The sequence below is a fragment of the Kitasatospora sp. NPDC043949 genome, from assembly GCF_056435365.1.
In genome coordinates this window covers 106228-163898 of the sequence record NZ_JBWKEQ010000005.1, presented here as the reverse complement: position 1 = coordinate 163898, position 57671 = coordinate 106228, and the positions used below count along the sequence as shown (strand labels likewise).

Genomic DNA, 57671 nt, shown 5'->3' with positions numbered 1-57671 from the left:
CCCTACCCGCACGACCCCGACGCCCCGTCCCTCGACGTCACCGACCTCACCGGGCTCCCCGGCGGTGGCTTCACCGCCACCGGACACCTCCGGCAGGACGGCCCGCTGCCCTACGCCAGCGGCTACCTGCGTGCCAACGGCGGCACCGGACTGCTCTGGACCGGCCTCACCCCGCGCATGCACCCGGAGGACTTCCGCACCGGCGACCTCGGCCGCGGCCGCAACTGGCCGATCGGCTACCACGACCTGGAGCCGTACTACCGCGCAGCCGAACACGAACTCGGCGTCGCCGCCGACGCCGGGGAGCAGCGCCGCGCCGTCGGACTGCCGATCCCGGACGACTACGCCTTCCCCATGCGGGCCATCCCGGCCAGCCACCTCGACCGCCGGCTCGCCCACGCCCTCGACGGCCGGACCGTCCGCGACCCCGCCATGCCCGGCCCCGCCCGGCTCGCCGTCACCGGCACCCCGCACGCCCGCAACGGCCTGCCCACCCGGCCCGGCGACAGCTTCGGCCAGCCCTGCGCGGGCAGCGCCAGCTGCGTCCCGGTCTGCCCGACCGGTGCCAAGTACACGCCGCTGCGCACCCAGGCCCGCTGGGCGCCCTGCGTCGAACTGCGCACCGGGGCCGTGGTGGCCAGGGTGCTCGCCGACCCGGTGACCGGGCGCGCCACCGGGGTGGAGTACCTGGCCGGCGGCGCGGCCCACCGGGTGGACGCGGACCTGGTCGTCCTCGCCGCGCACGCCGTCGAGAACGCCAGGCTGCTGCTCCTGTCCGGCCTGGCCAACCGCAGCGACCAGGTGGGCCGCAACCTGATGGACCACCCGGCGCTGCTCACCTGGGGGCTCATGCCCGGCCAGGTCGGCCCCTACCGGGGGCCCGGCTCCACCAGCGGCCTGGAGGCCTTCCGCTTCGGCCCGGCCCGTGCCCGCCGGGCCCCGTTCCGGATCGAGATCGGAAACTGGGGCTGGTCCTGGGCCGGTGGCTCCCCCGAGGCGGAGACGGCCGCACTGCTGGCCGCCGGGTTGCGCGGCAAGGAGCTGCGGGCACGCCTCGGCGACCGGCTCGGCCGTCAGTTCTCGCTCCAGTTCGAACTGGAGCAGCCCGCCGACCCGGCCAACCGGGTCACCCTCGACCCGGACCGGCGCGATCCGCTCGGCCTCCCCGGCCCGGCCGTCCGCTACGACCTCGACGAGTACGTCCGCGCGGGCATGGTCTCGGCCCGGGCCGTCTCCGACCAGCTGTTCGCCCTGCTCGGCGCCGAGGACCACACCGCCTACCCGGCCGGTCCGCAGTGGCCGGGCCGCCTCGAACACCTGGGAACCGCCTACGGCTACCGGGGCGCGGGCCACGCCGGCGGCACCCACGTCATGGGCGACTCGCCCGCCACCTCCGTCGTCGACCACTGGCAGCGCTGCTGGGACCACCCCAACCTGTACGCCGTCGGGTGCGGCTCGATGCCCTCGCTCGGCACCTCCAACCCCTCGCTCACCATGGCCGCCCTGGCCCTGCGCAGCGCCGACCGGATCCACCAGGACCTGCTGGACCTGCACCGCCCGGTGTCCGTCGGCACCAGGCTGCCGACCCCCGACCCGCCTCGCTCGCCCGTGCTCCCTTCGCCCGGCACCCCTTCGCCCGGCGCCCCTTCGCCCGGCACCCCTTCGTGCGTCGCTCCTTCGCTTGCCACCCGTTCGCCCGCCTTTCCGGAGACACCATGACCGGCCTGCCGCTCCCGCCCGTACCGGAGCCGTACCACCTGCCCTTCCACTACGGCGCGCTGCACAACATCGGCGTCGACTACCTGGTCCAGCCCGAGCGGGCGCGCGAGCTGCTCGGCAAGCGCCACCCCGGCCTGACCGCCGCCGTGTTCGACGGCGGGGCCTGCGTGTCCCTCAACTACCAGCTGTACTTCGCCCAGTACCCGAACGGCGGTGGCATCACCGAGGAGCTGGAGATCAACCTGGTCGCCCACCCGATGTTCGCCGGGGACCGCCTGCCGGTCCTCAACTACGGCCAGTACGCCCGGGGTTACGACCAGACCAAGCTGCTCGGCATCGCCCGCCTGCACGTCCTGTGCGACAACCCGCTCGCCATCGACGCCGGGCGCCGCCTGTACGCCGAGCCCAAGCACCCCGGCTGGTTCGAGACCGCGCTGCCCTCGCTCAACGCCCCCGCCGTGCGTGAGCGCTGGTCCGTCTCCTGTCGCCGGGCCACCCTCGGGGCGGACGGGCTGCGCCGCCACGACGAGCAACTCCTCGCCCTCGACGTGAACCTGATCGGCCTCACCGCCGAATCCGTCAACAACACCCCGATCACCGGCTACGGCACCGACGACGAGGGCAAGCTGCTCGCCGGCCCGCTCAACGTCTACCACCCCTACCGCTACTACGCCCTGGACGACCGCACCGCCGACCGCGTCCGGCTCGACCTCGGCAACCCCGCGGAGGAGTCCGCCCGCGACCTCGCCCACCTGATCGCCGACGCCCCGGCCGCCGGGGTCTGGACCTACCAATCCCCGCCGGTCGCCGCCCACAACCGCGCCTACTACGTCCGGTGATGTGCCCGCCCGCCGAGGGCGGGTTACGGTCAGGGTCGACACCACCTGAGTGGGCGGGCAGCGGACCGTTGGCGCCGTTCTCGCGTGCACCCCTGACCGCTCCTCCGCAGCTGGGGGTGTGCTCGTGAGTGTCCACTGACAAGGGTAGCCTTACCCATTGCGCAGGTGATCGGCAGTGGGGAGGGACCCTTGTTGGAATTCCGGCTGCTCGGACCAGTGGAAGTCCGGTGCAACGGGCAGTTCGTCGAGATCGGGCCACCGAAACGCCGGACCTTGCTGGCGATGCTGCTCCTCGCCAACGACGCGCTGGTCACCAACGACCGCCTTACCGACGCCCTGTGGGGCGAGCAGCCGCCCAGACACGCCAAGACCGTGATCCAGGGGCACGTCTCCCAACTCCGCCGGCTGCTGCACCCCGTGGGCCCGGTCACCATCGCCACCGCCTGTGACGGCTACCTCCTCCAGGTACCGTCCGACCACATCGACGGCGAGCGGTTCCGCGCCGCCGTCGCCGAAGCGCGCACCGGCGACGGCGCACCGGCCGGGATCCCGGCGCTGCGCAAGGCCCTCGCGCTCTGGCGCGGCCCGGCGCTCGCCGGACTCTGCGGCACACCCCCGGTCGTCGCCGCGGCAGCGGAACTGGAGGAGGCGAGGCTCGGCGCGGTGGAGGAGCTCGGCCAGGCGCTGACCGCCGGCCGGCGCGCCGAAGAGGCCGTCGCGGTGCTGCGCGGCCCGGCGGACCGGCATCCGCTGCGCGAGTCCCTGGTGGCGTTCCTGCTCGACGCCCTGCTGTCGACGAACCGGCAGGCCGAGGCCATCGAGCTCTACCACCGGACGGCCCGACTGCTCGGTGACGAACTGGGCGTCGACCCTGGCCCCGCGATGGTCGAGGCCTACGACCGGATCCTCGGCCCGCCACGCGCCGCACGCCGACGGGAGGACACGCACCGGCCCGGGAACCCCCACGGACAGGAGGCCGCGGACCGGCAGGAGGCCGCCCGCCGCCAGGCGGACGCGCACCGCCGAGCTGACGCGCACCGTCAGGCCGACGCATACCGCGGCGCGGGCCAGCCGGGCGCGAACGACCTGCGGCGACCGCTCCTGCTGCCCCGCCGACCGGCCGGCTTCACCGGGCGCAAGCGCGAACTCGCCGCCCTCGACGCGGCCGTGCGGCACACCGCACACGACTCGCCCATCTGTCTGGTCACCGGGCCGGCCGGGATCGGAAAGAGCGCGCTGGTGGCCCACTGGGCCCAACAGGCCGCGGCGGACTTCCCGGACGGCGTGCTCTTCGCCCGGCTCGGCGGCTTCGTCGACACCGCCCCGATCGCCGACCCCGCCTTCGTCATCCGGGACTTCCTCGGCGCGCTCGGCATCCAGCCCGACGACATCCCGCAGAACACCGCCGCAGCCGAGGCGCTCTACCGCTCGCTGCTCCGGAACCGCCGCCTCCTGGTCATCCTCGACGACGCGCTGAGTTACGACCAGGTCCGCCCGCTGCTCCCCGGCGCCCACGGCTGCGCCACCGTCGTCACCAGCCGCAACCGGCTGGAGAGCCTGGTCGCCGGCGACTGCGCCCGCCCGCTGCTGCTGGACCGGCTCGGGCCGGGGGAGGGCGAGGCACTGTTCGCCCGCATCCTCGGCCCGGACCGGGTCGGAGCGGAGCCGGACGCGGCCGGGCGCCTGGTGCGGCTGTGCGACGGGCTGCCGCTGGCCCTGCGACTGGCGGCGGCCCGGCTGGCGGTGCGGCCCGAGCGCTCGCTCGGCGACGCGGTCGAGGAACTCCGCGACGGGCAGCGGCGGATCTCGTTCCTCGCGGTGGACGGCATCGACTTCGCCTCCGTCCTGCGCGTCAGCGTGGACCACCTCCCGCCCGACGCGGTCGCCGTCCTGCGGCTGCTGGCCCACCACTTCGGCCCCGACATCGACGTGGCGGCGGTCGCCGCGCTGGCGGACGACAGCCCGGCCGGCAGCCGCGCCGTGCTGGAACGCCTCGTCGCCGCCAACCTGGTGGAGGAACGGGGGCACGACCGCTACGCCCTGCACGGACTCATCCGGCTGTTCGCCCGCTCGCTCGGCCCCGCCCCCGGGGGCGACCGCCTCCTTCCGCTCCTCGACCACTACCTGTACGCCGCCCTGGCCGCCGCGAGCGCGGCGGTGGCGGGCAGCCAACCCTGCTGCCGGCTCCCGGAGGACTTCCGGACGCCGGTGTCGACGCCCGTCTTCGCCGACCGGGAGGAGGCCATGGCCTGGTATGCCAGGGAACGGCGCAACCTCGTCGCCGCCACCGCGGCGGCCGCCGCCGGCCGGCACCACCACCGGGCGTGGCGACTCGCCCTGCTGCTGTGGCCCCTGGTCGTCCAGCAGCCCGGAGCCGACTGGGAGGCTCCGCTCGGCCACGCCCTCGGCTCCGCCGTCGAACTGGCCGAGGCCGACGCGGAATCCCGCGTCAGGAGCCTGCTCGGCTGGGTCCTCGGGCAGAACGGCCGGTACGAGGAGGCCCTGCCGCACCTGCTGCGCGCACCCGACCTGGCCCGGCGCGCCGACGACACCGAGGGTGAGGCGATCGCCACCGCCAACCTGGCCCAGGCCCGGGAGGCGCTCGGCGACACGAACCTGGCCGGCCTCGGCTACGAGCGGGCCGCGCAGCTCGCCCGCAGGGCCGGCAGCCCGCAGACCGAGATGCTCACGACCTACTACCTGGCCCGGTACCACCTGCTGAACGAGCGACCGGCGAAGGCGCTCACCCTCGCGCGGCACGCGCTCGACCTCGCCCCGGAGGACCAGGTCGTCGCGCGCCGCGCGATGCTCCTGGACATCTGCGGGAGGGCGCTGGCCACCCTGGACCGCAACGGCGAGGCGTGGCACCACTTCAACCGCGCGGGCCGCCTCGCGGAACAGGACGGCTTCACCGCCGACGCCGCCGACTACTACGCGCGCGCCGCCGCGGTACGGACCTGCGGGAACGGCTAGCGGGGGGGGGGGGGGGGGGGGGGGGGGGGCCCCCAAACCCGGCGCACACACGCGGACACCCAACCCCCCCCCCCGGCCTTCTCCCCACCACAAACGGGGACCCCCCCCCCCCCCCCCCCCCCCCCCCCCCCCCCCCCCCCCCCCCCCCCCTACCCCCCCCCCCCCCCCCGGCCCCAGGCGCTGGCCCCAGACGTCGAGTCCAGACGTCGGGCCCAGGCACCTGCCCCAGGCGTCGGCTCACCCGGGAACGGGCGGCCCGCCCGGCCCCGTGAGCGCGGCCGGTACCCGATCGGCGGGCGGGGCCTGCCCGGCGGGCGTGGCGTCCGGCGCGCGGGCCCAACGGCCGGCGAGCACGGTACCGGCCACCAGCTGGAGCTGGTGATACGCCATCAACGGCAGGACCAGCAGCCCGGCCTGGGGCCCGAAGAGCACGGTGGCCATCGGCAGGCCGTTCGCCAGGCTCTTCTGCGAGCCGCACAGCACCGCCGCGATGGTGGCCGGCCGGTCGAGGCCCAGCAGCCGTGCGCCGAGCCCGGTGACCGCGAGCGCGGCGGCCAGCAGGGCGAGCAGCACCGCGAGCAGGCCGAGCAGGGCGCCCGGGGTGGCCAGGCCCCAGCTGCCCTGGGCCGTCGCCGCGCTGAACGCGGTGTAGACGACGAGCAGGATCGAGCCCCGATCCACCGGCGTCAGCACCCGTCTGTGCCGGGCGAGGAAGGCGCCGATCCACGGCCGCAGCACCTGCCCGAGCAGGAACGGCGCGAGCAACTGGGCCCCGATCCGCAGCAGCCCCTCGGCCGACAGCGCCGTGTGCACGTCCAGGAGCCAGGCCGCCAGCAGCGGGGTCAGCAGCAGCCCGGCCAGACTGGAGTACGTCCCGGCGCAGATCGCCGCCGGGACGCTGCCCCCGGCGGCGCCGGTCAGCGCCACCGAGGACTGCACCGTCGACGGGAGCAGGCAGAGGAACAGCACCCCGGTCTGCAACTGCCCACTGAGCGGGACGGGCGTGAGTAGTGCGGTGGCCGCCCCGAGCAGCGGGAAGAGGCCGAAGGTGGCGGCGAGCACCAGCCCGTGCAGCCGCAGGTGGCGCAGCCCGGCCAGCGTCTCGCGGGCGGAGAGCCGGGCGCCGTAGAGGAAGAACAGCAGCGCCACCGCCAGGTTGCAGGCCACGGCCGCCACCCGCGCCGAGCCCCCGGTGGCCGGGAACAGGGCGGCCAGGCCGACCGCCCCGGCGAGCGCGACCAGGTACGGGTCGAGCCGACGCGGCCGCGGCCCGCGCCGCCGGCCCCGGCGTGCGGTGTCGTCGGTCATCGGCCACCCCCGATAGCCGCCCCGCCCGGGCCGGACCCGAGCAGGCCGCCCACCAGGGACCCGGTGCCGTCGTGGTCGCTGCCCGCCGAGCCGCTGCCGTTCTGGACGTTGGCCGTGCGGTCGATCTCCACCCAGGAATCGGCGTTGGAGTTGTCGACGAGCGTGATCAGCCCCCCGCCCGCCGCCGCGGGCGCCGCCGCGCCGGCGAGCAGGCCGCACGCCCCGGCCAGCCCCAGCGCGGTGGCCCGCAGGACAGCGGCCGCCGGGGGCGGGGCGGGACCGCGCAGCCCGGCCGTCACACCGTCACCCCCGTGAGCGGGCGCGAGCGCGCGATGTTCCGCTCCAGCAGTTCGGTGGACTCCCGCACGCCGATCTGCCGGCTCTCCCCGGCGCTGGCCGGCAGCCGCCCGTCGGCCACCTTCAGCCCGGCCAGCGCCTCGTCCATCGCCCGGTGGGCCGCGAACAGGCAGGGCGTGCTGTAGATCGCGACGTCCACCCCCAGCTCGGTCAGCTCGGAGAGCGACAACCGGGGGGACTTGCCGCCGGCGATCTGGTTGAACAGCAGCGGCTTGTCGCCGACGACCCGCCGGATCCGCCGGATCCAGTCCTCGCTGCGCACCCCGTCGACCAGCACCACGTCGGCGTCGGTGGCGGCGAGGGCCCGGGCGCGGCGCAGGATGTCGTCCTCCTCGGTGGCGTCGGTGCGGGCGACCACCAGGAGGTCCGTCCGGTTGGCGAGGACGAGGTCCAGCTTCTCCAGGTACTCCTCCAGCGGGAGGACCTGTTTGCCGTCGGCGTGACCGCAGCGGCGCGGCCGTTTCTGGTCCTCCAGGATGACGCCGGACGCGCCGATGCGTTCGAGCCTGCGCACGACGTGGCAGGCGACCTCGGGATCGACGTAGCCGTCGTCGATGTCGACCAGGAGATGGTGCCGGGGGAAGGCGCCGCGCAGCCGTTCGACGAAGCCGACCATGTCCGGCCAGGCGATGAATCCGATGTCGGGCAGGCCGTAGTAGGAGGCGGCGAAGCCGAATCCGGAGACGAACATGCCGTTGTAGTGCTCGGCCGCGATGGAGGCCGAGTACATGTCGTAGACGCCGATGAGGGGCGTGGCTCCCGGGCTCGTGATCTCCTCGCGGAGCCGCTGCCCGTGGCCCGACGCCGTGGTTCCGTGGAACAAGGCCTTCTCCTCACTCGCGGTGGCTTTGCCTGAACTTGGTCTTCCCTAGACCAAACTGAGGCTCCATCACTATGCGACCTTTAACGTTCCGTGGGCAAATCTTTAAGGGAGATTCACTCATTCGAGTGAGGCGTTGAATTGAAGATATGTCAGACATATGAAAAGGGCGGTGGCGTGGAAGATCCACGCCACCGCCCTGGTCCGGTCGGGCCCGGCCGCCGGAAATCCCGCGCCCCCGGCGATGGGCGCGTAGCCGTAGCCGTAGCCGTGGCGGGGGGAGTTGCGGGCGCGCGTCGGCGCGCCGGAGCGTCAGGACGCCGGAACGGGGCGGACGGCGCGGCGTTCGCGCAGCGTCCGGAGCACCCGGCGGGTCGCCCGGGTGGCGACCGGCGGCAGCAGGTCCAGCGCCAGCCGGCGCGAGGTGGACTGCTGGACGGGGGCCTTGACCTGGTAGTTGAGCCGCAGCACCGGCTCCCCGGCGATGGTGTCGTCGTCCACCGTGTAGCCCTCGGCCCGCCAGTCGCGGGCGAGCAGGACCTGTCGGACGGCCGTGGCGTCGCCCCAGGTGCCGTAGAACTTCATCGGGGTGAGCAGCACCGGCCGCAGGCCGCCGGTGAAGACCGCCTCCCAGACCGCCGCCGACACGCCGGGGGTGTGCTCCGAGCGGTAGTCGTCCAGCGCCACGACGCCGTTCTCGGCGAGCGCCGCCCTGGTCACCGCGATGTCCCCGGCGACGTGTTCGTACAGGTGGGAGGCGTCGACGTGGACGAAGCGGCAGCTCCCGGCCGGGATCCGGCCGTCGGCCAGCACCGAGGTGGGCGCCTGCACGATCTCCGGCAACTCGCCGTGGAAGGCGAGGTAGTTGGCCTCGAAGGCGCTCCGGGTGAGGGTCTTGCGGTAGGACATCGCCATCTCGGCGGCGTTGTCCGCGTCGCCCGCCTCGGAGTCGAACAGGTCGCAGACGGTCAGCCGCTCGCCGGTCTGGAGGTGGTCGCCGAGCAGGACGGCGCTGCGGCCGAGGTAGCTGCCGAGTTCGAGGATGTCGCCGGTGGCGCCCGCCGTGGTCTGGGCCGCCAGCAGGTGGCCGAAGGCCGCCCGGTCGAGACGGAAGAACCAGCCGGGGATGTCGTCCCGGGTCAGTGGCGCGGGGCGGGTGGCTGCGGTCTCGGCGGTGGGCACGGCGGCCTCCAGGAGGGCGGGCGGGGCGCGGTGGCGGGTTCACGCCGCGGAGGGGACGCCGTGGACGTGAGGCCGATCATCATAGCGACGCGGAGGCCGACTGGGAGCCGGCTCGGAACGGCGCGATTTCGCGCGTTCGCGCTGCTGTGCGAAGGCGCGCGCCGGGTCGCGTCCCCGGCCTCACGGGTCAGTGCGCCGGGCCGTCCAGCTCGGCGATGGTCTCCGCCAGCCAGGCCCGCTCGGCCGCCGTGGAGGCCCGGGCGACCAGCAGCATGCCGCGCCGGAAGGGGTTCGGCTCCAGCTCGGCGGTGACCGCGCGGCCCTCACCGTCGTAGGAGAAGCTGCTCGGCTCGTCCAGGAACGCCAGCCGGCGCCGGAGCACGGCCGCCTGCGCGGGCGGGTCGGCGAGGTGGTGCAGGAAGGCGGCGTGCGCGAAGAAGCGGATCTGGTCCGTGATCTCGGCCTGCTCCGGGTCGGCCAGCCGGCGCCGCAGTTCGGTCCGGCCCTCCTCGGTGAGCTCCAGCGTCTGGCGCGGTGCGGCCCCGCTGCCCGGCTCGGTGCGGCGGCGCAGCAGTCCGGCCTTCTCCAGCCTGACGATGGCGGGGTAGAGCGCGCCGTCGCTGACCGGCCGGACGTGGCCGGTGAGGCCGGTGATCCGGGACTTGAGCTGGTAGCCGTGCAGCGGCTGGTCGTACAGGAAGCCGAGGATCGCGAGGGTCAGCACGGTCGAAGCCCTTTCGTCGGAGTGCGCCCTGTGGCGCGCCCCATGTTACCTCTTGTCGATGTGCCTCGATAAGATATATCTCTATTCGAGGCATGCCGCCGGCGGGCGGCGGAACGGGGGAGGAAGCATGCGCGGGCGTCCGTCGCGACGACTGGCCGCGCTGGCCGGACCGGTCTACGCCGAACTGCTGTCCGGCGTGATCGTCTCGGTGATCGGCACCTTCTGGGTGGCCGGCCTCGGCGGGGCGGTCGCCGCCGTCACCCTGCGGTTGGGGCCACGGCTGCCCGCACCCGCCGGGGAACCGGCGCGGCGGCGGGCCGGATCGTCCGCGCGGGAGCGCCGTTCGGCCTGGACTTCACCGCCCGGATGGCCGTCGGCACGGCCCAACTCGCCACTCGCCCTGGTCGAGGGCTTCGGCGTCGCGGCGGTGGCCGGGTACGGCATCGGCTACCGGGCCTTGCTGGTCGTCACCATGGCGTTCTACGCACTCCGGCAGGCCGCCGCGATCGAGGCCGCCCGCCTCTGCGGCGCGGGCCGCGCCACCGCGCCGGGCGCGCTGCACCGCGCCACCGCGCCGGGCGCGCTGCACCGCGCCACCGCGCCGGGCGCGCTGCACCGCGCCACCGGACGCCTCGCCGTGCTTCTCGGCGCCGTCGCGGCGGTGCCGTCCGCGACGCTCGCCGTCCCGCTGGCCGCACTGTTCACCGACGGCCCGGCGGCGGCCGGGCAGTCCGTCGGCTTCGTGCGGATGGCGGCGCTCCACCTGCTCCCGTACGCGCTGGTGGTCGCCCTCGGCGGGGTGCACCAGGCGGCGGGCGCCGGCTGGCCGCTGGTGCTCTCCGTGCTGCTCGGCCCGGGCGCCCAACTCGCCACCTCCGCCGCCCTGTCGGGGCCGCTCGGGGTGACCGGGATGTGGGCGGGGCCGGCCGTGGGCGCGGCCGTGCAGCTCGGCCTGCTGCTGCTCCTGGCCCGGCGCGGGCCCGGCGGACCGCGCCGTTGGCGGACCAGGGCGACCGGCCCCGAAGCCGGTCGGATGATCGACTCCGGTCGCCCGGCTGTGCCACAGTGGAAGCCATGGGACCGACACTCGACGGGCGGCCGCTGCCGTCCCCGCACGCAGACGAACGCGCCATGCTGGAAGGCTGGTTGGAGTTCCATCGGGTGACTCTTGTGCAGAAGGTCGCCGGACTCGACGACCAGCAGGTCCGGCTGGCGGCCGTCCCGCCGTCGACGATGACGCTGCTGGGCCTGGTCCAGCACCTCGCCGAGGTCGAACGCACCTGGTACCAGCGGGTGCTGGCCGGCCGGGAAGCGCCGCCGCTGTACGGCGCGGACGGCGAGGGCGGCTACGCACTCACCCCGGACCGGGGGATGCCCGAGGCGTTGGCCGACTGGCGGGCGGAGGTCGAGCAGGGCCGCGAACTGGCCGCCGCGGCGGCGCTGGAGGACACCGGACGCCTCTCCGAGCGGGCGGCGGCCGTGTTCGGCTCGGAGACGGTCTCGCTGCGCTGGATCCTGGTGCACCTGATCGAGGAGTACGCCCGCCACAACGGCCACGCGGACCTGCTCCGGGAGAGCATCGACGGCCTCACCGGCGTGTGACGGCTCCCCGGGGGAGGGCCTCGGGAGCCGGGCCGAGGTGGGCGTCCAGGGCGGCGCGCAGCAGCGGTTCGACGTCCTCGCCGCCGGTGATGAGCCGCAGGCTGCCCCAGGCGCGCAGTTGGGCCAGGCCGTGCAGGTTCGCCCACAGCGCGGCGGCCGCCGGTCCGGGATCGGTGGCGTCCGGGCGGGCCTCGCCGACCAGGCGGGCGACGGTGTGGAACATCGGCAGGGTGGTGTGCCGCAGCTCGGCTCCGCTGCCCTCCAGCAGGTCGTGACGGAACATCAGCTCGAACATGCCGGGGTTGGCCGCCGCGAAGCCGAGGTAGGCGCGGGCGAGCGCGTCGAGCCGGGTGCGGGGGGCCGCGCCGGTGGTGGCGGCCATCGCGTCGGCGCCGGCCAGGGTGTCGGTGAGCTTGCCGAACCCGTGCCGCGCGATGGCGGCGAGCAGTTCGCGGTGGGTGGGGAAGTGGCGGCGGGGGGCTCCGTGCGAGACCCCCGCCTGCCGGGCGATCTCGCGCAGACCGAGGGCGTGGACGCCCTCCCTGGTCACCAGTTCGACGCCGGCGGTCACCAGGCGTGCGCGCAGGTCCTTGTCCTGATCGGTCATGGGCCTTGTCTACCAGGCTGCCGTAGACAGTGTCTACTCTCGTCGGTGCGGGCGCTCCGGGCAGAATTCGGAGGCATGGACGAAGGCGGAGAGGCGGCCTGCCGGCTGGACCGGGTGTGCCCGGAGTGCGGGCGCCTGCGCGAGCGGCCAGGGCCGCAACCGTGCGAGAACTGCGGGGCCGGGAGCGCGGACGGCACTGGCGGCACGGGCGGCGAGGCAGGAGCCCGGCAGCCCGCAGCCGAGGCCGCGCCGGAGCGGGACGGCTGACCGCAGGTCCAGGACGGATCGGCCCCGGCCCGGAACGGCTGAACGCTGACCCGCAACGCCTGAACCCCGGCTCGGAACAGCTGAACGACGGCCCGGAACGGCCGGGCCCCGGTGCGGCCGGGCTGGCCTGACCGGGGCCGCAGGCGTACGGCGGGGTTCGGTCTACTGCTGCGGCGGCTGGTCGCGGAACTGGTTCTTCGCCTGCTCCTGGGCGGAGTCCACCTGGCTGCTGTACTTGCCCTGGGTGCGCTCGTCGACGGCGTCCCCCGCCTTGTCGACGGCCCTGTCGGCCTGGTCCTCGTGGCCCTTCAGCAGGCCCTTGAGCTTATCCAACATGGACATCTGGTCACGCTCCTGGAAGAGACGGCCCCACCCCTCCAGGATCACCGCCTCCGCCGCCGTCCGCATCCCGCGGCCGCGCGGCGGCCTTGGCAACGTGATGCCGGTCATGTCAAATCGGGAGTTCACGGACCGCCGGAAGGAGTCGCCTTGAAGCCCCGAGCCCGCCGCCCGATCTCCCTGCCCCTCCGCCCGACCAGCCCGCTCGACCAGTCCACCCCGATACCGCACCAGCAGCGCCGGGACCAGCGCCCGCGCACTGCCACCGTCCGGAGCGCGGGCGCCGTACTGACCGTCGCCGCCCTGGCCGCCCCGCTGCTGCTGGCCGGGGCCGGTGGCGCGGCCGCCGACCCGGACCCGGTGCGCAGAGGCGAGAGGCTCGCCGCGCGCCTGGTCGAGGCCGCCGACGCCGAGAGCGCCCACGACACCCTGGCCGCGCTCCAGCGGATCGCCGACCGCAACGGCGGTACCCGGGTGGCCGGTTCGAAGGGGCACGACGAGTCCGCGCGCTACGTCTACGAGCAGGCCCGCCGGGCCGGGCTGAAGGTGTCCCGGCAGGAGTTCGAGTACACCTTCTTCGAGGCCCGCTCGGAGCGGCTGCAGGTGCTGTCCCCGCAGGCCGAGAGCATCCCGCTGACCGCCATGACGTACTCGCTCGGCGGTCCGGACGCGGGCCTGACCGCCGACCTGGCGGTCGCCCCGGTCAGCGCCACGACCGGCTGCGCGCCCACCGACTACCCGGCCGGCGCGTTCACCGGCCGGATCGCGCTGATCCAGCGCGGCGGCTGCGGCTTCGCCGTCAAGCAGGCCGCGGCCGCGACGGCCGGCGCGGTGGGCGCGATCATCTACAACAACACCGACGGCGACCTCAACGGCACCCTCGGGGACCCCGCGGCCGGCAGGATCCCCGTCGGCGGGATCACCCGGGCCGCCGGGGAGGCGCTGGCCGCGAAGGCCGCCGCCGGCCAGGTCCGGCTGAACCTCGACATCCGCACCGTCATGGAGCCGCGCAAGACCTGGAACGTCATCGCCGAGACCAGGGGCGGCGACCCGGCCGACACCGTGATGGTCGGGGCGCACCTGGACTCCGTCGCGGCCGGGCCCGGCATCAACGACAACGGCTCCGGTGCGGCGGGCATCCTGGAGGTCGCGCGCAACCTGACCGTCCACCCGGTGAAGAACAAGGTCAGGTTCGCCTGGTGGTCCGCCGAGGAGTTCGGCCTCAAGGGCTCGGAGGCCTACGTGAAGTCGCTCTCCGAGGCGGACCGGAAGAAGATCAGGCTCTACCTCAACTTCGACATGATCGCCTCTCCCAACTACGCGCAGTTCGTCTACGACGGCTCGGGCAGCACCGGCGGCGGCGCCGGCCCCGAGGGCTCGGCGCAGATCGAGCGGGACCTCACCGGCTACCTGGACGGCCGGGGCCTGCCGCACGAGCCGACCGCCTTCGACGGCCGCTCCGACTACGGCCCGTTCATCGACGCGGGCATCCCGGCCGGCGGCACCGACACCGGCGCCGAGGTGGTCAAGTCGTCGGCGCAGGAGGGCCGTTACGGCGGCACGGCGGGCGTGGCCTTCGACGCCTGCTACCACAAGGCCTGCGACGGCTTGAAGAACATCGACATGGACGCCTTCGACGTCAACATCGACGTGATCGCCCATGCCGTCGGCACCTACGCCTGGGACCTCTCCTCGCTGAACCGGCCCGTGCCGCCGCAGCGCCCCGCCGGCCAGGCGGGCGGCGGCGGTATGAGCGGGGGCCACGCCCACGAGGTGACGGCCTGACGCCCGGGTGGGCCCGCTGCCGTCCTCGGGCGGCGGGCCCACCCGTCCCACCCGCCGGCTCCGCCGCGCTCGTCCGCCATTCGGCCCCTCCTCCCGCTCGCACCTCCGAGCCCCGGCCCGGGCCCCGCCCCGGACCTCCCCCGGGCCCCGCCCCTGCCCGGCGAGGTTGCGAGCACCGTAGCCGAGGACACTGACAATCCGGCCCCGGGCCGGGTACGGTGCCGCGCGGAGCGCATCCGCCGAGACCCGGTGGGTGCGTCGAACCCGGTCCTGACACCATGGGACCGAGATCACGGGACCGTGACACCCTCGGAGGAGTCAGCAACATGAGCACGCACTACGACGTCGTCGTCCTCGGCGCCGGCCCCGGCGGCTACACCGCCGCCGTCCGCTCCGCTCAGCTCGGTCTGAAGACCGCGGTCATCGAGGCCAAGTACTGGGGCGGCGTCTGCCTGAACGTCGGCTGCATCCCCTCCAAGGCCCTGCTGCGCAACGCCGAGCTCGCCCACATCTTCACCAAGGAGGCCAAGACCTTCGGCATCAAGGTCGAGGGCCAGGTGACCTTCGACTTCGGCGAGGCCTTCCGCCGCAGCCGCTCGGTGGCCGACGGCCGGGTCAAGGGCGTCCACTACCTGATGAAGAAGAACGGCATCACCGAGTACGACGGCTGGGGCACCTTCGTCGACGACCACACCCTCCAGGTCGCGCTCAGCGGCGGCGGCTTCGACGTCGTCACCTTCGACCACTGCGTCATCGCCACCGGTGCCACCACCCGGCTGCTGCCCGGCACCAGCCTGAGCGACCGGGTGGTCACCTACGAGGAGCAGATCCTCACCGAGCAGCTGCCGGAGAGCATCATCATCGCGGGCGCCGGCGCGATCGGCGTCGAGTTCGCGTACGTGCTGCACAACTACGGCGTGAAGGTCACCATCGTCGAGTTCCTGGACCGCGTGGTGCCGCTGGAGGACGTCGAGGTCTCCACCGAACTGGCCAAGCAGTACCGCAAGCTCGGCATCGAGGTGCTCACCTCCACCCGGGTCGAGTCGATCGACGACAGCGACCCGAACGCCAAGGTCAAGGTCACCGTCACCAGGGACGGCCGGCAGCAGGTGCTGGAGGCCGACAAGGTGCTCCAGGCGATCGGCTTCGCGCCGCGCGTCAACGGCTACGGCCTGGAGAACGCGGGCGTCAAGCTGACCGACCGCGGCGCCATCGCGGTGGACGGCCGCGGCCGTACCAGCGCCGGGCACATCTTCGCGATCGGCGACGTGACGGCCAAGCTGATGCTCGCGCACGCCGCCGAGACGATGGCCGTGATCGCCGCCGAGACCATCGGCGGGGCGGAGACCATGGAGGTCGACTTCGCCATGATCCCGCGCGCCACCTACTGCCAGCCGCAGATCGCCTCCTTCGGCTACACCGAGGCGCAGGCCCGCGAGCTGGGCCACGACGTCAAGGTCGCCAAGTTCCCGTTCACCGCCAACGGCAAGGCGCACGGCCTCGGTCACCCGATCGGCTTCGTCAAGGTCATCAGCGACGCCAAGCACGGCGAGCTGCTCGGCGCCCACCTGATCGGCCCCGAGGTCACCGAGCTGCTGCCCGAGCTGACCCTGGCCCAGCAGTGGGACCTCACCGTCCATGAGGTGGCCCGCAACGTGCACGCCCACCCCACCCTCGGCGAGGCGGTCAAGGAGGCCATCCACGGCCTCGCCGGCCACATGATCAACATGTGACGCGCACCGCATGACGGCAGGGCCCGCCCGACCTCCCGGGCGGGCCCTGCCGTGTTCCGGCGGCCCCGGGCCCGGCACCGGCTCCGACGGCAGGTCAGGCCGACTCGTCCGGCGCCAGGGCGAGGTAGGTGAGCACCGCGCCGAGGGCGGACAGCGCGGCGAGGACCAGCCCGAGGACGTGCAGGGCGTCGGTGAACCCGGCGGCCAGAGCGGCCTGGTGCGCCGCGGCCACCCTGCCCTGGACGGCCTGCCCCGCGAGCTGCGCCGCCTCGTCGGCGGCGAGGCCGCTGCCGCCCAGGTGCGCGGCGGTCAGCGTGCTGAGCAGCGCGGCGGCCCCGGAGACGGCCACGGACTCCCCGGTGATCCGCATCGTGTTGAAGACGCCCGCGGCGGCCCCGGCGTGCTCGGCGGGGACGGTCCCGACGGCCGCGTCGTCCATCACCCCGAAGGCCAGTCCGACCCCGGCCCCGAACGGCAGCAGCGGCACCGCCAGCGCGAGCCACGACCCGTCGCCGCGCACCGTCACCAGCAGCAGGGAGCCCGCCGCGATCAGCGCGGAGGCGGCGGTCAGCACCGCCCGGACGGAGACGGCGGCGGCGAGGCGCCCGGCCACCAACGGCAGCAGGAGGACGGGCGCCGTCATCGGCAGCAGGAGCAGACCGCTGGTCAGGACGCTCCTGCCGCCCACGCCCTGGAGGTAGGCCGGGAGGTAGACCAGCAGCACGACGAACCCCAGGGTGACGGTGAACGGCTGGCACACCACGGCGAGGAACTCGGGCCTGCGGAACAGCCGGACGTCGACCATGGCGCGCCCGGCCCGGCGGACCTCCACCCCGGCGAACAGGACCAGCAGCAGCACCGCGCCCGCCAGCGGCAGCAGCGTGCCCGGCGCCGTCCAGCCGGCGGTGCCGGCCTGCACGAGCGCGTACGACAGCGCGGCGAGCCCGCCGGTGAAGCAGACCACCCCGGGCAGGTCGATCCCGGGGTGGTCCGGGTTGCGGGACTCCGGGGCCCGGGTGGCGCACAGCCACGCGGGCAGGGCCAGGACGGCGACGAGCAGGAAGACCGACCGCCAGCCGGCCGCCTCCACCAGCAGGCCGGCGGCCGGCGGCCCGATCGCCAGGCCGGTGCCGAAGGAGGTGCCGAGGATCCCGAAGGCGAGCCGTCGGCGCCGCCCGGAGGTGGACTGGGCCAGGACCGCCGCGCCCGCCGCCAGCACGGCGGCCGCCCCGCACCCCTGCACCGCCCGGGCGGCGTCGGCCACGGCCATCGACGGCGCGAGCGCCACCACCGCGGACAGCGCGCCGACCAGCGCGATCCCCGACAGCAGCACGCGCCGCCGGCCGATCCGGTCCGCGAGGCCGCCGGCCGCCAGCGGCAGGGTGGCGAAGGTGAGGTTGAAGGCGTTCAGCATCCACTGGGCGGCGCCCACCGAGGAGCCCAGCTGCGCGGTCATGCTGGGCAGTGCCACGGCGGCCCCGGTCACCGAGAACGGCAGCATCATGCTGGCGCAGCCGACGGCGGTGACGGTCGCCCAGTAGCCGCCCGGACCGCCGTCGGTACGCGGTGGGGGAGCGGCCGTGCCCGCCGGGTGCTCGGTCCGGGGCGGCGCGGCGCGGCGGGCGTCTTCGGGACGGGCGCCTTCGGGACGGGCGTCGTCGAGGCGGGGAGAAACAGTCATGGCCCCGATCGTTCGCGGGCGCCGCCGCCGGATGAAGAGAGCCCCGTTCCCTGGGTGTGACAGGGCCACCCTCCGGCCCCCGCACCCCCGGCCGGGCGCCCCATACTGGAACGCATGGCCGAACCGATCACGCTCGCCGCCAGCCTCGGCGACTACCTGCGCACCCGGCGGGCGCTGGTGTCACCCGCGCAGGCGGGGCTGCCGCCGACCGGACGCCGCCGGGTGCCCGGCCTGCGGCGCGAGGAGGTCGCCGAACTGGTCGGCCTCAGCACCGACTACTACGTCCGGCTGGAACAGGGCCGCGCCGAGCGCCCGTCCGACGAGGTGCTCGACGCGCTCGGCCGCGCCCTGCGGCTCGGCCCCGCCGAGCGCGCCCACCTGTACGACCTGGCCCGCCCGCCCCGCCGCTCGGCGGCCAGGGCGGCGGGCGCCGGAGGGGACGGCGACGCCCTGCGCCCCGCCCTGCGTCGGGTCGTGGAGGCGATGCCGACCACCCCCGCGCTGATCATGAACGACCGCAACGACGTCCTGGCGTGGAACCGGCTGGCCGCCGCGCTGATCGCCGACTTCCCCCAACTCCCGCCGCGCGAACGCAACCTGGCCCGCCGGATCTTCCTCGACCCGGGCGCGCCGGACGTCCACCTCGACTGGGAGGACGCCGCGCGCACCACCGTCGGCATCCTGCGGATGGCCTCCGGCCGGCAGCCGCACGATCCCGAACTCGTGCGCCTGATCGGCGAACTGGCACTCGGCAGCGCCGCCTTCCGCCGGTTGTGGGCCGGCCACCACGTGCACGAGAAGACCCACGGCCCCAAGCGCTTCCGGCACCCCGTGGTCGGCGACGTGACGCTCGACTACGAGACCTTCCAGGCGCCGGGCGCCGCGCGCCACCTCCTGGTCGTCTACACGGCCGCCCCCGGGAGCCCGGCCGAGGAGGCGCTCGCCTTCCTCGGCGGCTTCGCCGCCGCCCCGGGCAGGTGAGCCGGGGCCGCCCGGCCCGGGCCTGATCCGCTCCGGGCCCGATCCACTCCGACGCGGAGCCGCCTTCGTCGCCCCGCCGTGCATGGCGGGCTCATGGACGGAGTCGGAACGGCGGGATTCCCGCAGGCTGGGCGCGTACATGACGCCTGGTGGGGCGGGTGGAGAACCCTTGACGAGGGGTGGGTTCTCTGCGAATCTCTCGGCAGGTTTGGACCAAGGTCTTTTTCGCGGGGGAGAAGACCGGCTCCGGCCCGGGCGTGCGCAGGGGGGATCTGGGCGGCCGGGAGGGTGGGGGCCGGTGCGGCCGGTCGGTCGGCCAGGGGTGGGCCGGGCGGTATTCGGTGGCCGCGTCACCAGCGGATCCGTGGCGGCAGCGTCGCTGCCCGGTCGCGTGCCCCTACCGTTTCGCCGACTGCCGAATCGAGCCGCAGATGCCTGAGTCGTTCCCCGTGTCCGCGTCGTCCTTCCAGCAGGGCATTTGGCTCACCGAGCAACTCGGGCCCGTGCACGGGGCGTTCCAGATGCCCGTCCGGATCTCCTTCGACCGGGTCGACGCCGGGGTGCTCGGCCGGGCGGTGTCCGCGCTGGCCGACCGTCACAGCGCGCTGTCCGTGGTGTTCGTGGAGCGCGACGGCAAGGTGCTGCTGGAGCGGGGGCCCGCCCCGGGCCTGGAGGTGGTCGACGCCTCCGGGGACCGCGTGGAGGACCTGGAGAAGCGGCTGGCCGAGGAGGTGGCGCGGCCGTTCGACCTGTCGGCCGGACCGCCGGCGCGGTTCACCCTCTACCGCCGCGGAGGTGGAGCGGCGGAGCTGCTGATCGTCGTTCACCACGCGGTGTTCGACGGGGAGTCGAAGGACGTCCTGGTCGCGGGCCTCGCCGAGGCCTACGCCGACGCCGACGCCGAGGCCTGTGCCGAGGCCTGTGCCGACGTCGAGGCCGCCACGCCGCCCTGCCCGCCTTCTTCGCCCGCCCCGCCGGCTCCGGAGCTGGTGCGCCGGGCCGCCGACTGGTACGGCCCGCGCTGGGCCGCCGCGACGGCGCCGGTGCTCCCCGGGCTGCGGCAGGCCGTCACGGCGGCGGGGCCGGGGGAGTCGGTCGGCTGGCGACTGGACGGTCCGGCCCGGGCGCGGCTGGCCGACGCGGCCGGGCGCAGCGGCGTCACCGTCTTCGAGTTCCTGCTCGCCGCGCTGCACGGACTGCTGCTGCGCTACGGCGGCGAGGCCGTCCCGGTCTCCGTGCCGCTGTCCGTCCGGGCGCCGGAACAGGCCGGTGAGCCGGGGCTGTTCGTCAACGAGCTGCCGGTCCACGCGCCGTCCGGGGCGAGCGTCCGGGACTCCTTCGCGGGCTACGCCCGGGCCGTCCGCGCCGAGGCGCGCGCCGGGTACCCGTTCCGGTCGGTGCCGTTCGGCGCGGCGGTGGGCGGGCTGACGGCCCGGGTCGGCCTGGCCCCGGTGTCGTTCGGGTACCGGCGCGCCCGGGGCGCCGACCCGGTGTTCCCGGGCAGTGCCGCGCGCGTGGACCGGGCCGTGTTCAACGGCGCCGCCCGCAATACGCTCCACCTCCAGGTGGTCGACACCGCCGACGCCCTGGACTGCTCCCTCCAGTACGCCCCGGCGGTCCTGCCGCCGGCCGCCGCCGAGCGCATCGCCGGGCACTACCGGGCGCTGCTCGACGCCGCGACGGCGCGGCCGGAGACGCCGCTGGGAGACCTCGCCCTGCTGGGCGAGGCCGAGCGGCGCCTGGTGACCACCGGGTGGAACGCCACCGCCCGCGCCTACCCGAGCGACCGCACGGTGCTGGACCTGGTGCGGGAGCGGGCCGCAGAGGCACCGGACGCCCCCGCCGTCAGCGCCGCCACCGGGCGGCTGAGCTACCGGGACCTGGTGGCGCGGGTCGACGAACTGGCGGCGGTGCTGCGCGGGGCCGGGGTCGCGGCGGGCGACCTGGTCGCCCTGCACCTGGACCGCTCCGCCGACCTGCCGGCCGTGCTGCTCGCCGTGCACGCCGCCGGGGCCGCCTACCTGCCGCTCGATCCCGGCTATCCCGGCGAGCGACTGGCGCACCTGCTCGCCGACTCCGGCGCCGTGCTGCTGGTCACCGACCGGGAACCCGCCCCGGAACTGGCGGCGGCGGCGCCGGCCGTGCTCCGGCTCGGGACGGACCACCCGGCGCCGGCGGCTACCACCACCGCCCCGGCGGCGACGCGGGGCGCCCTCGCCTACGTGCTGTACACCTCCGGCTCCACCGGGCGGCCGAAGGGCGTGGAGATCGGCCACCGGGCGCTGGTGAACCTGCTGGCCTCCTTCGCCGACCTGCTCGGCTCGGGGCCCCACGACGTGTGGCTCGGGCTGACCTCGCTCTCCTTCGACATCTCCGGCCTGGAACTGCTGCTGCCGCTGACCACCGGAGGCCGCCTGGTGCTCGCACCGGACGGCGCCGCCCTGGACGCCCCGGGCCTGCGCGACCTGGTCCGTCGCGAGGGCGTGACCCACGTGCAGGCGACCCCCTCCGGCTGGCGGGTGCTGCTCAGCGCCGGGGCGCTGCCGCCGGGGCTGACCGCACTGGTCGGCGGCGAGGCGCTGCCGCTGCCGCTGGCCCGTGAACTGCGGGCCGGCGTCGCCAGGTTGTTCAACGTCTACGGGCCCACCGAGACGACGATCTGGTCCACCTGTGCGGAGGTCCCGGCCGGGCCGGAGGCCGTGCTGATCGGCCGGCCGATCGCCAACACCCGGGCGTACGTCCTGGACGCGGACCACCGGCCGCTGCCGGTCGGGGTGCCCGGCGAGCTCCACCTCGGGGGCGACGGGGTCGCGGAGGGCTACCGGGGCCGCCCCGACCTGACCGCCGAGCGCTTCACCGCGGACCCGTTCGCCGGCACCCCGCCCGCCGGCACCCCGTCCGCTGCGGGCCTGTCCGCCGACGCCCCGGCCGCCAGCCGCCGGATGTACCGCACCGGCGACCTCGCCGCCTGGACCGAGGACGGCGAGCTGGCCTTCCACGGCCGGGCCGACGACCAGGTCAAGATCCGCGGCCACCGGATCGAACCCGGCGAGATCGAGGCGGCGCTGCTGGAGCACCCGGCGGTCGCGCAGGCGGCCGTCACGGTGTACGAGGAGAGCCCGGGGGAGCCCGGGCTGGTCGGCTACCACGTCCCGGCGCCCGGCGCAGGGCCGACGGGCGCCGCCGACCTGCGGGACCACCTGCTGCGCACCCTGCCCGCCGTCATGGTGCCCCGGCGGTTCGTGGCGCTGGACCGCCTGCCGCTCACCCCGAACGGCAAGCTCGACCGCCGCGCCCTGCCCGCCCCGCCGCCCGTGGCCCCCGCGGCCGGACCGCCGTCGGCCGCCCCCGGTGCCGCCCCGGTGGTGGCGGAGGTCCGCGACGACGTCACCGAAGCCGTCCTGGCGATCTGGTCCGAGGTGCTGGGCCTGCCCGAGGTCGGCCCGGACGACGACCTCTTCGAGTTCGGTGGGCACTCACTGACGATCATCCAGATCACCGCGCGGATCCGCGCCGCGCTCGGGGTGGAGCTCGACTTCGACCTGTTCTTCGACGCCTCGACCCCGGCCGGGATCGCCGCGGCCGTCCGCGAGCGCCGCTGACCACGGGCGAGTACCCCTGCGCTCCCCCTCCCGCCCCCGCCCGAATGGACCGCCGATGACCGACACCCAGGACCCGCCCGCCGACTGGTCCGCCACCAAACGCGCCCTGCTCGCCCAGCGACTGCGCGGCGCCGCCGCGCCCCGGCGCACCGTCGAGCCGCGCCCCGAGGGCAGCGCACCGCCGCTGTCCAGCGGGCAGGAACGGCTCTGGTTCATGGACCAGTTCACACCGGGCGGGACGGCCTACGCGCTGGCGCCGGCCCGCCGGCTGCGCGGGCCGCTGGACCGCCCGGCGCTGGACCGCGCCCTGGCCGACCTGGTGAACCGCCACGAGAGCCTGCGGATGTCGTTCCCGACCACGGAGCACGGCACCGCCGAGGTCGCCATCGCCGAACCGGGCCCCTTCCCGGCCGAGTTCGTGGACGCGGCCGACGATCCGGACCCCCGGCGAAGAGCCGCCGACGAGATCGGCGCGCTGGTCGGCCGCCCCTTCGACCTGGCGCGCGGCCCCCTCCTGCGGGCGCTGCTGGTCCGGCTCGCCGACGAGGACCACGTGCTCGCCCTGGTGATGCACCACATCGTCTGCGACGGCTGGTCCATCGACATCCTCAACCGCGAACTGGACGCGCTCTACGCCCAGTACGCCCACCGCACCACCGTCGAACTCCCGGAGCTGCCCGTACAGTTCGGCGACTACGCGCACTGGCAGCGGGAGCGGCTGGCCGGCGGCGCACTGGCCGCCTCCCGGGACCACTGGCGCGCCGAACTCGCCGACGTCCCGGCACTGGAACTGCCCGTCGACCGCCCGCGTCCGCCGGTGCTCACCTTCGACGGCGCCGCCCTGGAGCTGCACTGGAGCCCGGAGCTGGTGCGGGCCGTCGCCGAGTGCGCCCGCGCCCACGGGGCGTCGACGTACATGGTGCTGATGGCGGGCCTCCAGGTGCTGCTGGGGCGGCACTCCGGGCAGCGGGACTTCGCCGTCGGCTCGGCGGTGGCCGGCCGCCTCCACCGCGAACTGGAGGGCGTGGTCGGGGCGTTCGTCAACATGCTGCCGATCCGGGCCCGGCTGGAGCCGGGGCAGAGCTTCGCGGGCCTGATCGGGCGGGTGCGGGAGACGACGCTCGACGCCTACACCCACCAGGAGGTGCCGTTCGAGCAGATGGTGGCGGACCTGGACGTCGAACGGGACGTCAGCCGCTCGGCGGTGTTCCAGGTGACCTTCGCCTTCCAGAACTACGGGGACCGCGCCGCCTCCACCGCGCCCGCCGCGGCGGCGGAGGGGTTCGGCTACGAGGCCACCACGACCCACGCCGACCTCGCCTTCTACCTGCGGGAGAAGAAGGACGGAGGGCTCTACGGCCTGATCACCTACCGGACCGACCTCTTCGAGGCCGACACCGTACGGCGGCTCGCCGAGCGCTTCGAGGTGCTGATGGCGGCGGCGACGGCGGATCCGGCGCAGCCCGTCGACGGCCTGCCCATGCTGACCGGGCCCGAGCGCCGGGACGTGGTCGAGCGCTGGGCGGCGGGCCCCGAACTGCCCGCGCCCGAGGCCGGTCCCGGGACGCTGACCGGGCTGCTCGCCGAGGCGGCGCGCGGCGCGGGCGACCGCCCGGCACTGGTCTTCGACGGCCGCACCCTCTCCTACCGTGAACTCGAGGCCCGGGCCACCGGCCTGGCCCGCCGGCTGCGGGCGCTGGGCGTCGGCCCGGACGACCGGGTGGCGGTGTGCCTGGAGCAGTCCCCGGAACTGGCGGCGGCCCTGGTGGGCGTCCTGAAGGCCGGCGGCGGCTACCTGCCGCTGGACCCGGAACAGCCGCCCGCGCGGCTCTCCCACCTGGTGGCGGACGCGGGCGTGCGGGTGCTGGTCACGGACTCGCGGCTGCGGACGGCGTTCGCCGGCTACGACGGCGCCGAGCTGCTCGTCGACCGGGAGCCGGTCGGCGAGGGTCGAATCCTGCCGGACGAGGCCCCGTTGGCGGAGGCGTCCGGGCCGGACGACCTCGCCTACGTGATCTACACCTCCGGCTCGACCGGGCAGCCCAAGGGCGTGGCGGTGCAGCACCGCCAGATCCTCAACTACCTGGCCGGCGTGCGGGAACGCCTGCGGATCGAGCCCGGTGCGGCCTACGGGCTGCTGCAGTCCCTGTCCTTCGACTTCAGCATCACCATGCTGTACCTGGCGCTGACCACCGGGGGCCGGGTGCACCTGCTGCCGCGCCGCATCGCCGGTGCCGAACTCGCCGAGCGCATCGAGGAGTCGGGCATCGACTACCTCAAGATGACGCCGTCGCACCTGGCCGCGCTGACCGCCGACGTGGACGCGGAGCGGCTGCTCCCGCGCCGGGCCCTGGTGCTCGGCGGCGAGGCGTCGCCCTGGGCCTGGGCGGCGGACCTCGCCGGCCGGGGCCGCTGCGCGGTGTTCAACCACTACGGGCCGACCGAGGCGACGGTCGGCGTCACCGTCCACGAGGTCCTGCCGGGCCCGGCGGGACCCGGCAGCACCCCGATCGGCACCCCGCTCGCGGGCGCCCGCTGCTACGTACTGGACGAGGCCCGCCGACCGGTGCCGCCCGGGGTGGTGGGCGAGCTCTACCTCGGCGGGGACCGGCTCGCCCGCGGCTACCTGGGCCGCCCCGACCTGACGGCGGAACGTTTCGTCGAGGACCCGTTCGCCGACGGGCGGATGTACCGCACCGGCGATCTGGCCCGCTGGCGGCCGGACGGCACGCTGGAGTACCTGGGCCGCGCCGACGACCAGATCAAGGTCCGCGGCTACCGGGTCGAGCCCGGCGAGATCGAGGCCGCGCTCACCGCGCTGCCCGGCATCACCCAGGCGCTCGTGACGCTCCGCGGCGAGGGCGTCCGCCAGAATCTCGTCGCCTACCTCGAACACCCCGGCGCCGCCCCCGCCCCGACACCCGCCGAACTACGGGAGGCGCTGGGCGCCGTCCTGCCGGACTACCTCGTCCCGGCCCGCTACGTCGTCCTCGACGCGCTGCCCCTGCTGGCCCACGGCAAGGTCGACCGCAAGGCGCTGCCCGAACCCGAGGACCCGGCGCCGACCGGCGGACACGTCGAACCCGACGGCGAGGCCGAGACGGCGATCGCCGCGATCTGGGCCCAGGTGCTGGGCATCGAACGGGTCGGCGCGCTCGACGACTTCTTCGACCTCGGCGGCCACTCCCTGCTCGCCACCCAGGTCGTCGCCCGCCTGCGCCGGGCCTTCCCGGAGCTGCCCGCCCCCATCGGCGTGATGGACCTGTTCACCCACCCCACCGTCCGCCGGCTCGCCGCCCTGGTCGCCGACCCGACCGCCGAACGCGGCCCCGGCGGCCTGCTCCACCGGCTCACCCCGCCGAGTCCGCGCACCACCGCCAGCGTGGTCTGCGCCCCCTACGGCGGAGGCAGCGCGCTCATCTACAAGCCGCTCGCCGACGCCCTGCCCGAGGACTGGGCGCTGTACTCGATCGCCGTCCCGGGGCACGAACTCGGCGAGGAGGCGATGGACATCGACGAGGTCGCCGCGACCTGCGCCCGCGAGATCGTCGAGAACGTCCCCGGCCCGATCGTGCTGTACGGGCACTGCGGCGTCGGCGTCCGCCTGGCCGTGGAGATCGCCCGGCAGGTCGAGGCCGCCGGCCGGGAGATCGACGCCGTCCACCTCGGCGGCATCTTCCCCTTCGCCCGCCCCCGGGGGCGCGGCGCCGCCGTCGGCGAACGCTGGGCCGACCTCACCGACCGGCTGCGCAACGACCAGGGCATGATCAACGCGCTGGCCGCCGCCGGGCTGGACACCGACGAGGTCGACGCCGAGCAGCTGCGGCTGATCGTGCGCAACCGCCGCACCGGCACCAAGGACGCCGAACGCTACTTCACCCGGCTGTTCGACAGCGAGGACGGCCGGATCAGGGCCCCGATCATCGCCGTCTGCGGCGAGCGCGACCCGGCGACGGACTTCTACCAGGAGCGCTACCGGGAGTGGCACCGGCTCACCGACACCGCCGCGGTCGTCGTGCTCGACGAGGCCGGCCACTTCTACCTCAAGTACCGGGCCGCCGAACTCGCGGAGATCCTCACCCGCGTCCACCGCTCGATCGCCGCCGGCCAGGAGGAACGGCACCACCGGAGCGACGGCGCGACCTGGTGGCTGGCCGGGCTCTCCCGGGGCGACGGCGCGCCACGGGCGGAGCAGGCCCCGCTGCGACCGACCATGCGCCGCTTCCTCACCGTCGCCTCCGGGCAGCAGGTGTCGATGATCGGATCGGCGCTCACCGAGTTCGCCCTCCCGGTCTGGATCTACCTGCGCACCGGCTCCCTGGCCCAGTTCGGACTGCTGGCCGCCTGCGGACTCGTCCCCGGCATCCTCGCCGCACCGATCGCGGGCGCCGTCGTCGACCGGGGCGACCGGCGCCGGATCATGCTCTACGGCGACCTCGCCGCCGGCGCCACCCAGGCGCTGCTGCTCCTGCTCCACCTCACCGGAAGCCTCCGGGTCTGGCACGCGTACGTGCTCATCGGCGTGCTCTCCACCGCGCTCACCTTCCAACGGCTCGCCTGGAACGCCGCGGTGCCCCAACTCGTCCCCAAGCGCTACCTCGGCCGGGCCAACGGCCTGGTGCAGATGGCCTTCGGCCTCGCCCAGTTCCTCGTCCCGCTGTTCGCCGTCGGCCTGCTCGCCGCGATCGGACTCGGCGGCATCCTCACCCTCGACGTCGTCAGCTACGCCGCCGCCCTCGCCGTCACCCTGGCGGTCCGCTTCCCCGACCTGATGGGCGCCCGCCGGCGCGAGAGCGTCTCCGCCGAGATCCGCGAGGGCTTCCGGCGGGCCCTCGGCAGCCGGCACTTCCGGGCCATGCTGCTGTTCTTCGCGGTGCTGAACATCTTCCTCTCCCCGCTGTTCCTGCTCACCACCCCGCTGGTGCTCTCCTTCGCCCCGCTCGCGGCGGCCGGCTGGGTGTCGACGGCGGCCGGCCTCGGGGCCGTACTCGGCGGGCTCACCCTGCTCGCCTGGGGCGGGCCGCGCCACCTGCGGCTGCGCGGGGTGCTGCTCGCCACCCTGGCCCTGGCCGGGGCGTGCCTGGTCACCGGGCTGCGCCCGTCGCTGGTCGTGGTCGCCCTCGGCGCGTTCGGCATGGCCTTCGGCCTGGCCCTGGTCAACGGCGTCTACGCGACCATCGTGCAGACCAAGGTGCCGCTGCGCTTCCACGGCCGGGTGATCGCCGTGAACACCATGGTCGCCTGGTCGACCCTGCCGGTCGGCTTCGCCCTGGTCGCCCCGCTCGGGCCCCGGCTGCTCCAGCCGCTGATGGACCACGACGGCACCCTGGCCCCGACCGTGGGCCGGCTCATCGGCACCGGCGACGGCCGCGGCATCGGGCTGCTCTACCTGCTGTTCGGCCTCGCGATGGCCGCCCTGGTGCTGGTCTGCCTGGCCGTGCCCGTGCTGCGCCACTTCGACCGGGACGTCCCCGACGCCGAGCCCGACGACCTGGTCGGGCTGAAGACCCTCCAGGACCGGGCCGCGACCGCTCCTGCCACCCCTGCTGCCCCCGCTGCTCCTGTCGCTCCCGCTGCCCTTGCCGCCCCGCGCCGCTCCGAGACCGAGGTGACCGTCCGGTGACCACCGCCATCCACCCGCTGACCGGCGAACAGCGCCGGCTCTGGTTCCTCCAGCAACTCCACCCGGACGACGCCGGTTTCAACATGTACCTCAACCGGCGGTGGACCGGGCCGATCGACCCGGAGGCCCTGCGCACCGCGCTGCACCGGCTGACGGCGCGGCACGAGATCCTGCGCACCCGCTTCGCGCTCGGCGCCGCCGCGGGGCCCGCGGCCGCGGACGGCGAGGAACCCGTCCAACTCGTCCAGCCCCCGGCCGAGATCGACCTCGCCCTGGTCCGGCTGCCCGAGGGCGCGGCCGAGGCCGAGTTCACCGACGCCTGCCGCCCGTACGTCAACGCGCCCTTCGACCTCGCCGCCGGGCCGCCGCTGCGGGCGGCGCTGATCAGCGCGGGGGAGGGGGAGCACGCGCTCTGCGTCGTCGTCCACCACATCGTCTCGGACGGCTGGTCGTTCCGGACGATGTGGCGCGAACTGCTCGCCCTCTACCGTGAGGCGATCGGCGAGGCCCCCGCCGAACTGCCGGAACTCCCGCTCCAGTACGGCGACTTCGCCCGCGCCGAGCAGGCCAGGACGGCCGGCGGGGCGGCCGAGGAGGCGTTCCGCTACTGGGCGGAGAGGCTGGCCGGCACCGGCGCGCTGCGCCTCCCGCTCGACCACCCGAGGCCGGCCGACCCGGCCCGGCCCGCCGGGTTCACCACCGTCCGCCTCGACCCCGAACTGACCGCCGCCCTCGACCAGTTGGCGCGACAGGAGCGGTGCACCCCGTTCATGGTGCTGCTGGCCGGGTACCAGTACGTGCTCGCGCGCTGGACCGGCTGTCGGGACTTCGTGGTCGGCACCCCGCTGGCCGGCCGCAACGAGGCCGCGCACGAGGCGCTGCTCGGCTACTTCAGCCGGACGGCGGTGATCCGGGCCGACCTCACCGGCGACCCCGACTTCCGTACCGTGCTGCGGCGAACCCGCTCGGCCACGCTCGCCGCCCTGGGCCACCAGGACGTGCCGGTCGAACGGCTCGCCGCCCACCTCGGCCTGCCCGCGGAGCCCGGCGCCGGGCCGCTGTACCGGGCCGTCTTCGTCCACCAGAGCCAGTACGACCTGGCGGGCGGCCCCGGCGCGCCCGCCCTGCCCGCGGGCGTCCGCACCGCGAGCATGGACTCCGGCTTCGAGCAGGCCAAGACCGACCTGCTGCTGGACAGTTGGCGCACCGCCGACGGCGGGATCGCGCTGTCCTTCTGCTTCGACCGCGAGGTGCTGGACCGGGAGACCGTCGAGGCCCTCGGCCGGCGGTGCCGCGCCCTGTTCGCCCGGGTGGTCGACGACCCGCAGCTCCCGTTGCACGGGGACTGGCTGGTGGGGTCCGAGGAGCGGGCGGAACTGCTCGCACTGGGAGCGGGCCCGGAGGCCCAGGAGGCCCGGACGGTGCTGGAACGGTTCGCCGAGCAGGCCGCCGCCCGCCCGGACGCCCCGGCGCTGGAGTGCGACGGCCGGAGCCTGACCTACGGCGAACTCGACCGGCGCTCCAGCGCGTTGGCGCGACGGCTCGGCCGGGTGGCGGGCCGGGTCGTCGCGGTGTCGATGCCGCCCTCCTTCGACCTGGTCGTCGCCCTGACCGCGATCTGGAAGGCCGGCGCCGCCTACCTGCCGCTCGATCCGGCCCACCCCGAGGAACGCCGCCGGCTGATGGTGCGCGAGGCCGACGCCGCCCTGGTCCTCACCGGCGTCGACCCGGCGATCGACGGCCCCGGGCACGACGGTCCCGACCACGCCGACCCCGGGCACGCCGACCCCGTCCCGTCGGACCCCTGGGGCCCGGCCTACGTGCTCTACACCTCCGGCTCCACCGGCGCGCCCAAGGCCGTCGCCGTCGACCACGCCGCGCTCGCCGCGCGGGTGGCCTGGATGGCCGGGCCCGACGGCTACGCGCTCGGACCCGCCGACCGGATCGTCCAGTTCGCCTCGCTCGGCTTCGACACCCACGTCGAGGAGCTCTGGCCCGCGCTCGCCTCCGGGGCCTGCGTCGTCCTGCTGCCCGGCGGCGGCCGCACCCTGCCCGACCTGCTGGGCGGCCCGCACGGCGACACCGTCACCGTGCTCGACCTGCCCACGGCCTACTGGGAGGAACTCGTCGGCCTCGGCGAGCAGACCCGCTGGCCGGCCGCGCTGCGCTTGCAGATCCTCGGCGGCTCCCAGGTGGGCGCCGACGCCGTCGACCGGTGGCGGCAGCGGCACGGCGACGCCGTCCGACTGGTCAACACCTACGGCCCCACCGAGGCCACCGTCATCGTCACCGCGACCGACCTGACCGCCGCGGACACCGCCCGCCGGCCTGCGCTGGGCCGCCCGTTGCCCGGGGTCCGCCTCCACGTGCTGGACGAGCGCGGTGCCCTGCTGCCGCGCGGCTCCGAGGGCGAGCTGTACCTCGGCGGCGCCGGGCTGGCGCGCGGTTACCTGGGCCGGCCCGACCTGACGGCGGCCGCCTTCGTGCCCGACCCGTTCACCGCCGACCCGTTCACCGCCGACCCGTTCACCGTGGACCCGCTCACCGGCGGCCGGATGTACCGCACCGGCGACCGGGTCCGCTGGCGTACGGACGGGCAACTGGAGTACCTGGGGCGCGGCGACGGCCAGCTGAAGCTGCGCGGCTACCGGATCGAACCCGCCGAGATCGAGTCCGCCCTGACCGCGCACCCGGCCGTCGCCCAGGCCGCGGTGCTGCTGCGCGACGGGCGGCGGCTGCTGGCGTACGCGGTGCCCCGCCCGGGCGCCCGGCCCGGCCCGGCGGAGCTGCGCGAGCACCTGGCCCGGCGGCTGCCCGCCTACCTGGTACCGGACGCCGTGGTGCTGCTGGACCGGCTGCCGCTGACCGCGAACGGCAAGCCCGACCCGGCGGCCCTGCCCGACCCCGAACCGGCCGCGGGGGCCCGCTACCTCGCGCCGCGCACCGACGCCGAACACCTGGTCACCGAGCTGTGGCAGGAGGTGCTGGGCGTGCCCAGGGTCGGGGTGCTCGACGACTTCTTCGCGCTCGGCGGGGACTCCCTGCTGGTCACCCGGGTCGCCGCGCGGATCCGGGCCGGGCTCGGCCTCGACGTGCCGATCCGGGACGTCTTCGAGAGCAGCACCCCGGCCGTCCTGGCGGCCCGGATCGAGGCGCTGCTGATCGCCGAGATCGACGGCCTCACCGAGGCGGAGGCCGCCGGCCGGCTCACCGGCTGAGGGCACGGCCGGCGGCCCCCCGCCCCCAGCGCGGGGGCGGGGGCCCCGGTTCACACCCGCGCGGCGCCGGCCAGCGCGGCGGCGAGGTCCGCGGCCAGCGCGTCCACCGCCTCGGCCGTGAAGGCGTGCTCGTTGTACCGCAGCCAGCAGCGCAGCGAGCCGTCCGGCTGCTCGGTGACGGCGAGCTCCGGCACGTGCCGGTCGCCGCCGGGCAGTGGGTACGGCACGGTGGCGTTGCGCGGCAGCTCCCACGCGGCGCACGCCACTCCGGGCAGCTGTGCCGGGGCGCTCCAGCTCTCGTACCGCAGCCAGGCGGCGAACGGGACCAGCGGGCTGAACTCGGCGAAGGGGTACAGCTGGTGGTCCAGCGCGGTGGTGGCGGCCGTGCGGACGCGGTCCAGCAGTTCGGCGAACCCGGGCTCCCCGGCGGCGTCCACCCGCAGCAGCAGCGACTGGACGAAGCAGCCGACCGCGCGTTCCGCCTCCGGCCTGGTGCGGCCGGGCACCGGGGTCATCAGGACGAAGTCCCGCTGTCCGCTGCGGGCGGCCAGCAGCCCGCTCCACACCGCCGCCATCGCGAGGAACGGGGTGGCCCCCAGCTCCGCCGCCCGGGCCCGCAGCGCGCCCGCCCGCTCGGCCGGCACCTCCAGCGTCCGGACGGCGCTCAGCACCACCTCGGTGTCCTGCCGCCCGGGGAACGGGTCGATCGCCGTGGGGGCGCCCGCGAGCGCCGTCGCGAAGTGCGCCCGGGTGGCCGGCCAGTGCGCGTTCGACCACTCCACCAGCTCCCGGTACGCCGGGCCGGGCCGGGCGGCCGGCGCCGGGCGGCCGCCGCGCAGCGCCGAGTACAGCACGCCCAGGTCGCGCAGCAGCACGCCCAGCGACCAGCCGTCGGCGACGATGTGGTGGACCGCCAGCATGACGACGTGGTCCCCGGGGCCCCGGCTCACCACGGCGAGCCTGGTCATCGCCCCCGAGGCCAGGTCGGTCAGCCGGTCGCGTTCGGCGACGAGCCGGGCCGACACCTCCGCATCGCTCGCGCCGGGGGCGTCCAGCAGCACCACGTCGGCGCGCGGCTCGTCGTCGAGCACGGCCCGCAGCACCCCCGGTTCGGCGTCCGGCACCGGGACGAACCTGGTGCGCAGCGCGGGGTGGCGGCGGATCGCCTGGTGGAGGGCGTCGGCCAGGGTGTCCGTCCGCAGCTCCTCCAGCACCCGGAACATCACCGCCACCGAGCCGACGTTGCGGCCCGCGGCCTCGGCCATCCAGCGCAGGAAGTTCTCCTGCTGCGCGGTGAGCGGGAGCTCGTGCGGCTGGGCGCGCAGCGAGCGCAGGAACGCCGTCGCCTCGGCCTCGACCGGCTCCACCGGCCCGGCGGAGCCGGTCGAGGCCGCCGCCTGCTCCAGCCAGGCGGCCTGGGCCCGCAGCGAGGGCCGCTCGAACACCAGGGCCGTACCGGCCGCCACGCCGAACTCGGCGGAGATCGCGGCGGCCAGTTGGACGGCCCGGAAGGAGTCCCCGCCGAGCGCGAAGAACTCCTCCTCCACGGCCCGGACCGGCCGCCCCAGCACGCCCCGCCACAGCTCGGCCAGCGCGCGCTCCCGGGCGGTGGCCGGTGCGGTGCCGGCGGTGGGCACGGGCTCCTCGAACCTGGCCCGGAGCCGGTGCTTGACGACCTTTCCGCTGGGGTTGCGCGGCAGCGAGTCCGTCACCAGCAGGCGTACGGGCAGTTCGGCCCGGGCGAGCCGCTCGCCGAGGAAGAGCCGCAGCCCGTCGAGGTCGATCCCGCCCGGGAGCGGGACCACGGCCGCCACCGGCACCTGGCCCATCACCGGGTGCGGCAGCCCGAGCGCGGCCGCGTCGGCGACCTGCGGGTGCTCGTGCAGCACCGCCTCGATGCGCAGCGTGGAGACCTTCAGCGCACCGGACTTGACGATGTCGCTCTCCCGGTCGACCAGGTGGAGGTAGCCGTCCCCGTCCAGTCGGCCCAGGTCGCCCATCCGCACCCAGCCGTCGCGGAACACGGCGCCGGAGTCCGCGCCGACGTACCCCCGGGGCGGGCCCGGCTGGCGCAGCCAGAGCTCGCCGGTGTCGCCGGGCGCGACGGGCTGCCCGGCCTCGTCCAGGATCCGCAGGTCGGCCGGGTCGGTGGGGCGGCCGACCGAACCGGGGCGGCCGGCGTCCACGATCGCGGAGATCTGGGCGGGGGAGGCCTCGGCGGAGGTGTAGGTGTTGACGACGGTCGCCTTGGGCAGGGCGGCGCAGAGCCCGGCGGCGACGGCGGGCGGGAGCGCGGCGGCCGAGGAGCTGACCAGGAGGACACTGCTCAGGTCCCGGCGCTCGGCGATCCCGGAGTTCAGCAGTTCCACCGCCATCGACGGCACCAGGAAGACGGTGCCCGCGCCGTACTCCTCGACCACCCGGCCGAACTCCTCCGCGTCGAAGCGCGGCAGGCAGATCGTGGCCGGCTGCGCGGTCAGCGCGTTCACCAGGACGACCTGGGCGGCGTTGGTCCCGATCGGGAAGGCGTGCACCGCGTAGCGCGAGTGCGCGTACGGGCGGGGGCGGGGGTTGAGGACGAGCCCGGCGGTCAGGCTGGCGTGCGCGGCCCGGACGCCCTTCGGGGTGCCGGTGGTGCCGGAGGTGCCGATGATCTGGGCGAGGTCCCCGGGAGCGGCCCGATGCGGCGGTTCGGCGCCACTGCCCTCGCCGTCACCACTGCCCTCCAGGTCGTCGAGGGTGAAGGTGGGCAGAGCGGTGTGCGGCCCGTTCCCGGCTATCGCCCAGCGCGCCCCCGCGGCGTCGACGAGCCGCGCGACGTCCGCCCCGGAGAGGTCCGCGCGGATCACCAGCCCCGCCGCGCCCGCGTAGTGCGCGGCCAGGAACGCCACGGCGTACGCGTCCCACTCCCGGTTGTCGAGCAGCAGCGCCACCCGGTCCCCGGGCCGTACCCCGGCCCGGGCCAGCCCGTGCGCGGCCCGCACCGCCCGTTCGCGCCACCGGCCGTAGGTGAGGCTGCCGCCGCCCGGCACCAGCAGCGCCTCCCGGTCGGGGTGCAGCGCCGCCCGGTGGTCCAGCAGGGCGGGGAGGGTGAGGGGCACGGGGACGGGGACGGGGACGGGCTGAGCGTTGATGACGACTCCCGGAGGGGCTGCTGACCGCTGAGTGATCCAGAACGTATCGGAGCAGTGAAGGAAGGCGCCAGATCCGTTCACATGTCGTCACGACAGCCCGTCGGCAGCGGGCGCGCGGACGGGACAATGACGGGCGTGACCGACGTGACGCTGAACCTCTGGCGCCGGCCCCTCGGCGCGGTACCGGCCGAGGTGTGGGACCGGACCGACCTGACCGTGCTCATCCTCGCCGAGACCGGCCTGACCGAACTGCCGCCCGAGGTCGGCGGGTTGCGACGGCTTCGCACCTTCGACCTCGGGCACAACCGGCTCACCGGCGTGCCCGCCGAACTGGGCGAGCTGACCGGGCTCGCCGACTTCCTCTACCTGCACGACAACGCGCTGACCGCGCTGCCGGCCGCGCTCGGCCGCCTCACCGCGCTGCGCTACCTCAACGTCGGCGACAACCGGCTCACCGAACTCCCCGCCACCATCGGCGACATGGCTGCCCTGGTCGAGCTGCGCGTCCAGCACAACCGGCTCACGGCGCTGCCCGACCGCCTCGGCGAACTGACCGCCCTGCGTGAACTCTGGCTGTGCGGGAACCACTTGACCACCCTGCCGGACACCTTCGGCGGCCTCACCGCGCTGCGCGAACTCGAACTGCGGGACAACGCGCTCGCCGAGGTCCCGCCGGCGCTCGCCGGGCTGCCGCTGCTGCGCCGGCTCGACCTTCGGGGCAACCGGATCACCGAACTGCCGCACTGGCTGGCCGAACTGCCCGCACTGGAGAAGCTGGACCTGCGGTGGAACGAGGCTCGCCCCTCGCCGCGGCTGCTCGGCGCGCTCGACGCGCGCGGCTGCGCCGTCCTGTTCTGAGCGGCCGCGGATAAAGATCGCCACGGCGGTCGGCGCCCTGTTATCGTGGATCGCATGAAGCGCGCTGCACTCGCCACGACGACGCCGGAGAGAGTCCCGGTGCGCTGACTGCTGACCTAGTCCGAAGCCCCGGGGCGAGTGCCCCGGGGCTTCGCCGTTTCCGGACCACTCGCCCGCAGATCCGAGTGGAGACCACCCCATGCACAACCACGCCGCGCACAACCACGCCGCGCACGACCGCCCTGCACACGACCACCCCGCGCACGACCACCGCAAGCTCGGCCGCGAACTCGACCTGTTCGACACCGACCCGCTGATGGGCTCCGGCCTGCCCTACTGGCTGCCCGACGGCGCCGCGATCCGGCACACCCTGGAGGAGTTCATCCGCGAGCGCGAGCGGCGGGCCGGCTACCGCCACGTGTACTCGCCGGTGCTCGGCAAGCGCGAGCTGTACGAGATCTCCGGCCACTGGGCGCACTACCGCGACGACATGTTCCCACCCATGGAACTGGGCTCGGAGGAGATGGTGCTCCGGCCGAGCCTCTGCCCGCACCACGCCCTGATCTACCGCTCCCGACCCCACAGCTACCGGGAACTCCCGCTGCGGATGGCCGAGTTGGGTGGCATGTACCGCTCCGAACTGTCCGGCGTGCTGGGCGGGTTGACCAGGGTCCGGGCGATCCAGCTGAACGACGCGCACGTGTTCTGCACCCCGGAGCAGGCCGCCGACGAAGCCGTCGCCGCACTGGAGCTGATCCGCGCGGCACACCGCGCGCTCGGCATCGAACCGGTCCGCTACCGGCTCTCGCTGCCCGGCGCGGGCGGCAAGTACGTGGCGGATCCGGCCCTCTGGGAGCGGGCCACCGCGCTGCTCACCGACGTGCTGGAACGCTCCGGCGTGCCGTTCGAGGCCGCGGAGGGCGAGGCCGCCTTCTACGGGCCGAAGATCGACGTGCAGATCGCCGACGGCGCCGGGCGCGAGTTCACCCTCTCCACCGTGCAGATCGACTTCCACCAGCCCGAGCGCTTCGGGCTGCACTACATCGGCCCGGACGGCGCGAAACACCGGCCGGTGATGGTCCACCGCAGCGTGATCGGCAGCGTGGAGCGGGTGGTCGCCCACCTCATCGAGCTGTACGGCGGCGCGTTCCCGGCCTGGCTCGCCCCGGCGCAGGTGGTGCTGCTGCCGGTCTCCGAGGGCGAACTGCCGCAGGCCGAGCGGCTCCGGCAGCGCTGCCTCGACCTCGGGTTGCGCGCCGAGGTCGCCGGCCCCGGGCACGGCAGCCTGGGCGCCCGGATCCGGGCGGCGCGCCTGGTGCCGTACCAGGCCGTGGTCGGGGCCAAGGAGGCCGTGGACGACCGGGTCGCGCTGCGGCTGCGGGACGGCCGCCGGCTCGAACCGCTGCCCGCGGAGGAGGCGTGGGCCAGGATCGGCGCGCTGGTGGCGGCGTGCAGCGCCGACCTCTGGGCGGACGACCCCGCGCGCCGGCCGGGCGGGGCGGCTCAGTAGGACTGGAGCTCGATCAGATGGCCGTCCGGGTCCCGCAGGTGGGCGCTGCGCAGGTTCGGGCCCCACTGGGGCCGGTCGGTCGGGCCGACGACCGGGGCGCCGCCGTGGCGCAGGCAGAGGGCGAACGCGTCGTCCACGGAGGCCACCCTGAAGACCAGCATCGCGGCGTCCTGGGCGGGGGCGGCCGGGCGTTCGGGCAGGTCGGTGGCGCCCAGGGCGGCGGCCATCGCGGCGCGGTCGAAGAGCACCAGGACGGCCTGCCCGTCGACGTCCCAGTTGGCGTAGGGGCCGTCGGGGGCGCCCTTGACCAGGGCGGCGCCGGTGAGGGGCGGCAGGACCGCCCGGTAGAACCCGAAGCACTCGGCGAAACGGGTCACGAGCAGGCGGGGGTACAGGGCGTCCACGGTCGAAGCTCCCGGGTTCGGGGATTCAGCGGGTCGGATCAGTCGGATATCAGTGGGTCGGCACCCACTATAGGGATGAACCCTAGACTGGCGCCATGGCCCCCGAACCCCCGCTCCCCGAATCTCCGCTGCCCGCCCCTTCCCTGTCCGCCCCTCCCTTGTCCACTCCCTCCCTACCGCCGACGCTGCTCGACCTCAGTACCTACCTGCTCTCCCGGATCGGCCGGACGGCACGGGGCCGCCTCGCCGAGCAGCTCGCCGAGCACGGCCTCCGGCTCTGGGACATGGCCGTGCTGGCCGCGCTCGCCGACTTCGGGCCGCACGCCCAGCGGGACCTGGTCCAGCGGCTGGGCATCGACCCGAGCGACCTCGCCAAGGTCGCCGACCAGCTGGCCGCCGCCGGGTACGTCGAGCGCGTCCGAGACCCGGCGGACCGGCGGCGGGTCTCGGTGTCGGTCACCGGCGCCGGGCGGGCGCTGCTCGCGGAGCTGGACGCCCGGGCGCGCGCGGTGCAGGACGAGGTGCTGGCGCCGCTGGACGCGCGGGAGCGGCAGCTGCTGCACGGCCTGCTGCTGCGCGTCCACCAGGGACACCAGGGGCCGGGGGAGCGGCGCGGCCTCTGAGGCCCGCTCAGCCGGCCGGCCCGGGGCGGCGGGCACCGGCGAACTCGCCGGCCCAGCGCGGGACGTCGAGGACGTGCTCGACCCGGGCGACCGGTGTCCCGGTGCGCTCGGCGTGGATCATCGCGCCGTCGCCGACGTGGATCCCGACGTGGTGCAGCGGCGCGTCCGGGCGGGAGAAGAACAGCAGGTCGCCCGGGGCGAGGGCGTCACGTTCCACCGGGGCGCTGTGGTGGAACTGGGCGACGGTGTAGTGCCCGAGCTCGACCGTGCCGTGGCTGGCCCGGTACCAGCAGTAGAGGGACAGGCCGCTGCAGTCGAAGCCGACCGTGCTCTCGCCGATGCAGACGCCGTCCAGGTAGCCGTTCTCGTCGTCGCAGAAGCCGAGGCTCGCCCCCAGCCGGTCGCCGCCGCCCCAGGCGTAGGGCACGCCGAGCTGGGCGGTGGCCACCTCGGCGACCCGGCGGCCCAGGGCGGCGGACGCGGGCGCCGGGGTGTCCGACCGGGTTGTCGCGGTCGCGGCCGCGACCGGAGCGAGGGTCGGGACGAGCCCCGCCCCGAGCGCCAGGCCCAGCATCCGGCGCCGGCGGACCCCGGAGGCCTCGTCGCGGTACGGCGGTCGGGATTCCATGGGTGACCTCCTGGTGTCGGCGCGGCGTCGGCGCGTGCGGGTGGCGGCCACCAGGATTCCGGCCGGGCGGGTCGGCCCGCCATCACCCGCAACGGTGAATCGTGGACGCAACGGGCCCGTGGCGGACGGGAAAGCGCTGGTAAATGGTTTGACGGTCGTTCAGGAGAGACCAACGATGGGCGCGAACGTTCGGCCGCGACCCTTCGGAGTGCCCCTTGAACAGCGCAGTCAAGCTGATCCGCAGCTCCCGCCTCACCCCGGCCGTCGACTACGCCTACGCGGCCCTGGTCGACGCCCAGGCCCGTTCGCTCTGGCTCGCCGGGGCCTGCCCGCTCGACGCAGAGGGGCGGACGGTCGCCGTCGGCGACTACGCGGGCCAGGCGCACCAGGTGATGCGGAACCTGATAACCGTGCTGGAGGACGCCGGTGCCGGGCTGACCGACGTCGCCCGCACGACGGTGTACGTGGCCTCCGCCGACCAGGCCGACCTGGTCGCGGTGTGGGACGTGTACCGCGCCTACATGGGGGAGCACGACGCCCCCAGCACGCTGCTGGGGGTGTCGGTGCTCGGCTACGACGACCAGCTGGTGGAGGTGGAGGCGGTGGCCGTCCTGCCGTGACGCCTTCCGGCCTCCCGGTGTCCCGATTAGGAAACCGATCGTTCGGTTTTTCCCCGGATAGGTGAGGTGTGGGGGCGGTGCCGCTTTCGGTCGTCCGGCGAAGGAACGGCGGCCCGTAGGCGAAATGCGGAGGATGCGGGCGGGAGGGGAGAAGCGTTTGAGGCGATTCCCCGACATCATCTTGTCGTCCGTAGGCCACCGGTAGCTAAGATACGGGGTGTTTGGTTTTGTTTTCCGGGAGCTCTGGGTGGGGTGGTTGCGGTGGTTCGGCAGGAGCGGGCGGTCCGGACGCGTCGGCTGATCCTGGAGGCGGCGGCGTCGGTCTTCGACGAGTTCGGCTACGAGGGCGCCACCATCGGCGAGGTGGTCGCGCGGGCCGGTGTGACGCGTGGTGCGGTGTATTTCCATTTCGCCTCCAAGCGGGATCTGGCCCAGGGCGTCGTCGAGGAGCAGTTCGTCCAGGACGGTGTGCCCGAACGGGTCTGCAAACTGCAGGAGTTCGTGGACACCGGGATGGTGGTGGCGTATCTGATGCCACGTGATCCGCTGCTGAGCGCGGGGGCCCGGCTCTCGCTGGGCCAGGACGTCTTCGACGACCTCGGCGGCGGCGCGATCCCCGGCTGGATCAGCCGGCTGGAGGCGCTGCTGGTCGCGGCCGGCGAGCGGGGTGAACTGCTGCCGCACGTCGTCCCGGCCGACACCGCGTGGCTGGTCACGGCGGCGTGGACGGGTGTGCAGATCCAGTCGCAGAAGCTGTCCGGGCGCGCGGACTTGGAACGGCGGGCCGCCGGGCTGTTCCAGCACCTGATGCCGAGCATCACGGTGCCGGGTGTGCTCGGCTCGCTGCAGATGGGCCCGGACCGCGGTGCCCAGGTGGTCGCCGAGGTGGCGGCCGCCCGCGCGGCGGCGGAGGGCGCCGGGGCGCAGGGCGGGGCGCGGTCGGCCGCCCGGCCGGTCGCGGTCGCGGTCGCGGACGAGGTCGGTGTGGGCTGACGGTCCGGCACCGGCCGGAAATCGCTTCGGCTGGTGCGGAGTTGACCAGGGCTCGGTGGCCCCCTGTGCGCGGGGGCGTCCGGGCGGTGGTCGGCCCGGTGGTCGGCCCGGTGGTCGGTCCGACGGTCGGCCGACCGGCGGTGCGCGCGGAGTGCGGGCGAATTGGTGGCGGCGCGGGATCCACGGGGGTCCGACGCCGCCTTCGGTTTGCCCGCACTCCGCTGCGCGTGGTGGCCGGTTCGTGGCGCAGGGTGGCCGCCGCGCCCGTCTGTCCGAGTCGGGCCGCCCATTCCAAGAAACAAACAGCACGTTCGGTTTTGTATTGACAAACCGCGCGTCCTGTTTTTGACTGGTGACAGTCGCCCTAGGGGTGTCGACCCGGGTGCCGGCCGCGGCGGATCGGCCTGCGGCGTTCCGTGTGATTGGGGTGGTCATCGTGGAAATTCGGGTGCTCGGGGCGTTGGACGTCCGGGTGTGCGGGGTGTCGGTGGTGCCATCGGCGCCGAAACCGCGGCAGGTGCTGGGGCTGCTGGCCCTGCGGGCCGACCAGGTGGTGTCGGCCGGGGTGCTGGCCGAGGAGCTGTGGTCGGGCCGCCCGCCGCGCAGCGCGCGCACGACGGTGCAGACGTACGTGCTGCAACTGCGCGACATGATCGACCGGGCGCTCGGGCAGGTCGCCCCGGCGGCAGGGGTCTCCTGCGCCAAGGACGTGCTGGTGACCTCGCCGGGCGGCTACATGCTGAACAGCGGCGGCGGGTTGACGGACGTCCGGGAGTTCGAGCGCCTGGCCGGCATGGGCTACCGGGCCATGGACGGCGACGACCACCCGCTGGCCGCCCGGATGCTCGGCGAGGCGCTCGGCCTGTGGCGCGGTCCGGCCTTCGCCGACGTCCCGGCGGGCGGCCAACTCGCCGTCGAGGCCAAGCGGTTGGAGGAGACGCGGCTCTGCGCGCTGGACCAGCGGATCGAGGCCGACCTGCGGCTGGGCCGCCACCGCGTCCTGCTCGCCGAACTCACCGTCCTGGTCGACCGCTACCGCACCCACGAGAGCCTGCACGGCCAGTACATGATCGCCCTGCACCGCTCCGGCCGACGGGGCGAGGCCCTGGAGGCCTACCAGCGCCTGCGCAACACCCTGGTACGGGAGTTGGGCATGGAGCCTTCCACCGGACTGCGACGGCTCCAGCGCTCCATCCTGCTGGCCGGCCCGGAGCGGCCCGAGCGCCCCGAGCGTTCGGAGCGCCCGGAGCGCGAGGCGGCCGCGACCGCTTCGCCGGAGGGGTCCGTGGCCCGGTTCACCCGGGTCGGCTGAGGACGCGCGGCAGGCGCCGTCGCTGCCGGGGCGCTGCTCGTGTGTGGTCGGAACGTGCTCGTCGTTGTGAGGGGTGTGGGTCGGGTGGTGCAGGAGAGGTCGGAACGGACACGCGGACGGCTGGTCGAGGCGGGGGCGGTGCTGTTCGACCGCTGCGGCTATGCGGGGGCCACGCTCGGCGAGATCGCCGGCGCCGCGGGAGTGACGAAGGGTGCGCTCTACTTCCACTTCGCGTCCAAGGAGGAGCTGGCGCAGGCGGTGTTCCAGCGGGCCGAGCGCTCGCTGCGGGGCGCCTGCGGCGGTTTGCGGGCCACTTCCTCCCCCCTGCAGACGCTGATCGACGTGGGCTACTGGCTGGTCGACGCCCTGGGGTCGGACGCGGTGGTCCGGGCGGCGTTCCGCCTCGGCCGGGAGGGCGGCTGGCAGTCGAGGACCGCCGCGTTCGCTCCCGCCACGCCCGCCCCCGGCGCGCCGGTCGCGGGCGTGCGGGGCTTCCACGGCGTCTGGGCCGGTGTCGTTCGGGAGTTGCTGACCGGTGCCCGGCGCGCCGGCGAGCTGCGCGACCGCTCGGGCGATCCCGGCCCGGAGACCCTGGTGGTGGCGGCAGCCTGCGGGCTGGAGGTCGTCTTCGGTGACGGCTGCCCGGGCGAGGAGCGCGCCCGCCGGGTCGGCGCCCTGTGGGAGTGGCTGCTGCCCTGCCTCGTCCCCCCGGGCTCCTCAAGCGCCTACCGGACCAGGCCGCTGACGTCGCTGCCGGGCTGAGCAGGCGGTTCAGGGGCGGACAGGCGGGGCGCCTGGTGCGGCGCGCCCCGCCCCGGGCCGGTCACGCCGTGTGGAGGCGCTCCGCCAGGCCGGCGGCCGTGAAGGCGGCCACCAGGTCGTCTCGGTCCTCGGTGAAGTGGGCCCAGCTGTCGTGGTGGACGAGGACGACCCGGCGGGCGTCGAGGATCGCGGCGGCCTCGGCGGCCTGGGCGCTGTCCAGGACGATGGGCGCGCCGTCGAAGAGGGCGGCGAAGCGGGGAGCCCCGGCGAAGAGGATCGCGGTGTCCACGGGGGCGAAGCGTTCGGCGATCTCCCCGACGGCGGGGAGGGAGGCGTTGTCCCCGCTGACGTAGACGGTGGGCAGCCCGTCCCCGGTCAGGACGAAGCCGACGACCTGGCCGGTGGCGGCCTCCACCTCCTCGCGGGCCCCGGGCCCGTGGAGGGCGGGCACGCCGGTCACGGTGAGGGTGCCGCCGCCGGGGCGGTCCAGCGTGACCGACTCCCAGTCGGCCAGTCCCCGGGCCGTGCCGCCGAGGCGCAGGCCACCGCCGGGGGTGGTGAGGGTGAGCGGGACGTCGGCCAGCAGGGCCCGGCCGGAGTGGTCGAGGTTGTCGGGGTGCTCGTCGTGGGAGAGCAGGACGACGTCGACGCGGCCGGCGTCGGCGGGGCTCCCGGAGGAGGGCGCGGTCTTGGTGAGGAGCGGGCCGCCCGGCCGCTGGTAGTCGCCCGGGCCGTCGAAGGTCGGGTCGGTGAGGAAGCGCAGGCCTCCGTACTCGAAGAGGGCGGTCGGGCCGCCGAAGAGGCGGACGGGGAACTGCTCGACGGTCGTGTCGGAAGAAGCCATGGTGAAGCACACCTCACGGTTGAGATCGGTTTATCCGTGAGGAAAGCTAGCCGGTTCTCACGGATGATCGCAAGCGCTACCATGAGACTCATGACGGACGCCGCGGACACCGCCACCGACGAGACCGCCGTGCCACCCGCGCCGGGCGAGCAGCAGTACTCCTCGCTCGCCCTGGTCAACAGCGCCGTCACGCTGCCCGGCGGACACGTCGTCGACCGCCTCGGCACGCCGACCGCCGCCGGTCGGTGGCTCCTGGAGCACGGCCTCGCCCCGGCCGACGCGGGCCTTCAGGAGATGTGCACGGCGCAGGTGCGCTCGATGCGCGAACAGGTCAGGACGCTGTTCGCCGCCCGCGTCGCGGAGCTGCCCGCACCCTCCTCTGCCCTGGCCGCCGTCAACGACGCCCTGACCCGCCTGCCCACGGCCCGGCTGCTGCGGTGGGACGACGGCAGCGGCCCCTACCGCGCGGCCCCCCACCCCACCACCGAGATCGTCGACCACGCCCTGGCCACCCTCGCCGCCGACGCCGCCGACCTGCTCACCGGGCCCGAAGCGGCCCGTCTCACCGCCTGCGGCTCCACCCCGTGCACCCGGTACCTCCTCCGGCACGGCCGGCGCCACTGGTGCTCCACCCGCTGCGGCGACCGCGCCCGCGCGGCCCGCGCCTACGCCCGGCGCACCCGGCCCCAGCCCGACTGACCGGGCTGGCGCCCTCGACCGGCGCCCTCGCCGACGGCCCTGGTCGACACCCCTGGCCGGCGCGGGCCGCACCCCCCCCGAGCCCGGTCCGTGCGAGCCGCGTTCGAACGGGCCGAATGTCAGTGCGGCTCGCCATGATGGCGGTATGAAGGACGCAGCCACCCTGGCCCCTCCCGCCGCCCTGGCCTCCCCGCAGGCCTACGCTGACGCCGTCGCCGCCGCCGTACGGGCCGCCGCCGCGTACTACGCCGACGGCTCCGCCCCGCTCGGCGACGACGAGTACGACGCCCTGGTGCGGGCGATCGAGGCCTACGAGCACGAGCACCCGGACGAGGCGCTGCCCGAGTCGCCCACCGGCAAGGTGGCCGGCGGCGCGGCGGTCGGCGACGTCCCGCACAGCGCGCCGATGCTCTCCCTCGACAACGTCTTCTCGGCCGAGGAGCTGGAGTCCTGGGCGGCCGGCCTGGAGCGCCGGCTCGGCCGGCCGGTCGCCGCCTGGTGCGTCGAACCGAAACTGGACGGCCTCGCCGTCGCCGCCCGCTACCGGGCCGGCCGGCTCACCCAGGTGCTGACCAGGGGCGACGGCCTGGCGGGGGAGGACATCACCGCCGCCGCCGACGCCGTGCTCGGCCTGCCCGCCCGGCTCGCCGAACCGGTCGACGTCGAGCTGCGCGGCGAGGTGCTGCTCACTCACGAGCAGTTCGAGCAGGCCAACGCCGTCCGCACCGCGCACGGCGCCACCCCGTTCGCCCACCCGCGCAGCGGCGCGGCCGGCACCCTGCGCGCCAAGGACCGCGCCTACCGCGTCGAACTCACCTTCTTCGCCTACGACGCCCTCGGCCTGCCCGGCCTCGACCACGCCGACCTGCTCGCCCGGCTGGCCGTCCTCGGTGCCAACACCGCCGCCAGCACCGATGCCGCGCCGCGCCGCTGCGCGACCCTCGCCGAGGCACAGCAGCGGATCGACGAGATCGCGGGCCTGCGCGCCGCGCTGCCCTTCGGGATCGACGGCGTGGTGGTGAAGGCGGACGCGGTGGCCGACCAGGAGGCGGCCGGGTCCGGCTCCCGCGCGCCGCGCTGGGCGGTGGCCCGCAAGCTGGCGGCGCAGCACAAGGTCACCCGGCTGCTCGGCGTCGAGTGGAACGTCGGCCGCACCGGGATCATCGCGCCCCGGGCCGTCCTCGAACCGGTGGTGATCGACGGCGTCACCGTCACCTACGCGACCCTGCACAACCCGGCCGACATCGGGCGCCGCGGGCTGATGATCGGCGACCAGGTGTTCGTCTACCGGGCCGGCGACGTGATCCCGCGGGTCGAGGCGCCCCTGGTCGACCAGCGCACCGGCGCCGAGCAGCCGATCGCCTTCCCCGAGGTCTGCCCGCGCTGCGGCGACGCCATCGATACCTCCGAGCAGCGCTGGCGCTGCGTGCGCGGCCGGGCCTGCCAGGCGGTCGCCTCGGTGATCTACGCGGCCGGGCGCGACCAGCTCGACATCGAGGGCCTCGGCGGCACCCGCGCCGTCCAACTGGTCGAGGCCGGGCTGGTCGGCGACCTCGCCGACCTGTTCACCCTCACCCGGGAGCAGCTGCTCACCCTGGAGCGGATGGGCGACACCAGCGCCGACAACCTGCTCGCCGCGATCGAGACCGCCCGCAGCCGCCCGCTGAACCGGGTGTTCTGCGCCCTCGGCATCCGCGGCACCGGCCGGACGATGTCCCGCCGACTCGCCGCGCACTTCGGCAGCATGGCCGCGATCCGCGCCGCCGACGCCGCGGCGCTGGCCGGCGTGGACGGTATCGGCGTCGAGAAGGCCGCCGTGATCGTCGCCGAACTCGCCGATGTGGCACCGCTGTTGGACCGGCTCTTGGCGCAGGGCGTCGGCACGGCGGTGACCGAGCCGACGGCTCCCGCCGACCGGGCCGCGGACGGCGGCGCGGCGGCTGCGGACGACACCGCGGCGGGCCCGCTGGCCGGCCAGAGCGTGGTCGTCACCGGCAGCATGACCGGAGCCCTCGCCGAGCTCTCCCGCAACGCGATGAACGAGCTGATCGAACGCGCCGGCGGCAAGGCCTCCTCGTCGGTGTCCAAGCGCACCACCCTCCTCGTCGCGGGCGAGAAGGCCGGCTCCAAGCGTGCCAAGGCGGAGGAGCTCGGAGTGCCCGTCATGACCCCGGAGGAGTTCGCCGCCCTGGTCGCCGAGCAGCTCGGCTAGGCCGGCCGCGGCCGGCCAACCGGCCGGACAGCCGGACAGCCGGACAGGACCTGGGCCCGGAAGGCCAGTTGATCGCCCGCGCCAAGGGTGCGGTAGGGTGGCCGACGCCGTGTACGACCGCGACTCAAGGAGGTGAGCCCCATTACCGGTATGTCCGAGCGGGTGCTCCCGGAGCGCGGCCGTGCGGGCGCGTCGCGCGCGTAGCGCGGACGCGTCGGCGCGGTGTCGGCCCTTGCGGGAGCCCTGACGGAGTCGTTCGTCCTCCTCCCGATTCCCCCAAGGGGTCATCTTGTCGGTTTTTGCCTCCGCAGCTCTCCGTTCCTCGGTCGTCGCCCGGCTGCGTGCCGCCGGTTGCGTGTTCGCCGAGGACGAGGCGCGGGTCCTGCTCGCCGCCGCCGCGACACCGGCCGACCTGGCCGTGATGGTCCGGGCCCGGGCCGAGGGCCGGCCGCTGGAACACGTCGTCGGCTGGGCCGAGTTCGCCGGGCTGCGGATCGCCGTCGACCCGGGCGTGTTCGTGCCGCGCCGCCGCAGCGAGTTCCTGGCCGCCACGGCCACCGAGCTCACCGGCCCGGGCGCCGTGGTCGTCGACCTCTGCTGCGGCAGCGGCGCCCTCGGCGCCGCCGTGGCGGCCACCGCCGCGCACCCGGTCGAGCTCTACGCGGCCGACGTCGACCCGGTCGCCGTCCGCTGCGCCCGCCGCAACCTCACCGGGCCCGGGGCCCCGGTCTTCGAGGGCGACCTGTTCGTCGCGCTGCCCGCCGCCCTGCGCGGCCGGATCGACGTCCTGCTCGCGAACGTCCCGTACGTCCCCAGCGCCGACATCGCGCTGCTGCCGACGGAGGCCCGGCTGCACGAGGCCCGGCCGGCGCTGGACGGCGGTGCCGACGGTCTGGACGTGCTGCGCCGGGTGGCCGCCGAGGCGCCGCACTGGCTGGCCACGGGCGGGTCGCTGCTGTTCGAGACCAGCGAACGGCAGACCCCGACGGCCCTGGCCGTCGCCCGCGCGGCCGGCCTCGACGCCGTCGACGCCTGGTGCGAGGACCTGGACGCGACGGTCGTCACCGCGACCCTGCGCTGACGGGGCCGCAGCCCGCCCCCGCCCCCGCCTCCCGCCTCCTGCCTCCCGGTGGCAGGGGCGGGCCCGGCGGCCGGCTGGGCGCTCACAGCTCGCGGATCTCACGCCTGGTCAGCGCGTACCCGAACGCGCCCGTCAAACAGAGCCCGGTCGTCGCGAACACGCCCCGGCTCCCGAAGGCGTCCACCGCCGCGCCGGCCGCGATCACCGAGATCGGGAAGACTCCCAGCGCGCAGAAGGTGACGGCCGCCATGACCCGGGCCAGCAAGGCGGGCGGGGTGCTCTTCTGCACGCCGGTGACGATCAGGACGTTGGTCACCGTGCTGGCGCCGCCGGCCAGGCAGAGCAGCAGCACGGCGCCGACGAGGCCGGTGAACGGCACCAGCCCGATCGCCGTACCCATCACCAGACCGGAGAGCATCGCCGTGCGGCCCCGCGAGCGCACCTCGGTGAGGCCGGCCGCGAACAGGCCGCCGACCAGCGCACCGCCGGTGAACGCGGCCAGCAGCAGGCCCAGCCCGACGGCACCGGCGCCGAAGCCGTGGGTGGCCAGGGTCGGCAGGGCGACACGGGTGGCGCCGCCCACCGTCAGGTTCGCGATCACCGTCACCGTCAGCACCGCGCGCAGCAACGGCGACTCCCGCAGCAGGCCACGGAAGTTCTTCGGTACGGAGGCACGTTCGGAAATCGGGCTGGCGGGTGCGACGAGGCTGCCGCGACCGATCAGCAACAGCGTGGCCGCCGACACGGCGAAGGTGGCCGCGTCCAGGCCCAGTGCGGCGGCCGGGCTGAGCCAGGCGACCAGCGGGCCGGCCAGCGCCGGACCGAGCAGACCGGCGCCGAAGGTGACCGTACTGTTCAGTGCGTTGCCCGCGTGCAGGTCCTCGGAGGGCAGCAGGGTCGGGGTGATCGCCCAGGCGGCCGGCAGGAACACCCCTGCTCCGAGGCCGACCAGCAGCGCGAGCCCGCCGATCAGCCAGAAGTTCGCCGCCCCGCCGGCGGCGATCGCGCACAGCCCGGCGGTGGCGAGCAGCCGGCCGAGGTCGGCGGCCAGCATCACCCGGCGGGCGCCGAACCGGTCGGCGAGCATCCCGCCGAGCGGGGTGGCGGCCAGCCGTCCCGCGCCGTAGGCGGCGACCACCAGACTCAGCTGGCGGGCGCCTCCGGCGAGGGAGTAGACCAGCAGCGGCAGGGCGACCACCTGGAACGCGTTGCCGAACTCCGAGGTGCCCTGCCCGATCACCAGCAGCCGGAAGCCCCGCGCACGCAGGGGCGCGACGCTGATCCGGGGGCGGAACCGCAACAGCCCCGCCGCGCCGCCTGCTCGCGCGCCGCCCGTCCCCGTGCTGCCCGTCCCCGTGCTGCCCGTCTCCGCGTTGTCCGTCCCCGTATCGCTTGCTCCCGCGCCGCTAGCCATCGAGCGAGACCGGCAGCGACTCCAGGCCGCGCAGCATGATCGTGTTGCGCCAGGGCAGGGTCTCCTCCGCGGCGGCCAGCTCGATCCGCGTGAAGCGCTCCAGCAGGCCGGTCAGCGCGACCTCGCTCTCCAGCTTGCCGAGGAAGGAGCCGAGGCACCGGTGCAGGCCCTGCCCGAAGGCCAGGTGGCCCGGATCGCCCCGGTCCAGGATCAGCCGGTCGGGATCGGTGAATCGGGCCGGGTCCCGGTTGGCCGCGCCGAGCGAGAGCAGCACCAGCTCGTCCGCCGGGATCTCCACGTCGTCGACCATCACGTCGGCGTTCGTGAACCGCAGCGTGGCCATGCTCACCGGAGACTCGTAGCGGAGGAACTCGTCGATCGCGACCGGCATCGCCGCCGGGTTGGCGCGCAACCAGGCGAGCTGGTCGGGGTGGTGGAGCAGCGCCAGGGTGGCGGTGCCGAGCAGGTTGACGGTGGTCTCGTGGCCGCCGATCAGCAGCAGGAAGACCATCGAGAACACCTCCCGCTCGGTGAGTTCACCGGCGTCACAGGCCTGCACCAGGTCGGTCAGGATGTCCGCGCTCGGCGAAGCCCGCCGGGCCGTCATCAACTCGCGCAGGTAGTCGTTCAGTTCGGCGGTGGCCTGGTCGAAGGTCATGTCGCCGCCCTGGGTGAGGATCGCCGTCGACCAGGTGCGGAAGGCCTGCATGTCCTCCGGCGGGAAGCCCAGCAGCTCACAGATGATCATGATCGGCAGCGGGAAGGCGAAGTCCGTCACCAGGTCGGCGGCCTCCCGCCCGCGCAGCCCGTCCAGCAGGCCGCCGGCGATGCGCTCGACCAGCGGTCGCATCAGATCGACCCGCCGGCGGGTGAAGACGCCCTGGATCAGCCGGCGCAGCCGGGTGTGGTCCGGCGGGTCGCTGTTGAGCATGTGGACCACCTCCGAACCGAGCGTCAGGCCGGAGCCCCGCCCGCTCGCGATGGCCTGGCTGCGGCGGACGTCCTGCCCGAAGCGCGGGTCCATCAGCGCGGCCCGGACGTCCTGGTAGCGCGTCACCAGATAGACCGGCAGGCCCTCGCCGAACTCCACGACGGAGACCGCGCCGGCCTCGCGGATCCGGGTGAGCGTGGGGTAGGGGTCGCGGATGAAGGCGGACATCCGCGCGGCGGCGTCGTCGACCGCGGTGGTCATGGATCACTCCTCGGGCTCGAACTCCGGCAACTACACGGTCAGCGACGGGAAGGGCCAGCGGCGCACCCGCATGGGCAGGAACCAGGCGCGGCCGGCCTGCTCGGCGATCAGGCCGGCCGCGGCGAAGTCCCGGTGGACGGCGTCCGGCAGCCGGCCGACCTCGACGCCCTCGGCCAGCGCCTCGACCTGCGCCAGGTGGCCCGGCTCGTCGATGGTGAACAGCTCCAGCGTCCCGAACCGGCGGTCGCGCACCTCGACGAAGCCGGGGCCGCGCCGGAAGACGCACTTGCTCGGGTAGTACGTGGCGCGCCAGTCGGTGACGACGTCCTCGGGGCCGCCGGTCAACTGCTCGGGCGGGTACAGGTGGTGGAACCGGCGCTGTGCCGCGCAGCCGTCCGTGCAGTCGGCCTGCCAGAGCACGGCCAGCCCCTGCCCGGTCGCCTCGCGCAGCAGCATCAGCGCCCGCGCGGAGGCCGCCGGCGCGTCCGCGCAGAGCCGCACCGGCTCGGTCAGCCGCAGGCAGCGGACCCCGGCGCGGTGCAGTTCGGTGACCTCCGCCTCCGCCGGGCCGGACAGGGTGCGGTGGCCGAGCGCGAAGCCCGGCAACTCCCGGGCGGCGGGGTCGTAGTCGAGCCAGAGCTCGACCTCCGGGCCGGCCGCGCGCCAGGATGCGGCATCGGTCCTTCCCACAACGGTCCTTTCCACAACGGTCCTTTCCGCAACGGCTCTTCCGGCATCGGTCCTTCCGGCATCAGTCCGTTCAGCCGATCGTGACGGCATCGAGCACCTCCTCGGCGCGAGGGCGGGCGGCGGCGGGGCCGTGCCGGTGCTGCATCCGCATCAGCACCTGGTTGTCGGACTCGACGGCGACCTGGAGGAAACCGTCCCCGTCGTGGAACAGCAGGCCCAGCGCGGTGAAGCGCTCCAGCACCGGCTCGACCGCCGCCGCGCCGCCGGGGACCTTGGCGGCCAGCGCGGCGGTCGAGCGGGGCTGGTTCAGCAGCCGGAAGGCGGCGAGCTCCACCGGATCGGTCAGCTCGACCACCCGCCAGTCGTACCCGGGGCGGGTGTTGACGAGCGCGATCCGCCCGCCCGCGTCCCGGTAGCTGAGCCGGCTGTCGGGGAACCGCGCGATCCAGGTGCCCACCGCCGCGCTCAGCCGCTCCGCGAGGTCGCCGCCGATCCCGCGCGGCGGTGCGCTGAACACGTAGGCCAGTTCGGCCAGTTCGCTCTCCGGCAGGCGGTAGGTCGCGCCGTACTGGAAGGCCGGTCGGGTGATCGCGAAGCCCAGCTCGGGGCGGTCGAAGTACGGGCTGAACCGCTCGATCGCGATCCGGCCCGCTCCGGTCGGCGGGTCCAGGTGGTGCAGCACGGGCAGTTGGCGGATCACCGACTCGTAGTCGGCCGGCTGCTCGCCCGGGAAGCCGTAGAGGTAGTTCCAGCTCACCGACACTCCGGCGCTCTGCGCGTCCCGCAGCGCGCGGACGTTCTGGCAGCCCGTCACCCCCTTGTCCATGATCCGCAGGACCCGGGTGCTCAGGCTCTCGATGCCGGGCTGTACCTGGGCCGCGCCCGAGTCGCCGAGGAGTTGGAACTGGTGGCGGCGCAGGTTGGCCTTGATCTCGAAGTGCAGCCGCAGATCCACCGGGAGCTCGGCGAGCGACTTCAGGACGGTGTCGAAGTAGCCCATGTCCAGGATGTTGTCGACCACGTAGACGTCCAACAGCTGGTGGCGTTCGGCGAGCGTGAGCACCTCGGTGAGGAAGTCAGCCGGCGGCTTGGAGCGGAACTCCATCGAGGAGCCGTTGAGCCCGCAGAAGGTGCAGTGGTGCTTCTCGCCCCACCAGCAGCCCCGGGAGCCTTCGACGACCAGCTTGGGATCGACCCAGCCGGCCGCGACGGAGGCGTCGAGCCGCTCGTAGAAGCCGTCGTAGCGGGGCGCCAGGATCGCCGCGGGCGGCAGCGGACGCCTCGTCATCTCGTTGGCCGTCGACTTCCCGGAGCCGTCCCGCCAGCACAGCCCGGGGACGGCGGAGAGGTCGCCGCCTTCCAGGAGTGCCGGGAAGGCGGCCTCGCCCTCGCCGCGCACCACGTAGTCCAGGAAGGGGAAGTTGCGGTGCAGCGCGGCGCCCTGCGGACCGTCGCAGTTCGCGCCGCCGAACACCGTGCGCACCTGCGGGCACCGCTGCTTGAGTAGCCTCGCGGCGGCGAGGCTCGCCGTGTTCTGCTGGAAGGTGGTGGTGAAGCCGACCAGGTCCGGTGGGTCGGCGGCGAGTTCGTCGACCAGTCGGGCGATGAACGCGGGGGCGATCGCGCGGGTGGCCCGGGTCAGTGCGATCTCCTGCTCGCTCGCACCGCTGGTGGCCAGGTACTCGAAGTAGGCCGCGAACTCGCCGTCGCTGTCGTCGATGTCGCCCTCGATGTCGCCCTCGACGCCGGGGGCCGGGCCGTCGTCACCGTACAGCGCACCGGCGAACGCCCAGTCGCCCGCGCCCTGGAAGTAGGACTTCTCGGAGAAGTACTGGTAGTCGTCCACGCCGAAACCCGCGGTCTCGGCGGCCCAGTCCACGAAGTCCAGGTTGGCGTACCGCACTTCGACCTGGTGGTCGGCGCGTGCGGCGGCGGTGTGCATGATCCCGAGCGCCAGCGACGGCACGTCGATCGCGCCCCAGGGCATGTGCAGCAGGACGATACGCATGGTGGCCACTTCTGTTGATCGCCGGCGGTCGATGAGGTGTCGCTCCGGGGCACCGCAGGCGCCCCGGAGCGACGGAGAATCACTTGCCCTTGGTCTCCGGCTTCGGCTTCGGCTGCCCCTTGAGGGCAGGCGCGACCACCGCGGCCTTGGTGATGTCGAGTGCGAAGGCCTGGACCACCACGGCGCCCCGGTCACGCTCCGGGGTGCTGATCGGGTCGTTCTGAATGCTGCGTCGCTTCATGGATGTTCACCTCCTTCCACCAGTTCGGCGGGTACCTCGGGGCGGTCGCCCCGGGGTGGCAGGGGGAGCGGTGCCGGCCAGGCGTGCTCGGCGAACCGGACCATCGTGGCCAGCACCGATCGGTGGTCGGCGGTCCGGCGGCTGTAGTGGCCGCCGTCCACCCAGAGCAGCTCGTGCGGCACCGCCAGCCGGCGCAGGTCCGCGGCGTACCGGGCGACCTGGTCGGGCGGGCACCGCTCGTCGGTCCGCGAGGCGACCAGCAGGACGGGCGAGCGGACCTGGTGCACGTACGATCGCGGGTCGGCCGCGCGGTAGCGCTCGGGAACCTCGTCCGGGGTCCCGCCGAAGAGCTGCCGATCGAGCGCGCGCAGTGCGGGGGTGGTGGTGCGGTAGGCGGCGGGGTAGTCCGCGATCGGCTGAGCGGCCATGCCGAGTGACCACAACTCCGGCTGCGCGCCCATCGCCAGCAGGGTCAGGTAGCCGCCCCACGAGAATCCGCACAGGCCGGTGCGCTCCGCGAGCGCCGTACCGTCGGCGACCAGCTCCGTGCGGACGGCGGCCAGGTCCTCGATCTGCGCCAGCCCGACCCGGTGGCCGTACTCGTGCTGCCAGCGGGCGCCGTAGCCGGTGGAGCCGCGGTAGTTGGTGCGCACCACCGCGTAGCCACGGCCGACCAGGGCGTTCACCCGCGGGTCGTAGGAGTCGCGGTCGTGGGTGGCGGGGCCGCCGTGGACCAGGAAGAGGGTCGGCCACGGGCCCTCGCCGACCGGGGTGCTGACGAAGCTGTGGATCCGCCCGTACGGCCGGGGCGTCCAGCGCCGGCTGCGGGAGGTGTCGCCCCGGTCCGGGTCGAGGCCCTGTCCGGGGTGGTGCGCAGCCTCCGTGCCGGGGCGCAGTACCAGCGGGCGGGGCGGTGTCGACTCCCGGCTCCAGACGCAGTGCAAGGTGCCGTCCGGAGCGCAGGACAGGTCGTGGATCGTGCCGCCGGGCGTGCTGATCTCCCGGACGGGCGGGGCCTGTTCCGCCGGTCCTTGCCGTGCGGCTCCCTGCGGCGTCACCCGCTGCCGCGTCGCCCCCTGTCCCTCCGGCGGGTCGAGGTCGGCGAGGAGCAGCCGGCTCCGCCCGGCCCGCTCGTGCTGGATCAGCACCTCGCGCGGCCCCCGGTACCAGCCGGCCGATATCTGCGAGTCGAACGACAGCCCCGGGTACCTGCGCAGTCCCGTGCCGGCCCGCCAGGTCGCGACGGTGTACCGCTCGTCCTCCTCGACCACCAGCAGCAGCTCCGGTTCGAGTCCCGCGAGCGGGTTGAACTCGATCGGCCAGAGCCGTAGTCGGCGGTCCCCGGCGATCCGCAGCGGACCGTTTGCCTGCGTGCCCGCCTGCGCGCCCGCCTGGGCGCCTGTCGGCCACAGGACCACTGAGTCGTCCCCGTCGGGCCGCCCGCCGAGGGCGAGGAGCCGACCGTCCGGCGACAGGTCGGCCAGGCTCAGGTACCCCGGCGCCGAACCGATCAGCCGGGCCTCGCCCGCGGGCGGTCCGACGTAGCAGTGCGAGGCGCCGTCGACACCGACGACCACCGCGGCGAGCGCGCCCGTCCGGTCGAAGGCGACGCCGTATGCCCGCCCGCGCGGCACGTCGTGCAGCGCCTCGCCGCCCGCGCCACCGGCGAACGGCTCGCGCCACCACCGGCCCTCCCCGGCGTTGTCGGCGTCGAACCACCAGATGGCGTCGCCGTCCGGCTCGATCTCGCTCAGATGGACGCCCCCCGGCCCGTCGGTGACCACCCGGCGCCGACCCGTCCTCAGGTCCCAGGCCACCGCCTGCCAGCGCTCGTCGACGAGCCGCGTCTCGACCGCGCGGTCGGCCGCCAGCGCGGCGAAGCCGGGGGACTGGAACGCCTGCGTCACGGACCCGGCCCTTTCGGCTCGATGGTGGGAACAGACTGCGCTGAACGTCCCGAGGCCAGTGCACTGATGTGAAGATCCAGTGAACTGGCGTGAAGAAAAGGCCACTTGTGGAGGATCGCCGCCACTCTAAGGGGGTGCCGTGGCTGCGAACAGACCTTTCGCACAGTTGGCCGAAATGCAGCTGAGGTGAATGCGGGCCGGCGCCGACGCCGCCGACCGCGCGTTGATCACTTGTCTGCCATGGATTCCTACGGTCGGGCCTTCGGCAAGTTCCGCACCGCTCAAAAGGATTCCCATGATCGACCAAGCCGCGTCGTCGCGCGGTGGCACAACCATCGGCCTGTTCGTCGCCCTGGTGGCGGTGACCCGCGTCATCGCCGCACCGGTGCCGCTGCGCGCGCTCACCGGGGTGGGGCGGTAGACCGTGGAACCGCGCTCCAACCTCGACGAGTTCCTCTCCGACCTCGCGCGCTACGCCGCCGCGGACGTGCTGACCGCGCAGCTCACCGCGGACACCCTGCGCAAGTACCTGCGGTCCGGGCTGATCGTGCCCGACGACCTGTGCGCCGGTGGCGCCGACGGCTACTCGCAGCGGTTGCTGCACGCCGGACGGACGCACTCCGTGGTGGCCCTGACCTGGCTGCCCGGGCAGTCCACCCCGATCCACGACCATGTCGCCTGGTGCGTGTCAGGTGTGGTGGAGGGCGTCGAGGTGGACGAGGCGTTCCGGCTGTGGCGGCCCTCCAGGACCGGCCGCCGGGTGCTGGTGCCGTCCGGCCGGACCACCTGCTCTCCCGGCCGGGTGCAGTTCCTCGTACCGCCCGACGAGGACATCCACCGGGTGTCGAACGGCGGCACAGGTCGCGCGGTCTCCCTGCACGTCTACGGCGCCGACATCTCGCTGAACGGGGGCAGCTCGATCAATCGGGTCTTCGGGAACGAGGTCGTGGACCTCCCGCCGGACGGCGCCCGCCTGGTGAGTTGGCGGAGCCCGGAGGGCCTGGCCCGGTGACCGCCCCGTAGCGAACCGACGGGCCGTCCGATCCGGACGGCCCGTCGGCCGCGCCCGGGCCCCTGCCCGGTCGACCGGGCGGGGCCGTACGGCCTGACGTCGGCTTCTGTTGCGGCCGACCGGGCCGCACCTCGCGATTGGTCCAGACCTATTGACGAGCTGCGCCGCCCCTCCTACGATCCGGTCCGGCACAGCCCCACATGTCCCCACCTCACCCACAGCCGGGCGTCGCGCCCCCACGCGTCGGTCATGTCCATGGCGTTCGGCGGGAAGGGAGCGCAGCATGTTCCGTCGAAGGTCGCGTACTCCACGTCCGTCGGGCGATGTCCGACCCTGTCCGGATCCCGGCCGCCCCGAAGGCGACCCGGCCGGGAGCGAGCCGCTCCGGACCCCTCGCCCGCAGCCGCGGGCGGGCGTGGAACGCACGGCGCAGGTGAACCGGACCAGCCGTGCCCAGCACGGGCCGAGCGTCCTGCGGCGCTCCCTCGCCGGGGTGAGCGCCGTCGCCGTCATCGGTGCCGGCGTCGCCGCGGCCGGCTCCGTCACGGCCGGGGCCGCCACCCCCAACCTGGTGGCCAACCCCGGCTTCGAGAGCGGACTCTCCGGCTGGACCTGCTCCGGCGGCTCCGGCGCGGTCGTCAGCAGTCCGGTCCACTCCGGGGCCGCCGCGCTCAAGGCCACGCCGACCGGCCCGGACAGCGCCCAGTGCAGCCAGACCGTCAGCGTGCAGCCCAACTCCCAGTACACGCTGAGCGCCTACGTCCAGGGCAGCTACGTCTACCTGGGCGCCACCGGCACCGGCGCCGGCAGCGACCCGTCCACCTGGACGCCGAGCAGTGCGGCGTACAGCCAGCTCAGCGTCGGCTTCACCACGGGGCCGAACACCACCTCGGTGACCGTCTACCTGCACGGCTGGTACGGGCAGCCCGCGTACTACGCGGACGACGTGTCGCTCACCGGCCCCGGCGGCAGCAGCCCCACGCCGACGACCCCTCCGCCCACGACTCCACCGCCCACCACCCCGCCGCCGACGACCCCTCCGCCGACCACTCCGCCGCCCACGACTCCTCCGCCCACCACCCCGCCGCCGACCACCCCGGCGCCGGGTGACACGTGCCCCACGAAGCCCAAGCCGTCGGGCAAGGTCCTCCAGGGGTACTGGGAGAACTGGGACGGCGCCGCGAACGGCGTCCACCCCGGCATGGGCTGGGTCCCCATCACGGACAGCCGGATCGCCGCACACGGCTACAACGTCATCAACGCCGCCTTCCCGGTGATCCTCTCGGACGGCACCGTCCAGTGGCAGGACGGCATGGACACCAACGTCAAGGTCTCGACCCCCGCCGAGATGTGCCAGGCCAAGGCGGCCGGGGCGACGATCCTGATGTCGATCGGCGGTGCCGCCGCAGGCATCGACCTGAGCTCCAGCACCGTCGCCGACCGGTTCGTGGCGACCGTCGTCCCGATCCTCAAGAAGTACAACTTCGACGGGATCGACATCGACATCGAGACCGGCCTGTCCGGAAGCGGCAGCATCGGCACGCTGTCCGCCTCCCAGGCCAACCTGATGCGCATCATCGACGGCGTGCTGGCGCAGATGCCCGCGGGCTTCGGCCTGACGATGGCCCCCGAAACCGCGTACGTGACCGGCGGGAGCGTCACCTACGGCTCGATCTGGGGCGCCTACCTGCCGATCGTCAAGAAGTACGCCGACAACGGGCAACTGTGGTGGCTGAACATGCAGTACTACAACGGCAGCATGTACGGCTGCTCCGGCGACTCCTACCAGGCCGGCACCGTGCAGGGCTTCACCGCGCAGACCACCTGCCTGAACAACGGCCTGACCATCCAGGGCACCACCGTCAAGGTGCCCTACGACAAGCAGGTGCCCGGCCTGCCGGCCCAGCCCGGCGCGGGCGGCGGCTACATGGACCCGGGCCTGGTCGGCCAGTCGTGGAACGCGTTCGGCGGTTCGCTGAAGGGGCTCATGACGTGGTCGCTCAACTGGGACGGCTCGAAGGGATGGAGCTTCGGCGACAACGTGAAGTCCCTCCAGGGTCGTTGATCACCCGCTGACGTCCTGCTGACGTCCCGGGGGGGGGGGGGGGGGGGGAGGGGGGGGGGGGGGGGGGGGGGGCGGGAGGGTGTGGACTGAGGGGGAAGTCGT

43 protein-coding genes (1 of these 43 running past the window's edge) are annotated in these 57671 nt (G+C 74.8%); 25 read left to right on the top strand and 18 right to left on the bottom strand.

Going from position 1 to position 57671, the window contains the following annotated elements:
• The 3 genes from AC07AL_RS06985 to AC07AL_RS06975 all read left to right on the top strand — a co-directional run.
• Positions 1-1719: the 3' portion of a GMC family oxidoreductase gene (locus AC07AL_RS06985; RefSeq protein WP_478317115.1), read on the top strand. Its footprint begins 177 nt before the window's first position; the window shows 1719 of its 1896 coding nt (coding positions 178-1896); its start codon lies beyond the left edge, outside the window; the stop codon is at positions 1717-1719.
• Positions 1716-2558, top strand: a complete 843-nt coding sequence (locus AC07AL_RS06980) for a hypothetical protein (RefSeq protein WP_363629721.1) — start codon at positions 1716-1718, stop codon at positions 2556-2558. The genes AC07AL_RS06985 and AC07AL_RS06980 overlap by 4 nt, the downstream gene beginning before the upstream one ends.
• Before the next feature lie 189 nt (positions 2559-2747).
• On the top strand, positions 2748-5531 hold the full coding sequence (locus tag AC07AL_RS06975; protein ID WP_478317113.1) for an AfsR/SARP family transcriptional regulator: 2784 nt from the start codon (positions 2748-2750) through the stop codon (positions 5529-5531).
• 237 nt (positions 5532-5768) lie between these two features.
• On the opposite strand, the gene AC07AL_RS06970 is transcribed toward AC07AL_RS06975, so the two are convergent.
• From AC07AL_RS06970 to AC07AL_RS06950, 5 genes are all read right to left on the bottom strand, one after another.
• Entirely contained in the window at positions 5769-6839 is a 1071-nt protein-coding gene (locus AC07AL_RS06970; RefSeq protein ID WP_478317111.1) for a bile acid:sodium symporter family protein, read from the bottom strand.
• A complete protein-coding gene (locus tag AC07AL_RS06965) occupies positions 6836-7138 on the bottom strand; it encodes a hypothetical protein (protein ID WP_478317109.1) in 303 nt (100 codons plus the stop codon). The genes AC07AL_RS06970 and AC07AL_RS06965 overlap by 4 nt, the downstream gene beginning before the upstream one ends.
• Entirely contained in the window at positions 7135-8019 is an 885-nt protein-coding gene (locus AC07AL_RS06960; protein ID WP_478317107.1) for an isocitrate lyase/PEP mutase family protein, read from the bottom strand. Before AC07AL_RS06960 ends, AC07AL_RS06965 begins: the two co-directional genes overlap by 4 nt.
• 309 nt (positions 8020-8328) lie before the next feature.
• The gene (locus AC07AL_RS06955) at positions 8329-9198 is read right to left on the bottom strand and encodes a class I SAM-dependent methyltransferase (protein WP_400810222.1); all 870 of its coding nucleotides are present in this window, start codon (positions 9196-9198) and stop codon (positions 8329-8331) included.
• 187 nt (positions 9199-9385) lie between these two features.
• Positions 9386-9922, bottom strand: coding sequence for a PadR family transcriptional regulator (locus AC07AL_RS06950; RefSeq protein WP_400810224.1), 537 nt, complete (start codon positions 9920-9922; stop codon positions 9386-9388).
• Between the two features lie 127 nt (positions 9923-10049).
• Here AC07AL_RS06950 and AC07AL_RS06945 point away from each other — a divergent pair, with 127 nt between their 5' ends.
• Positions 10050-11087, top strand: a complete 1038-nt coding sequence (locus AC07AL_RS06945; RefSeq protein ID WP_400810226.1) for a hypothetical protein — start codon at positions 10050-10052, stop codon at positions 11085-11087.
• Positions 10997-11524 (top strand): DinB family protein, encoded by a 528-nt coding sequence (locus AC07AL_RS06940; protein ID WP_363586285.1) that lies wholly within the window; start codon positions 10997-10999, stop codon positions 11522-11524. The genes AC07AL_RS06945 and AC07AL_RS06940 overlap by 91 nt, the downstream gene beginning before the upstream one ends.
• Here the strand turns inward: AC07AL_RS06940 and AC07AL_RS06935 are convergent.
• On the bottom strand, positions 11511-12131 hold the full coding sequence (locus AC07AL_RS06935; protein ID WP_400810228.1) for a TetR/AcrR family transcriptional regulator: 621 nt from the start codon (positions 12129-12131) through the stop codon (positions 11511-11513). The two genes, AC07AL_RS06940 and AC07AL_RS06935, sit on opposite strands and share 14 nt — an antisense overlap.
• Before the next feature lie 75 nt (positions 12132-12206).
• Here AC07AL_RS06935 and AC07AL_RS06930 point away from each other — a divergent pair, with 75 nt between their 5' ends.
• The gene (locus tag AC07AL_RS06930; RefSeq protein ID WP_400810230.1) at positions 12207-12398 is read left to right on the top strand and encodes a hypothetical protein; all 192 of its coding nucleotides are present in this window, start codon (positions 12207-12209) and stop codon (positions 12396-12398) included.
• A 162-nt stretch (positions 12399-12560) separates the two neighbouring features.
• Here the strand turns inward: AC07AL_RS06930 and AC07AL_RS06925 are convergent, their stop codons facing one another.
• Positions 12561-12740 (bottom strand): antitoxin, encoded by a 180-nt coding sequence (locus tag AC07AL_RS06925; RefSeq protein WP_363586236.1) that lies wholly within the window; start codon positions 12738-12740, stop codon positions 12561-12563.
• A 285-nt stretch (positions 12741-13025) separates the two neighbouring features.
• Between AC07AL_RS06925 and AC07AL_RS06920 the strand changes: the two genes are divergently transcribed.
• The gene (locus AC07AL_RS06920) at positions 13026-14522 is read left to right on the top strand and encodes a M28 family peptidase (protein ID WP_363629752.1); all 1497 of its coding nucleotides are present in this window, start codon (positions 13026-13028) and stop codon (positions 14520-14522) included.
• A 326-nt stretch (positions 14523-14848) separates the two neighbouring features.
• Positions 14849-16255, top strand: a complete 1407-nt coding sequence (gene lpdA / locus AC07AL_RS06915) for a dihydrolipoyl dehydrogenase (RefSeq protein WP_363586237.1) — start codon at positions 14849-14851, stop codon at positions 16253-16255.
• Positions 16256-16349: 94 nt separating this feature from the next.
• Here lpdA and AC07AL_RS06910 read toward each other — a convergent pair whose 3' ends face one another.
• Positions 16350-17936, bottom strand: a complete 1587-nt coding sequence (locus AC07AL_RS06910) for an MFS transporter (RefSeq protein ID WP_478317104.1) — start codon at positions 17934-17936, stop codon at positions 16350-16352.
• 114 nt (positions 17937-18050) lie between these two features.
• Here AC07AL_RS06910 and AC07AL_RS06905 point away from each other — a divergent pair, with 114 nt between their 5' ends.
• The 4 genes from AC07AL_RS06905 (at position 18051) to AC07AL_RS06890 (ending at position 31360) form a co-directional block, all read left to right on the top strand.
• Positions 18051-18917 (top strand): helix-turn-helix transcriptional regulator, encoded by an 867-nt coding sequence (locus AC07AL_RS06905; RefSeq protein ID WP_400810235.1) that lies wholly within the window; start codon positions 18051-18053, stop codon positions 18915-18917.
• A 431-nt stretch (positions 18918-19348) separates the two neighbouring features.
• Positions 19349-22519 carry a non-ribosomal peptide synthetase gene (locus AC07AL_RS06900; RefSeq protein WP_400844544.1) on the top strand — a complete coding sequence of 1057 codons (3171 nt, stop codon included), beginning with the start codon at positions 19349-19351 and terminating at the stop codon, positions 22517-22519.
• Positions 22520-22574: 55 nt separating this feature from the next.
• Complete coding sequence (locus tag AC07AL_RS06895; RefSeq protein ID WP_478317101.1) at positions 22575-28142, top strand: amino acid adenylation domain-containing protein; 5568 nt, start codon at positions 22575-22577, stop codon at positions 28140-28142.
• Entirely contained in the window at positions 28139-31360 is a 3222-nt protein-coding gene (locus AC07AL_RS06890) for a non-ribosomal peptide synthetase (RefSeq protein ID WP_478317099.1), read from the top strand. Before AC07AL_RS06895 ends, AC07AL_RS06890 begins: the two co-directional genes overlap by 4 nt.
• A 50-nt stretch (positions 31361-31410) precedes the next feature.
• Here the strand turns inward: AC07AL_RS06890 and AC07AL_RS06885 are convergent, their stop codons facing one another.
• Entirely contained in the window at positions 31411-34461 is a 3051-nt protein-coding gene (locus tag AC07AL_RS06885; RefSeq protein ID WP_478317097.1) for a class I adenylate-forming enzyme family protein, read from the bottom strand.
• Positions 34462-34629: 168 nt separating this feature from the next.
• Here AC07AL_RS06885 and AC07AL_RS06880 point away from each other — a divergent pair, with 168 nt between their 5' ends.
• The gene (locus AC07AL_RS06880; RefSeq protein WP_478317095.1) at positions 34630-35352 is read left to right on the top strand and encodes a leucine-rich repeat domain-containing protein; all 723 of its coding nucleotides are present in this window, start codon (positions 34630-34632) and stop codon (positions 35350-35352) included.
• 199 nt (positions 35353-35551) lie between these two features.
• On the top strand, positions 35552-36862 hold the full coding sequence (gene thrS / locus AC07AL_RS06875; RefSeq protein ID WP_400808133.1) for a threonine--tRNA ligase: 1311 nt from the start codon (positions 35552-35554) through the stop codon (positions 36860-36862).
• Here thrS and AC07AL_RS06870 read toward each other — a convergent pair.
• Complete coding sequence (locus AC07AL_RS06870) at positions 36856-37266, bottom strand: VOC family protein (RefSeq protein WP_400808130.1); 411 nt, start codon at positions 37264-37266, stop codon at positions 36856-36858. The genes thrS and AC07AL_RS06870 overlap by 7 nt on opposite strands.
• Before the next feature lie 158 nt (positions 37267-37424).
• On the opposite strand from AC07AL_RS06870, the gene AC07AL_RS06865 reads away from it, so the two are divergent.
• Positions 37425-37889 carry a MarR family winged helix-turn-helix transcriptional regulator gene (locus AC07AL_RS06865; RefSeq protein ID WP_400808127.1) on the top strand — a complete coding sequence of 155 codons (465 nt, stop codon included), beginning with the start codon at positions 37425-37427 and terminating at the stop codon, positions 37887-37889.
• A gap of 7 nt (positions 37890-37896) precedes the next feature.
• Here AC07AL_RS06865 and AC07AL_RS06860 read toward each other — a convergent pair whose 3' ends face one another.
• Complete coding sequence (locus AC07AL_RS06860; RefSeq protein WP_400808124.1) at positions 37897-38517, bottom strand: C40 family peptidase; 621 nt, start codon at positions 38515-38517, stop codon at positions 37897-37899.
• A gap of 215 nt (positions 38518-38732) precedes the next feature.
• On the opposite strand from AC07AL_RS06860, the gene AC07AL_RS06855 reads away from it, so the two are divergent.
• The 4 genes from AC07AL_RS06855 to AC07AL_RS06840 all read left to right on the top strand — a co-directional run bounded on the left by AC07AL_RS06855 (position 38733) and on the right by AC07AL_RS06840 (position 42204).
• Positions 38733-39137, top strand: coding sequence for a RidA family protein (locus AC07AL_RS06855; protein WP_400808122.1), 405 nt, complete (start codon positions 38733-38735; stop codon positions 39135-39137).
• A gap of 252 nt (positions 39138-39389) precedes the next feature.
• Complete coding sequence (locus AC07AL_RS06850; protein WP_400808119.1) at positions 39390-40130, top strand: ScbR family autoregulator-binding transcription factor; 741 nt, start codon at positions 39390-39392, stop codon at positions 40128-40130.
• Between the two features lie 436 nt (positions 40131-40566).
• The gene (locus AC07AL_RS06845) at positions 40567-41442 is read left to right on the top strand and encodes an AfsR/SARP family transcriptional regulator (protein ID WP_400808117.1); all 876 of its coding nucleotides are present in this window, start codon (positions 40567-40569) and stop codon (positions 41440-41442) included.
• An 87-nt stretch (positions 41443-41529) separates the two neighbouring features.
• On the top strand, positions 41530-42204 hold the full coding sequence (locus AC07AL_RS06840; RefSeq protein WP_478317092.1) for a ScbR family autoregulator-binding transcription factor: 675 nt from the start codon (positions 41530-41532) through the stop codon (positions 42202-42204).
• Between the two features lie 61 nt (positions 42205-42265).
• Here AC07AL_RS06840 and AC07AL_RS06835 read toward each other — a convergent pair whose 3' ends face one another.
• Positions 42266-43048 carry an MBL fold metallo-hydrolase gene (locus AC07AL_RS06835; protein ID WP_363586253.1) on the bottom strand — a complete coding sequence of 261 codons (783 nt, stop codon included), beginning with the start codon at positions 43046-43048 and terminating at the stop codon, positions 42266-42268.
• An 81-nt stretch (positions 43049-43129) separates the two neighbouring features.
• Here AC07AL_RS06835 and AC07AL_RS06830 point away from each other — a divergent pair, with 81 nt between their 5' ends.
• From AC07AL_RS06830 to AC07AL_RS06820, 3 genes are all read left to right on the top strand, one after another.
• Complete coding sequence (locus AC07AL_RS06830) at positions 43130-43747, top strand: CGNR zinc finger domain-containing protein (RefSeq protein ID WP_478317090.1); 618 nt, start codon at positions 43130-43132, stop codon at positions 43745-43747.
• 145 nt (positions 43748-43892) lie between these two features.
• A complete protein-coding gene (ligA, locus tag AC07AL_RS06825) occupies positions 43893-45959 on the top strand; it encodes an NAD-dependent DNA ligase LigA (RefSeq protein WP_400808110.1) in 2067 nt (688 codons plus the stop codon).
• A 289-nt stretch (positions 45960-46248) separates the two neighbouring features.
• A complete protein-coding gene (locus tag AC07AL_RS06820; protein WP_400808108.1) occupies positions 46249-47040 on the top strand; it encodes a putative protein N(5)-glutamine methyltransferase in 792 nt (263 codons plus the stop codon).
• 82 nt (positions 47041-47122) lie between these two features.
• On the opposite strand, the gene AC07AL_RS06815 is transcribed toward AC07AL_RS06820, so the two are convergent.
• The 6 genes from AC07AL_RS06815 to AC07AL_RS06790 form a co-directional block, all read right to left on the bottom strand.
• Positions 47123-48340 (bottom strand): MFS transporter, encoded by a 1218-nt coding sequence (locus tag AC07AL_RS06815; RefSeq protein WP_363586256.1) that lies wholly within the window; start codon positions 48338-48340, stop codon positions 47123-47125.
• A gap of 106 nt (positions 48341-48446) precedes the next feature.
• Complete coding sequence (locus AC07AL_RS06810) at positions 48447-49646, bottom strand: cytochrome P450 family protein (protein WP_363586257.1); 1200 nt, start codon at positions 49644-49646, stop codon at positions 48447-48449.
• Between the two features lie 30 nt (positions 49647-49676).
• A complete protein-coding gene (locus tag AC07AL_RS06805) occupies positions 49677-50336 on the bottom strand; it encodes a DUF5825 family protein (RefSeq protein WP_363632982.1) in 660 nt (219 codons plus the stop codon).
• 70 nt (positions 50337-50406) lie between these two features.
• On the bottom strand, positions 50407-52344 hold the full coding sequence (locus tag AC07AL_RS06800; protein WP_400808104.1) for a RiPP maturation radical SAM C-methyltransferase: 1938 nt from the start codon (positions 52342-52344) through the stop codon (positions 50407-50409).
• A gap of 79 nt (positions 52345-52423) precedes the next feature.
• Positions 52424-52585, bottom strand: coding sequence for a hypothetical protein (locus AC07AL_RS06795; RefSeq protein WP_363586260.1), 162 nt, complete (start codon positions 52583-52585; stop codon positions 52424-52426).
• The gene (locus AC07AL_RS06790; RefSeq protein ID WP_478317087.1) at positions 52582-54492 is read right to left on the bottom strand and encodes an alpha/beta hydrolase family protein; all 1911 of its coding nucleotides are present in this window, start codon (positions 54490-54492) and stop codon (positions 52582-52584) included. Before AC07AL_RS06790 ends, AC07AL_RS06795 begins: the two co-directional genes overlap by 4 nt.
• A gap of 295 nt (positions 54493-54787) precedes the next feature.
• Here AC07AL_RS06790 and AC07AL_RS06785 point away from each other — a divergent pair, with 295 nt between their 5' ends.
• From AC07AL_RS06785 to AC07AL_RS06775, 3 genes are all read left to right on the top strand, one after another.
• On the top strand, positions 54788-54913 hold the full coding sequence (locus tag AC07AL_RS06785; RefSeq protein WP_363586262.1) for a hypothetical protein: 126 nt from the start codon (positions 54788-54790) through the stop codon (positions 54911-54913).
• Between the two features lie 3 nt (positions 54914-54916).
• Positions 54917-55504: a cysteine dioxygenase family protein gene (locus AC07AL_RS06780; protein ID WP_478317085.1), complete on the top strand. Its 588-nt coding sequence runs from the start codon at positions 54917-54919 to the stop codon at positions 55502-55504.
• A gap of 433 nt (positions 55505-55937) precedes the next feature.
• Positions 55938-57569: a carbohydrate binding domain-containing protein gene (locus tag AC07AL_RS06775; protein ID WP_400845198.1), complete on the top strand. Its 1632-nt coding sequence runs from the start codon at positions 55938-55940 to the stop codon at positions 57567-57569.
• The last annotated feature ends 102 nt before the right edge of the window (positions 57570-57671 follow it).

Bases quoted from the DNA above. Each gene is read 5' to 3' on its own strand.
- AC07AL_RS06835 (WP_363586253.1), bottom strand. From the start codon at position 43,048: ATGGCTTCTTCCGACACGACCGTCGAGCAGTTCCCCGTCCGCCTCTTC.
- AC07AL_RS06940 (WP_363586285.1), top strand. From the start codon at position 10,997: ATGGGACCGACACTCGACGGGCGGCCGCTGCCGTCCCCGCACGCAGAC.
- AC07AL_RS06810 (WP_363586257.1), bottom strand. From the start codon at position 49,646: ATGACCACCGCGGTCGACGACGCCGCCGCGCGGATGTCCGCCTTCATC.
- AC07AL_RS06905 (WP_400810235.1), top strand. From the start codon at position 18,051: ATGGCCGAACCGATCACGCTCGCCGCCAGCCTCGGCGACTACCTGCGC.
- AC07AL_RS06895 (WP_478317101.1), top strand. From the start codon at position 22,575: ATGACCGACACCCAGGACCCGCCCGCCGACTGGTCCGCCACCAAACGC.
- ligA (WP_400808110.1), top strand. From the start codon at position 43,893: ATGAAGGACGCAGCCACCCTGGCCCCTCCCGCCGCCCTGGCCTCCCCG.
- AC07AL_RS06925 (WP_363586236.1), bottom strand. From the start codon at position 12,740: ATGTCCATGTTGGATAAGCTCAAGGGCCTGCTGAAGGGCCACGAGGAC.
- AC07AL_RS06945 (WP_400810226.1), top strand. From the start codon at position 10,050: ATGCGCGGGCGTCCGTCGCGACGACTGGCCGCGCTGGCCGGACCGGTC.
- AC07AL_RS06795 (WP_363586260.1), bottom strand. From the start codon at position 52,585: ATGAAGCGACGCAGCATTCAGAACGACCCGATCAGCACCCCGGAGCGT.
- AC07AL_RS06800 (WP_400808104.1), bottom strand. From the start codon at position 52,344: ATGCGTATCGTCCTGCTGCACATGCCCTGGGGCGCGATCGACGTGCCG.
- AC07AL_RS06935 (WP_400810228.1), bottom strand. From the start codon at position 12,131: ATGACCGATCAGGACAAGGACCTGCGCGCACGCCTGGTGACCGCCGGC.
- AC07AL_RS06970 (WP_478317111.1), bottom strand. From the start codon at position 6,839: ATGACCGACGACACCGCACGCCGGGGCCGGCGGCGCGGGCCGCGGCCG.
- AC07AL_RS06930 (WP_400810230.1), top strand. From the start codon at position 12,207: ATGGACGAAGGCGGAGAGGCGGCCTGCCGGCTGGACCGGGTGTGCCCG.
- AC07AL_RS06830 (WP_478317090.1), top strand. From the start codon at position 43,130: ATGAGACTCATGACGGACGCCGCGGACACCGCCACCGACGAGACCGCC.
- lpdA (WP_363586237.1), top strand. From the start codon at position 14,849: ATGAGCACGCACTACGACGTCGTCGTCCTCGGCGCCGGCCCCGGCGGC.
- AC07AL_RS06860 (WP_400808124.1), bottom strand. From the start codon at position 38,517: ATGGAATCCCGACCGCCGTACCGCGACGAGGCCTCCGGGGTCCGCCGG.
- thrS (WP_400808133.1), top strand. From the start codon at position 35,552: ATGCACAACCACGCCGCGCACAACCACGCCGCGCACGACCGCCCTGCA.
- AC07AL_RS06785 (WP_363586262.1), top strand. From the start codon at position 54,788: ATGATCGACCAAGCCGCGTCGTCGCGCGGTGGCACAACCATCGGCCTG.
- AC07AL_RS06980 (WP_363629721.1), top strand. From the start codon at position 1,716: ATGACCGGCCTGCCGCTCCCGCCCGTACCGGAGCCGTACCACCTGCCC.
- AC07AL_RS06910 (WP_478317104.1), bottom strand. From the start codon at position 17,936: ATGACTGTTTCTCCCCGCCTCGACGACGCCCGTCCCGAAGGCGCCCGT.
- AC07AL_RS06900 (WP_400844544.1), top strand. From the start codon at position 19,349: ATGCCTGAGTCGTTCCCCGTGTCCGCGTCGTCCTTCCAGCAGGGCATT.